The following is a 57,671-nucleotide window of genomic DNA, read 5'->3' as shown; positions in this document are numbered from 1 at the left end:
GCACGTCCGGCCCCGGCTTCTGGACGGCGACCCGGCGGATGAACGGGGAGCGCGGGTGGGTCGAGGTGTAGTGGTTGTAGACGGTGTAGTCGACCGGGAAGCGCTCCTCGGCGGTGAAGGCGTAGAGGTCGGCCCAGCCGTCCGCGCGCCGCGACCGCAGCACCCAGATGCCGGTGTCCGGCTCCCGGACGATGCCGAAGTCCCAGGCGCCCTGCCGGGCCTCGGCGCCGTCCCGCAGCGGGATCGGTTCGAGCAGCGCCTCGCCGCCGAAGCCGACGTCGGTGATCCAGTCCGTACCGTCCAGCGTGACCTTGAGCGTGGCGTGGCTCACCGGGCGGAGCTTGTCCTCGCCGTTGCGGACCCGGGCGCCGAGGCCGGTGACGCGGAAGCCGAGGCGTTCCAGGGCGGCGGCGTAGAGGGAGTTCTGCTCGTAGCAGTAGCCGCCGCGGCGCTGCCGGACCAGCTTGGCCTGGAGCGACTCCAGGTCGAGGAGGACGGGGCGGCCCAGCACGACTTCGAGGTTCTCGAAGCCGATGGCGGCGCTGTGCGCGCGGTGCAGGGCCCGGAGCGTGTCCAGGGTCGGCCGGCGGTCGCCGGTGTGGCCGATGCGGGCCAGGTAGGCGTCGAGGTCGAGCCGGTCGCCGCCCCAGATGGATCCGGTCATGGTGTGCGTCCCCCTTCGTTCCGGCGCCCTGGTGCGGGAGCCGGAAGGGAGCATAGGTGAGGCCGGGGGCGGGGCGGATCGGCTGGCGGGACGACCGGGGCTCGGCGACCGGTCCTAGGTCCGCGGGCCGAGGCCAGCGGACGGCGGGGAGGGCGGCGGGGCCGTGGCCGGAGGCCGCCCCGCCGGCCCGTTCACCGCGTGCCGGGTCCGGCGCCCACCGGCTCCGGCTTGAACGCCCAGGCCATCGACGGCTCCATGGCGAAGCGGAAGACCCGCCGCACCGGCGCGGTGCACAGCAGCGTGACGACGGTGCCCGCGAGCAGCGTCAGCAGCACCTCGCCCCACGGGGTGTGCAGCCAGGCGTGGTGGTACCAGCCCCAGAACCGCGACCCCTTGGCGAGGAAGCCGTGCAGCAGATAGCCGTAGAGGGTGCCCCCGCCCAGGGCAGTGAACCACGTCGTACGGCCCGGCACCCAGGCGAAGAAGCACGCGACCAGCACCAGCGAGCAGCCGAACATCGCCAGGGTCATCACCACCCCGGACCACCACGGGGCGCCCAGCTCCTGGGCGCTGTCGCGGTGGTAGAACCACGCGGCGTTCATCCGCGGCGCGGCCCAGTACGCGAAGGCCAGCGCGCCGGCGGCGACCGGCGGCGCGGCGATCCGCACCGGCCGGCGGCGGACCAGCCGGAAGTGCTCGGGGCGGAGGTTCAGGCCCAGGACGAAGAACGGCAGGAACTGCAGCACCCGCTGGAGGCTGAGGTCGTCACCGGTCTCCGGGGAGACCGACGCCAGGACCGCGATGGCCAGCGCGAGCGGCAGCGGCCAGCGGACGGCCCGCCACAGCGGGGTGGTCAGCCGCCAGATGAACAGCGCGATCAGGAACCACGTCAGGTACCAGGGTTCCAGGAGGCTGATCGGGTAGCCGGGGTCGTCGTCCGCCCAGCGCTTGAAGAAGGTGTACGCGACCTCGAAGAGGACGTAGGGGACGGCGACGCCGGTGATCAGCCGCTGGAGGCGGTCCCGGCGCAGGTCGAAACCGCGCGAGAAGTAGCCGGAGATGATGATGAAGGCCGGCATGTGGAAGGCGTAGACGGTGAGGTAGAGCGCGGCCGCGGCCCGGCTGGAGCCGCGCAGCGGCTCCCAGGCGTGGCCCATGGCCACCAGGACGATCGCCAGGTACTTGGCGTTGTCGAAGAACGCGTCCCGGGGCTTGGCCGGGCCGCCGGCGGCCGCCCCGCCCGTACGGGCCCGGGCGTGCCGGCGGCTCCCGGCGGCCGGCGCGGCGGGGTGCGGGGCGTCCTGGCCGGGCGGTGCGGCCGGGGGGAGGGTGGCGGTCGCGGCGGCCGGTCCGCCGTCGGGCGCGCCCGGTGCGGTGCCGGGGGTCGGCCGCGGCGCGGGCAGCGGGACCCGCCGCTCGCCGTACGCCGGAATGTCGTGCGTCAAGGGCCCTCCCGGTACGCGGCGGGCCAGGACCCCGGATCAGCACCGGCCCCCGAAACGGAACCCGAATGGCAAATCCACCGTCTTAGTCTTTTTACGGGGAGCGTGGCGTCGAACATCCCTGGCACCTTAGTCCCGCCGGCGGAATCCCGTAAATCCCGCCCGGCCGCGCCCCCGTGGCGCTCACAACCCTCCACAGCACCTTCACCGGAGCCGGGCGAAATACCGCAAAAGGTGGGCCGGAGAATACACCCGCGCGGGGCGGGCGCAGGGGACCAACAGGCAGGAAGGGCGGGCAGAGCAGCGGGTTGAGTCAGCGGGCGGGCTCAGTCGATGACGCCCTCGACGGCGCGGGCGCGGACCGCCCGTACGCTCGCGTCCGTGCCCACGTCCCAGGCGTAGATCTCCAGCCGCCGGCCGTGCGCGCCGCGCAGCCGGTGCACGGCGCGGGCCCAGCGGGAACTCACCTCGGACATCCGGGGGTTGATCTGGTCGGCGAAGCGCGCGTAGCGGCGCAGCCGGCTCAGCGGGGGCCGGCCCAGGATTCCGGTGCGCACCCGCGGCATCAGGGTGTGCACGCGTCTGACGCAGCGGACGCAGAAGCTCTGGATCACCAGCCGGCCGCGCAGGTGGGCGCGGTCCAGCCAGCCGTGCGCGCGGAGTTCGCGGAGGGTCTGCGCCTCGATGCCGGGGTACTGCTCGGGCGCCTTCAGCTCCAGCAGCAGGCCCTGGTGGTTGCGGTCGAGCCGGCGCAGGTAGGCGTCGAGGGTGGGGACGCGGGTGCCGGCGAAGCGCTTGCCGAACCACCGGCCGGCGTCGAGCCGGGCGATCTCGGCGGCGGTGAAGTCCCGCACCCGCCACGGCGCCCGGTGCGGGAAGACCTTCGCGGCGTCGGTGGTGCGGTTCAGGGTGGTGTCGTGCATCACGATCAGGCGGCCGTCCTTGGTGCGCTGGACGTCGTTCTCCACCCAGACCAGTCCGCGGGCGTGCGCGGCGTCGACCGCGGCGAGGGTGTTCTCCGGCGCGTAGCGGGAGGCGCCGCGGTGGGCGATGACGAACGGGGTGCGGTGGCCGGCCCGGATACTGACGACCGTGCCGCCCCGGGTGGCCAGCGCGGTCTGCCCGCCGGGACCGGAGGCCAGGGCCGACGAGGCGACCGTCGCGGTCACCAGGAACGCGCCCAGGCCCGCGGCGGCCCGCGACGTGTGCCGTATCCGCGCGGGTCTGCGAAGCATGCGCCGGCCTCCAGGTCGCTCGGGCGCGGACGCCGCCGTCCGCGCCGGTACGCCCCCTGGGGCGCCCCCGGGCCGCCCTGCCTCCCGACCCTGCCCCCGTCCGGGCGCCCGCGCCAGGCGAACGCCGCCCCCGCGGGCGCGCGCCGCCGCCCCCGGCCCGCCGTCGTGGCAGGTCAGGGGCGGTGCGCCGGAGCCGGGGCGGTCCGGCGGGGCGTTACTCCTTGAGGACCGCGGCCGCCGCGTAGTCGAGGATCGACATCGCCCAGCCCTGGAGGTCCTGGTCGGCGTCGGCGGCGGCCTGGGCCCAGCGCAGCCGCCGGTCGCGCGAGACGTTGACCTGGATGCGCATGCTGATGCCGTCGCCGTCCCGCCCGGCCGCCTCCTCCGGCGCGCCCTGCCGGGCGGCCTTGAGGCGGCCGCGGAGGAAGTTCCGCGACCAGCCGAGCCGTTCGGCCCGGTCGAGCCAGTAGTCCTGCTCGCTCTCGGGCAGGCTGGCGACTTCGGCGTGGTGCTGGAAACTCAGCGCGGAACGGCGGCGCAGCGGTGAAAAGCGCCGGGCGACCCAGGCGTAGTTGCGCAGTGTCTGGTAATCGAGTTGCGTTTCCTCCACGGCCCGCTGATAGCGGTCCGGATAGGCGGAGCGGCCGTAAATGAGCCAGTCCCCCAGCCACCAGGCCGAGGAGTCCGCGGCTACATAGAGTTGTTTACCAATCCTTTGCCAGTCATTCAGCGTGATGCCGGATGGCAATTCGAGCGTCGTACGTCGCGCGGTGGCCTTCTCGGCGGCTTTGGTCAGCTTCCCCGCGGGCTTGGCGACCGCGGGCAGATCCGCACGGGGACATCCCCGTACTTTCCATTCCCCCATGATGCATTGCCTCTGTCGTGCTAGGTCATTGACGACTGATTGCAGACAACTCTAGCCAGCCACGGCCGGGGGGTGTCTATACCCGTTCTTTAACTTCGTCGCTTCCCCCGAAAAGGCCACCGAGTGACTTCTCGGGCGGCCCCGGCGGATACCGCTCAGCGGTCCGCGGGCTCCCCGGCGTCCTGCACCAGCAGCGCGATCTGGACGCGGTTGTTCAGGCCGAGTTTGGTCAGGATGCTGGAGACATGCGTTTTGACGGTGGAGACGCCGAGGTAGAGCGCCGCGCCGATCTCGGCGTTGGACTTCCCCTGTCCCACGCCGAGCGCCACCGCGCGCTCGCGGTCGTTGAGCACCGCCAGCCGCTCGGCGGCCTCCCGGCGGCGCCGCGAGGTGTCCTGGGCGGAGACCACCTGGCGGATCAGCCGGTGGGTGACCACCGGCGAGAGCACCGGCTCGCCGCGGGCCACCCGCCGGATCGCCGCGACGATCTCCGGCGGCGGGGTGTCCTTGAGCGCGAAGCCGGCGGCGCCGGCCCGCAGCGCGCGCAGGACGTACTCGTCCGCGTCGAAGGTCGTCAGCACCAGGATCTCCGGGGCGCCGTCCGCGGCGCGCAGCGCCTCGGTGGCGGCGAGCCCGTCCATCACCGGCATCCGGATGTCCATCAGGACGACGTGCGGGCGGTGGCGGCGGACCAGCTCGATCGCCTCGGCGCCGTCCCCCGCCTCGGCCACCACCCGCAGGTCGGAGGCGCCGCCCAGCATCACCGACAGCCCCGCGCGGACCAGCGGATCGTCGTCGACGATCAGCACATCGACCGTGGAGGACACCCCCGTTGGGGACTCGGCTGAGGTCATGCGGTCAGCGTAACGGGTGGCTGTGACAGGCGGCCGGTACCGAAGTCGGCCGGCGGACGTACTTTGGTCCGGCCCGGCGCCGCCAGCGGCGGGACTTCGGTCGGCGCGGGCGGTACCGATGGCCGATCCGGCCGCCCGGCGCCGCCGCCTAGCGTGGCCGCATGGCAAAGCTGGTGCAGCTCCTCGGACTCTTCCTGGTCGTCGCCGGACTCAGCGGCACCATCGACCAGTTGGCGTCCCAGCCGTTCCTGGGCCCGGTGCTCAACGTCGTCAACCGCTACGTCATCCCGCACATCCCGCCGCTCCAGGGCTACGAGGTCATCTGCAATCTCTCGCTCTCCGTGCTCGGCGCGATCGTGGTGATCGTGGCTAATCGGGTGCAGGACACGTCGCGTTGACGGGGAACGAGGCTCTGCGGCTTCCCCAGCCACTGCGCGTACGCGAGAATCAGAGCGTCCAGGCGGAAGCGGTCCGGGGCCACCTCGCGCAGCAGGCCCGCGTCGGCCAGGGTCTGCAGGGCGCGCTTGCACTGCGGGCGGTCCATCCCGCTCAGCCCCATGGCCAGGGGCAGCGTGATCACCCGCGACTCCTGGAGGCCGAGCGCCATGAAGACGTGGGCGGCCTCGGGGGGCAGCGCGTCGTAGGACCAGCCGATGACGGTGCGCAGCGAGGACTCGCGGTCGCCGGGCAGCTCCAGGAAGTCGACCGGGTCGGCGTTCTCGAAGCAGGCCAGCGCGTCCTCGGGCGAGGGGGCGACCTTGACGCGGGTGGCGGCGATCCGCAGCGCCAGCGGCATCCCGTCGCAGGCGGCCACCAGCCGCCGCACGGCGGCGCGGTGCCGGGTGGTGAACGGCTCGCCGACGATCCGGGCGAAGAGCCGGACGCCGTCCTCCTCGGCCATCCCGTCCAGGACGATCCGCCGCGCGCCGTCCCGGGCGATCAGCCCGGCCAGACCGTTGCGGCTGGTGACGACGACCAGGGCGGACGGGGTGCCCGGGAGCAGCGCCCGGACCTGCTGGGCGCCGGCCGCGTCGTCCAGGACGATCAGCAGCCGGCGGCCGGCGACCAGGCTGCGGTAGGCGGCCCGGGCGTCGATGCTCTCGGACGGCGGGGGCTGGCCCAGGGCGGCCACCAGATGGCGGATCGCGGCCTCGGGCGCCTGCCGGTCCGGTGTGCCGGCGGCGTGCAGGTCGACATGGAGCTGGCCGTCCGGATAGCGGTGGGCCATCGCGTGCGCGAAGCGGGTGGCCAGCGCCGTCTTGCCGACCCCGGGGCCGCCGGTGACCAGCAGCAGGGTGGGCTCGGCGACCGCCTCCTGCGCCAGCGCGGAAAGCCGCGCCAGCTCCGCCGTCCGGCCGGTGAACCCCGGGACGTCGCGGACGAGTTGGGACAGGGCGGCAGGCCGGCGGCCGGTGCCTTCGGGCGGCGGGGGGCCGGGCTCGCGCGCCGGGCGGAGCGCTGACGCGGCCCCGGGCTCACCGCGCAGCACCTGCTCGTAGAGCTGCTGGAGGTGGCTGCCGGGCTCCATGCCCTGCTCCTCGACGAGTTGTTCGCGCAGCGAGTGGTACTCCCGCACGGCGTCGGCGTGCCAGCCGAGGTCGACGTAGCAGCGCATGAGGAGGTAGCGCAGGCGCTCCCGCAGCGGGTGGTGGCGGACCAGCGCGGAGAGTTCGCCGACCAGGGCGACCGGGCGGCCGAGGTCCAGCAGCATCTCGGCGCAGTCCTCCAGGGCCAGCAGGCGGGCCTCGGCGAGCCGGGCGCGCTCGGCGTGCACGAAGGGGCCGATGGCGCCCCCGTAGGGGGTTCCGCGCCACAGCCCCAGTCCCGCTTCCAGTTCGCGGACCGCCCGGGGTGCCGCGCCCTCGGCCCGCAGCCGGCGGGCGGTGGTCAGGGCGGTGGCGAACTGCTCGGTGTCCACGCCCTCGGGCGCGACGCGCAGCATGTAGCCGGAGCGGTCGGAGACCAGTAACTCGGCGTGCCCGTCGGGGCGTTCGGGCCGCAGGGAGTTCCGCAGCCTGGAGACATAGGTGTAGACGCTGTTGACGGCGGTGGGCGGGGCGTTGTCGCCCCAGATGGCCTCGACCAGGTCGTCGCGGCTGACGGTGCGGTTCGCGTGGGCGGCGAGCACAGCGAAGATCGTCCGCTGTGTCGGGGACCCGAGTTCGAGCTGGCGTCCTTCCCGTACCGCCAGCACCGGTCCGAGAAGCGTTGCGGTCAGAGAGGCAGGCATGCGTTTCCCCCTCCTACTCCCCTCCGGCGTGATCATAGCCCAGCAATAGAACACGCTCCGGTGCACGCCCTTATCTACCGCCACGACTGCCCACAAGACGTGCGAACGGTGCAGGTGGGAGGGGGTGCCGGGGTCCGCGGGCGGTCCGGCGGCGTCCCGCCGGCGGGACGGAAACGAGCCGTCCGGTCGGCGCCGCGGAACGTTTCCGCCGACTCCAACCAGCGCGTTTGGAGGCCGTCCAGATCGCATCAAGGAGATACCGCCGCGGCCGGTGTTCCATGGACGAAATGCCACGCAGCGAGAGGCGGTGAGGGGAGTGCTCGATGGTGCTCTGCGTAAATCGGTGAACCCGGTCGTCGCGGCCGGAAGAAGCGGCCCGCAAACCGGTCCGTCGGCGTCACCGGGCCAGGCGGTGCGCGGAAGAACCGCTCTCTGTATCCCCCGGGGGATGTCCATCGATGCCTGGCGCAGCCTGGGCCGGCAGATCCAGGAGATTTCCAGTTCGTCCGCCTGGTGGCTCGGCGACTGGCTGCTCTACGGTCAGGCGGAATTCCCCAACCGCTATAAGCACGCGATCGCGCAGACCTCGCTCGACTACCAGACGCTGCGGAACTACGCCTGGGTGGCCCGGCGGTTCGCCCCGCACCAGCGCCACGAGGCCCTGAGCTTCCAGCACCACGCCGAGGTCGCGGGGCTGCCGGAGGAGGAGCGGGGCCAGTGGCTGGCCCGGGCCGCCGAGCAGCGCTGGTCGCGGAACGAACTCCGGCGGCAGGTGCGGGTCCGCAAGGAAATCACCGGCGCGGCCGAACGCGCGGTGCAGTTGAAAATGAAACCGGATGACGGTCAGCGCGAACTCTGGCAGGCCGCCGCCGTGCGCACCGGGAAAGACCTGCTCACCTGGATCACCACGGTGCTGGACGACGCGGCGAATTCCGCTCCGGCCATCAGCGGCTGACCGCGCGTTTATTCCGTTACGCATCATCGCGTTCCGGGAGAAAGGCGGTGCACGATAGCGGCATGACTGGAGAAGAGGTGCCGCCTTTGGCACTTTCGGCCGGCGACCGGCAATCCCGAATACGCCCGCCCCGCCACCGCGTGGAACGCCGCGCGGTGTGGTGGTGGACGATCCGGGTCGCGCTGTCGCTGGTCGTCTCGGTCGGCGCGCTGGGGATCACGTACTGGCTGTGGGAGGGGGGCCGGACCTGGATCGGTCCGGTCCTCCTCGCCACCGCCGCCGCCCATCTGGTGACCGGCGCGGTGATGCCCTCGGTGCGCTACCGCGTCCACCGCTGGGAGTGCACCGACCTCGCCGTCTACGAACTCAAGGGCTGGCTGGTGCGGGAGTGGCGGATCATCCCGATCTCCCGCATCCAGAGCGTGGACGTGGCGCGCGGGCCCGTGCAGCAGTGGCTGGGGCTGGCCACCCTCCGGGTGGTGACCGCCGCGCACGAGGGCCACGTCAAGATCGTCGGGCTGGACGCCGACGTGGTGGCGCGGGCCGCCGCCGAACTGACCGCGATCACCCAGGCCACCCCGGGGGACGCGACGTGACGACGGCGGAAGCCCCGGAGCACACCGCCCCGGCGCCGGAGCCGCCCGGCGACGAGGTGCCCTGGCAGCGGCTCAACGGCCGCCTGGTCTGGGTGAACTTGGCGCGGCTGGTGCTCTCCACCCTGCCGACCGTGCTCTCCATGGTCTTCTTCGGCACCGGGCGGCAGCTGTCGGACCTGTGGCCGGCGATCACCGCGACCACGATCGGCATGGTCATCAGCGCCCTGGACGTCCTGCGCTGGCTGCGCACGCGCTACCGCGTCACCGACGAGCTGGTGGAGATCCACACCGGCCGGATCCTGCGGGTCTACCGCCAGGTGCCGCGCGAGCGGATCCGGACCGTCGACCACAAGGCGAGGCTGCGCCACCGGATGGCCGGGCTGCGGGTGGTGGTCATCAGCTCCGGCCGGTCCCGGCCCGCGCTGCGGCTGGACGCCGTCTCCAAGGACAAGGCCGAGGCGCTGCGCCGCGAACTGCTGCGCGGCGCGGCGCCGGACGCTGCCGGCGAGGCGGAGGCGGCCGCCAAGGCCGGGCAGGAGAGCGCCGCGGAGGAGACCGTGCTCTCCCGGGCCCGCTGGTTCTGGATCTTCTACAACGTCATCAACATCTGGGGCATGCTCGTCGGCGGGCTGCTGCTGTGGAGCCTGGACTCGCTGCTGGACCTGGTCAATCTGGACCTCATCGGCCCCCTGGACCGGCTGATCGACCACCTCGCGCCCAGCCGCCCGGCCGCCTGGGCGCTGTGGGCCGGTGTGGTCGCCGTCCTCGGCTTCTGCGCGCTGGCCAGCGGCTTCGTGAAGGACAACTGGCACTTCCGGCTCGTCCGCCGGACAACGGAGGACGGCACCGCGCTGGTCACCCGGCAGGGCCTGCTGTCCACCCGGGAGGTGCACCGCGACGACAGGCGGCTGCGCGGGATCCACCTCAGCCAGCCGCTGTTCTGGCGCTGGATCGGGCTGACCGAGACCTCTGTCATCTCCACCGGCCTGGCCGCCTGGTCGCTCACCAGCGAACCGGCCGCCGTGATCCTGCCGCGCGGGCCGGCCGCGGAGGCCCGGCGGGTGGCGGGCCTGGTCCTGCCCGGGCCGGAGCGGCCACTCGAGGCGCCGCTGCGCCGCCATCCGCTGACCGCGCTGGTCCGCCGGCTGCTGTGGGCGGCGGTGTGCTGCGCCGCGTCGGCGGGACTGCTGGCCTGGCTGGGCGCCACCGGCGTGGTCCCGGGGTGGCTGTGGACGGTCCCGCTGTGGGGCGCGCCGCTGCCGGTCCTGCTGGCCGTGGTCGCGTACCGCACGCTGGGGCACACCTGCGCCGGGCGGTATCTGGTCATGCGGCACGGGGTGTCCCGGCGGGAGACCGCGGTGCTGCGGCGGGACGCGGTGCTGGGGCTCAAGCTCCGCCAGTCGCTGGTGCAGCGGTGGCTGGGGCTGGTGAGCGTCGGCGTGCCCACCGCGGCCGGCCACCGCTTCTACCACGCCCCGGACATGACGGTGGAGCAGTTCCTCACCTTCGCCGGCGAGGCCGCCCCCGAACTCCTCGCGGAGATTCTCCGGCCGGCCGGCGAGCGGAATTCCGCCGGGCCCGGACAGTAAATGCGCACCGGCAACTCCCGAACGGCCGGGCGGATACGGAAAGATGCGGGACGGCGCTGAAGCCCCGGACATATATCGATGTGTGCCGCGGGAAAGCCCAGGGTTTCCCGGCCGCCCCGTATCGTCGACACCGGATATTTTGGAGTACGCACCAGATGTGGGAGATCAAGCTGGCGGAAGGTTTTTCCGTGAGCGCGCTCGGCCTCGGCTGCAGTTCCATGTCCTATGGCTACGAGACCGGCCCGCGGGACGACCGGGAATCCATCCGGGTCATCCACCGGGCCCTGGATCTCGGCGTCAATCTCTTCGACACGGCCGATGTCTACGGACCGTTCACCAATGAGGAGTTGATCGGCCGCGCGCTCGAACACCGCCGTTCCGAGGCGGTGCTGGCGACCAAATGCGGAATGGTCGCCGGCCCCGACGGCCGCTTCCGGCGCGACGGCCGCCCCGAGCACCTGCGGCGGGCCTGTGACGCCTCGCTGCGCCGGCTGCGCACCGACACCATCGACCTGTACCAGCTGCACCGCGTGGACCCCGCCGTCCCGCTCGCCGAGACCTGGGGCGCGCTCGCCGAGCTGGTCACCGCCGGCAAGGTCCGCGCCCTGGGCATCTCGCACGCCACCTGCGCCGAACTGGACGAGATCCACGCCATCTTCCCGCTCACCACGGTGCAGTACGAGCTGTCGGTGTGGGCGCCGCAGAGCAAGCGGGAGATCCTGCCGTGGTGCCGGCGCAACGGCGTCGGCTTCCTCGCCTTCGCCCCCATCGGGCGCGGCTTCCTCTCCGGCCGGGTCTCCCCCGACCGGCTGGGCGCCGGCGACTCCCGGGTCCGCGACCCGCGGTTCCGGGCCGAGGCGATGCGCGCCAACGAGGTGATCCTCGACGGGCTGCGCCAGGTCGCCGCCCGGCACGGCGGCGCCACCCCGTCCCAGGTGGCCATCGCCTGGGCGCTCGCGCAGGGCCCGGACGTCGTCCCGATCCCCGGCACCCGCCATCTGCACTGGCTGGAGGAGAACGTCGCGGCGGCCGGCCTGCGGCTGTCCGCCGAGGACCTGCACCGGCTCGACACCCTGCCGGCCGCGGTCGGCGAGATGCACTGGGACCGGCTGCGGGAGGCCCGTACCGGCCTCGCGGACGCCCCGGAGGCGGCCGGCGACCGGCCGTCCGCATAAGGCCCTTCCCGGAGAGATTGGACGACCGCCGTGCTCTTCCCGCACACCACGTCCCGCCGGCTGGCATTCCGCCCGGCGTCCACCGCGCACCACGCGGATCTGATCCGCACCATGCTGCGGACCGGAATCGAGAACGTCAGCCCGACCGGCCGGGCCGGCAATCGCGATCTGTCGAAATGTGACGCGGCATTTCTCGTCACCCGCAAGGGCAGCGGAGATCTGCTCGGTTTCGCCACCCTGCACGGGCTCGATGCCGCCGGGCACATCAAGTCCGGTGTGTATCTGGATCCCGAACGGGCCCGGCTCGGGGTCGGTTCCGAGGCGATTTACCTGACGATCAACTATGCCTTCGCGATGTTCCCGGTCGATAGGGTGATCGCCCAGACCACCGAGGCGACGTTCGGTTCGGTCGGCCTCAATTCCCAGGACGGCACCGCCACCGCGATTCTCCGCGACTATCTCTATTTCCGCGGCCGCCACTGGGATCTGCACACCTACGAGCTCCGCCGCGCCGACTGGGAGCAGCACGTGGACGGCGCGCTGGACGACGTGCTGGGGCCGGGGCTGAGCTGGCGCGCCGACCCCAACCGCCCGCCGGCCGCCGCCTGACCCCGGCCGCCCCGGGCCCCGCGGCCGCCACCCGCCACGGCCACCACCGCCACCGCCACCGCCACCGCCACCAGGAATTTGAGGAGAACCAGTGCCAGGTCAGGGAACGGGACCGCTGATCACCGTCCTCGGGGCCTCGGGCCTGCTCGGCACGGCCGTCAGCCGGGAGCTGGCGAGCCGGCCGGTCCGCCTGCGGCTCGTCGGCCGCCGCCCGGTGGCCGTACCGCCGCACCCCGCCGCCCGGATCGAGGAGCGCCGGATCGACCTGACCCGGCCCGGCGCGGTCGCCGACGCGGTGGCCGGCGCCGATGTGGTGATCCACCTCGTCGCGCACATCTCCGGCTCGGGCACCTGGCGGGTGGCCGACGGCGACACCCTCGCCGAGCGGGTCAACCTCGGCCTGGTGCACGACGTCATCGAGGCGGTCCGGGCGCAGCGCCGGGCCCGGCCGCCGGCCCTGCTGTTCTCCGGGTCGCTCTCCCAGACCGCCCGGGTGCCGGCCGCGCTGGCCGCCCGCGGCGTCGAGCCGGAGGCGCTGCTGACCGCGTACGACCGGCACAAGCTGGCCGCCGAGCGGGCCATCGCGGACGCCACCGACGAGGGCCTGGTGCGCGGCAGCACGCTGCGCCTGTCCACCCTCTACAGCCTGGGCACCGACCCCGCCGACCTGGACCGGGGCGTGGTCGCGTCGATGACCCGGCGCGCCGTCGCGGGGCAGCCGCTGACCGTCTGGCACGGCGGCACCGCCAAACGCGATCTGCTCGGCATCGACGACGCGGCCCGCGCCTTCACCGCGGCCCTGGACGCCCTCGACACGGTCGCGGGCCGGGCGTGGGAGATCGGCACCGGTGAACAGACCAGTGTGGCCGAGCTGTTCGCGGCGATCGCGCGGGCGGTGGCCCGGCAGACCGGCCGCCCGCCGGTACCGGTCGTGGACACCGCGCCCGCCGAGTACGCCATGCCCACCGACCAGCTCGACTTCGTCCTGCGCTCGGCGGCGTTCCGGGACGTGACCGGCTGGGCGCCGCGCGTCCCGCTCCACGAGGGGCTGGACCGGATCGCCGCGGCCATCGCCCGCCAGCACCGCACCCCCGCCTGACCGACTCCGAGGGACACGATGCGAATACTGTTCACCACCACCCCGGACAAGAGCCTGTTCCAGCAGATGGTGCCGCTGGCGTGGGCGCTGCGCACGGCGGGGCACGAGGTCCGGGTCGCCGCGCCGCCCGCGTTCGCGCCGGTCATCACCCAGGCCGGGCTGACCGCCGTACCGGTCGGCAGCGACCGCCCGATCTGGCGGCTGCCGCGGCTGGACCCGGAGCGGATGGAGGCCGAGCGCAAGGGCCTGCCCGCGCCCTACAGCGCCGCCGAGCAGGCGCCGGAGGAGCTCGACTGGGCGACGCTGCGGGACGGTTACGCGCAGGTCGTCGGGCACTGGCACAAGACCGACAACTTCCCGATGACCGCCGACCTGGTCGAGTTCGCCCGCCACTGGCGGCCCGATCTCGTCCTGTGGGAGCCGCTGGCGTACGCCGGGGCGATCGCCGCCAAGGCCACCGGCGCCGCGCACGCCCGGCTGCTGTGGAGCATCGACGTCCTGGGGCAGACCCGCAGCCACTTCCTGCGGCTGAAGGCCCAGCAGCCGCCCGCCGAGCAGGCCGACCCGCTCGCCGACTGGCTGGGCGCCTACGCCCGCAAGTACGGCGGCGAGTACACCGAGGACCTGGCCACCGGACACTTCTCGCTCGACCAGTTCCCGCCCTCGATGCGGATGGCGGCGGACGGCATCCGCTACGTCCCGATGCGCTACGTGCCCTACGGCGGGCCCGCGGTGGTCCCCGGCTGGCTGCGGGAGGAGCCCAAGCGGCCGCGGGTGGCGCTGACCCTGGGCATCGCCGCGACCAGCCGCTTCGCCGGGCACGTCGCCGACGTCGGGGACATCCTGGCGGCGCTGGACGGCCTGGACATCGAGGTGGTCGCCACCCTCGCCGAGTCCGAGCAGCGCAAGCTCAAGCGCGTCCCGGACAACGCCCGGGTGGTGTCGTACGTCCCGCTGCACGCCCTGCTGCCCACGTGCAGCGCGGTGATCAACCACGCCGGTCCGGGCACCTTCCTGACCACCACCCTCAACCCGATCCCGCAGGTCGCCGTCCCCTGGGACTTCGACGAGCCGGAGCTGGCCCGGCGGGCCGCCGCCCAGGGCGCCGTGCTGACCCTGCGCGCCGACCGGGCCACCGGCGAGGCGGTGCGGGACAGCCTGCTGCGGGTGCTGAACGAGCCCGCGTTCGCCGCGGCGGCAGCAGACCTGCGCGACCAGTTCCGCGCGCTGCCCACGCCCAACGAGCTGGTGCCCCAACTGGAGCGGCTCACCGAGGAGTACCGCTCCCCCGCCCGACGATCCGCGTGAGGAGGCCCCGCGCCATGCGCGTCCTGTTCGCCACCAATCCGCACAAGTCCATCTTCCAGTACATGGCCCCGCTGGCCTGGGCGCTGCGCACCGCGGGGCACGAGGTCCGCTTCGCCAGCCAGCCCGACTTCGCGCCGGTCATCACCCAGGCCGGGCTGACCGCCGTACCGGTGGGCCGCGACCACGCCAAGCTGTGGGCGGCCCGCGCGCCCAAGTCCGGCTTCGAGGCGGGCCGGGCGGGCATCGAGGAGCCCTACGACGCGTTCACCGACCCGGAGAAGGACACCTGGGAGTATCTGGCGCCCGGGCTGGCCCGCGCGGTGGCCGACCGGCACCGCCAGACCGCCTTCCCGATGATCGCCGGGCTGGTGGAGTTCGCCCGGCAGTGGCGGCCCGACCTGGTGGTCTGGGACCCGCTGACGTTCGCCGGGCCGATCGCCGCCCAGGCATGCGGCGCGGCACACGCCCGGCTGCTGTTCGGCATCGATGTGCACGGCGGCGTCCGGCGGCAGTTCCTGCGGCTGCGGGAGCAGCGGCCGGCCGCGGAGCGGAGCGATCCGTTCGCGGACTGGCTGGGCGGCTACGCCCGGAAGTTCGGCGGCGAGTTCACCGAGTCCATGGTCACCGGGCACTTCACCATCGACCAGTTCCCGGCCAGCCTCCAGATCGAGGCGCCCGGACTCACCTATGTCCGCACGCAGTTCATCCCGTACGGCGGGCCGGCCACCGTCCCGAAGTGGCTGTGGCGGCAGCCGGAGAAGCCGCGCGTCGCGCTCACCATGGGGCTGAGCGCCACCGACGTCTACGACGGCTACACCGTGCGCACCCAGGACCTGCTCGACGCGCTGGCCGACCTGGACATCGAACTGGTCGCCACCATCGCCGACGCCGAGAAGGCCAAGCTCGCGCGGATCCCGGACAACGCCCGGCTCGTCCCGTACGTCCCGCTGCACCATCTGGCCCCGACCTGCTCGGCGTTCATCCACCACGCCGGCGCCGCCACCCTGGCCACCGTCGCCCGCCACCCGGTCCCGCATCTGTCCCTGCACTACCACTACGACCAGCCGATCCTGGCCCGGAAGCTCACCGAACACGGCGCCGGACTGGACCTGCACACCAGCCAGGCCACCGGCCAGGCCGTCCGCGACGCGGTCCAACGCCTGCTGAAGGAACCGCACTTCACCGAGCGGGCCGCCGCGCTGCGCGACGAGACCCTCGCCCTGCCCACCCCCAACCAGCTCGTCCCGCAACTGGAAGAGCTCACCGCCCGCCACCGCGCCACGCCCGCCTGAACCCCTGGAAGGCAGCCCCATGCGAGTCCTGTTCACCGCCTATCCGGAGCGCACGCACTTCCTCCTCATGGCCCCGCTGGCGTGGGCGCTGCGCACCGCCGGCCACGAGGTCCGCTTCGCCAGCCAGCCGAAGTTCACCTCGGAGATCACCCAGGCCGGGCTGACCGCCGTCCCCGTGGGCCGGGACCGCGACCTGTGGCAGATCCTCTCCCGGGACCCCACCTGGCTCGGCCAGGCCGACAAGGGCGGCATGCCGCTGCCGTACGACGTGGCCGATATGGCGCCGGAGGAGATCACCTGGGAGCACCTGAGCCAGGGCTACGCGGCGCAGGTCGAGCGCTGGCACAAGACCAGCAATGTGCCGATGGTCGCCGACCTGGTGGAGTTCGCCCGGCACTGGCAGCCCGACCTGGTCATCTGGGAGCCGCTGACCTACGCCGGCGCGATCGCCGCCGAGGCGGTCGGCGCCGCCCATGTCCGGCTGCTGTTCGGCATCGATATGTACGGCGTGGCCCGCGAGCACTTCCTGCGGCTGAGAGACGAGCGGCCGGAGGGCGCACGCACCGACCCGATGGCGGACTGGCTGGGCGGCTACGCCCGCAAGTACGGCTTCCCGTTCGGCGAGCAGCTGATCACCGGGCAGGCCACCGTGGACCTCGTACCGGAGTGCCTGCAGCGCCGGGCCGCCGGGCTGGAGTACCTCCCGCTGCGGTACGTGCCCTACGGCGGCCCGGCCGTCGTCCCGGCGTGGCTGCGCCGCCCGCCGCAGAAGCCGCGGGTGGCGCTCACGCTGGGCCTGAGCACGACCGGGCACGGCGGGGAGTACGCGGTCGGGGTGCAGGACGTGCTGGACGCGCTCGGCGATCTGGACATCGAGCTGGTCGCCACCCTCGCCGAGGCCGAGCAGCGCAAGCTGGTGCGCGTCCCGGACAACGCCACCGTGGCGTCCTTCCTGCCGCTGGACGCGCTCGCCGCCACCTGCGACGCGGTGATCCACCACGCCGGGTTCGGCACCCTGGCCACCACCGCGCTGCGCGCCCTGCCGCAGCTGACCCTGCCCTGGGACAACGACGGCCCGGCGCTGGCCGACGGGATCGCGCGGGCCGGCGCGGGCCTGGTCCTCAACCCCAAGGAGGCCACCGGCGCGGACGTCCGGGACGCGCTGGTCAAGCTGCTGTCCGACCCGGGGATCCGGCAGGGCGCGGCCGGACTGCGGGACGCGATGCTCGCCCAGCCGAGCCCGAACGCCATGGTGGCGACGCTGGAGCGGTTCACGGCCGAGCGCCGGGGCCGGTCGTCGGCCGCCGCCTCGACGGTGAGCGGGGGCTGACCGATGCGCGTGCTGTTCGTCGCCAACCCCGAGAAGGCCCATGTGCTGCCCATGCTGCCGCTGGCGTGGGCGCTGCGCACCGCCGGGCACGAGGTGCGGGTCGCCTGCACCCCGTGGTTCGCGGACGTGATCACCCAGGCCGGGCTGACCGCCGTCCCCGTGGGCCGCGACTACGACCTGTGGGAGCTGCTGCGCCGCCAGATGCACACCCTCCCGGACTGGTCCTACCGCCCGGAGTACGGCCTGCCCGCGCCCTACGACGCCGCCCAGGACCCGGCCAAGGCCGACTGGGACCACCTCGTCAAGGGGTACGAGGAGATCGTCCACCTGTGGCACAAGCCGGCCAGCTTCCCGCTCATCGCGGACCTGGTGCGCTTCGCCCGCCAGTGGGAACCGGACCTGGTGCTGTGGGAGCCGCTGGCGATGGCGGCGCCGATCGCCGCCGAGGCGGTGGGCGCCGCGCACGGCCGGCTGCTGTGGAGCGCGGACGCCTTCGGCACCACCCGCGAGCACTTCCTGCGGCTGCGCGACCGGCGCCCGGAGGGCGCGCGCCCCGATCCGCTCGGCGACTGGCTCGGCGGCTACGCCCGGATGCACGGCGGCGAGTTCACCGAGTCCATGGTCACCGGCCACTTCACCATCGACCAGCTCCCGGCGTCCCTGCGCCTGGAGAGCGGCCTGCCGTCCCTGCCGATGCGGTTCGTCCCGTACGGCGGCCCGGCGGTGCTCCCCAAGTGGCTGTGGGCGCCGCCCGAGCGGCCCCGGGTGGCGCTGACCATGGGCGTCAGCTCCACCGACCACGGCGCCGGCTACGAGATCGACGTGCAGGACGTCCTGGACTCGCTGGCCGATCTGGACGTCGAGGTGGTCGCCACCGTCGCCGAGGACGAGCAGCGCAAACTCGCCCGGGTGCCGTCCAACGCCCGCCTGGTGCCGTACGTGCCGCTGCACGCGCTGGCGCCGACGTGCAGCCTGGCCATCCACCACGCCGGTTTCGGCACCTTTCTGACGATGGCTCAGCACCCGGTGCCGCAGCTGCTGCTGCCGTGGGACTTCGACGGGCCCGTCCTCGGCCGCCGCGCCGCCGCGCAGGGCGGCTCCCTGGCGATCGAGGCGGACCGGGCGACCGTGCCGGCGGTCCGCGAGGCGGTGCTGCGGCTGCTCGGCGAACCCGGCTTCCGGGAGCGCGCGGCGGCGCTGCGGGACGAGCTGCGCGCCCTGCCGAGCCCCAACGCGCTGGTGCCGGAGCTGGAACGGCTCACCGCCGCGCACCGCTCCCCCGCCCGCCGGTCCGCGTGAGGAGACCCCGAACCATGCGTGTCCTGTTCACCACCAGCCCGCACAAGAGCGTCTTCCAGTACCTCGCGCCGCTGGCCTGGGCGCTGCGCACCGCCGGCCACGAGGTCCGGTTCGCCGGGCCGCCCGGCTTCGCGCCGGTCATCACCCAGGCCGGGCTGACCGCCGTGCCCGTGGGCCGCCGCCAGAACCCCTTCCGGATGCTGGACTTCGTCGATCCGGAGCTGATCGCCGCGTCCCGGGTCGGGCTGCCCGCCCCCTGGGACGTCACGGAGGACCCGGCGAAGGCCACCTGGGAGCATCTGCTCGGCGGGTACGAGCTGGCCACGGGGTCGCTGCGGGAGGAGAACTTCCCGGTGATCACCGATCTGGTGGAGTTCGCCCGGCACTGGCGGCCCGACCTCGTCCTGTGGGAGCCGTTCGCCTGCGCGGGCGCGATCGCGGCCACCGCCGTGGGCGCCGCGCACGCCCGGCTGCTCTTCGGCGTGGACGTCTTCGGCGTGGCCCGCGCGCACTTCCTGCGCCTGGCGGAGCAGCGTCCCGCGGAGCGGCGGAGCGATCCGCTGGCCGAATGGCTGGGCGGCTACGCCCGCAAGTACGGCGGCGAGTTCACCGAGTCCATGGCGACCGGGCATTTCACCATCGACCAGTTCCCGCGCAGCCTCCAGGCCGAGGCGCCCGGACTCCACTACCTGCGCACCCAGTTCATCCCCTACGGCGGGCCCGCCACCGTCCCGGAATGGCTGTGGCGGCGGCCGGAGAAGCCGCGGGTGGCGCTCACCATGGGGCTGACCGCCACCGATGTCTACGACAGCTACACCGTCAACACCCAGGAGGTGCTGGACGCGCTGGCCGACCTGGACATCGAGCTGGTCGCCACCATCTCCGACGCCGAGAAGGCCAAGCTGGCGCGGATCCCGGACAACGCCCGCCTGGTGCCGTACGTCCCGCTGCACCACCTCGCCCCCACCTGCTCGGCGTTCATCCACCACGCCGGCGCCGCCACCCTGGCGACGGTGGCCCGGCATCCGGTGCCGCATCTGTCCCTGCACTACCACTGGGACCAGCCGTTCCTGGCCCGGAAGCTCACCGAACACGGCGCCGGACTGGACCTGCACACCAGCCGGGCCACCGGCCAGGCCGTCCGCGACGCGGTCCAGCGCCTGCTGGCCGAACCGCGCTTCACCGAACGCGCCGCCGCGCTGCGTGACGAGACCCTGGCCCTGCCCACCCCCAACCAGCTCGTCCCGCAGCTGGAAGAGCTCACCGCCCGCCACCGCGGCACCCTCCCCGCCTGAATTCCGAGACCTGGAAGGCCCCATGCGAGTCCTGTTCGCCGTCATACCGGAGAAGACGATCTTCCTGAGCATGGTGCCGCTGGCCTGGGCGCTGCGCACCGCAGGCCACGAGGTCCGGTTCGCCTGCCAGCCCTCCTTCGCGCCGGTCGTCACCCAGGCCGGGCTGACCGCCGTCCCCGTCGGCCGCGACAGCGACGTCTTCCGGGTGGCGCGGATGGACCCCGCCGAGCTGGAGGCGGCGCGGGCCGGTCTGCACGCCCCCTGGGACGCGGCCGAGGACCCGGACAAGGCCCGCTGGGAGCCGATGCGGGACGGCTACTACGACGCGGTCGAGAAGGGCCACAAACCGGAGAACTTCCCGATGATCGCCGGGCTGGTGGAGTTCGCCCGGCACTGGCGGCCCGACCTCGTCCTGTGGGACCCGCTCACCTACGCCGCCCCGATCGCGGCCACCGCCGTGGGCGCCGCGCACGCCCGGCTGCTCTTCGGCGCCGATGTCTTCGGCGTGGCCCGCGCCCACTTCCTGCGCCTCGCGCAGCAGCGGCCGGCCGGCGACCGGACCGACCACCTCGCCGCCTGGCTGGGCTCCTACGCCCGGAAGTTCGGCGCGGAGTTCGACGAGGCCATGGTCACCGGGCACTTCACCATCGACCAGTTCCCCGCGAGCCTCCAGATCGAGGCGCCCGGCCTGGACTACCTGCGCATGCAGTTCGTCCCCTACAACGGCCCGGCGACCGTCCCGGGCTGGCTGTGGGCCCGGCCCGAACGGCCGCGGGTGGCACTGACCATGGGGCTCACCGCGACCGACCTCTTCGACGGCTACACCATCAGCGCCCAGGACGTCCTGACCGCCCTGGCCGAGCTGGACATCGAGGTCGTCGCCACCCTCGCCGACTCCGAACGGGCCGCCCTGCGCGCCGTCCCGGACAACGTCCGGCTGCTGCCGTTCGTACCGCTGCACGCGCTGGCCCCGACCTGCGACGCGGTCATCCACCACGCCGGGCCCGGCACCCTGGGCACCGTCGCCCGCTACGGCGTCCCGCAGCTGTCCATCCCGTACAGCTTCGACGAACCGCTGCTGGCCCGGAAGCTGGCCGAGCACGGCGCCGGACTGCACATCCCGCACACCGAGGCGACCGGCGCGGCCATCCGCGACCAGCTGCGGCGGCTGCTCACCGAACCGTCCTTCCGCGCCCGCGCGGCGGACCTGCGCGCCGAGCTGCGGTCGCTGCCCGCGCCCAACGACCTCGTGCCGCGCCTCGAAGACCTCACCGCCCGCCACCGCACCGGCGCCCCGCACCGCCCCTGACGGCGCGCCGCCCGCTGACGCAAGAGACGGAACCGACCACCATGCGCATCCTGTTCACCTGCTACCCCGAGCGCACCCACTTCCTGCTGATGGCGCCCCTGGCCTGGGCGCTGCGGACCGCGGGCCACGACGTGCGGGTCGCCTGCCAGCCGAAGATGACCGAGGCGATCACCCAGGCCGGGCTGACGGCCGTACCGGTCGGCAGCGACCGCGACCTGTGGCAGGTCGCCGGGCGGCTCACCGGCGCCGGCGCCCGGCTGGCGCCGGGCCTGGCCGAGCCGTACGACGCCGCCGAGCGCGCCCCCGGCGACATCACCCTGGAGTGGCTGCGCGAGGCGTACCGGGTCCGGATCGAGGCCGCGCACAAGATGACCAACGCGCCGCTGGCGGGCGCGCTCACCGAGTACGCCCGGCACTGGCGGCCCGATCTGGTCGTCTGGGAGCCGCTGACCTTCGCGGGCGCCATCGCGGCCACGGCGACCGGCGCGGCGCACGCCCGGATGCTGATCGGCGCGGACGTGTACGGCATCGCCCGGCAGCACTTCCGGCGGCTGGCCGACGCGGCTCCGGGCGGGGAGGACCCGTTGGCGGCGTGGCTGGGCGGCTACGCGCACCGCTACGGCGCGGAGTTCTCCGAGGAGATGGTCACCGGGCAGTTCAGCATCGATCTGCTGCCGCCGTCGCTCCAGGTGCACGCGCCCGGACTGGACTACCGCTCGCTGCGCTTCACCCCGTACGGCGGCCCGGCGGTCGTCCCGCGCTGGCTGTGGGAGCCGCCGGCCCGCCCGCGGGTGGCGCTGACGCTGGGTCTGACGGTCAGCGACCACGGCCTGCCGTACCCGGTCGACATCCAGGACATCCTCGACGCCGTCGCGGACCTGGACATCGAGCTGGTGGCGACGGTCAGCGACGCGGCCCGGCAGCGGCTGGCCCGGGTCCCGGCCAACGCCCGGCTGGTGCCGTACGTGCCGATGCAGGCGCTGCTGCCGACCTGCGCGGCGGTCATCCACCACGCCGGGGTGGGCACCCTCACCACCGCGGCGTTCTACGGCGTGCCCCAACTGGCGCTCCCCTGGGACGTGGACCAGCCGCTGCTGTCGGGGCGGCTGGCCGCGCACGGCGCGGGCCTGACCACGCACGCCACCCGGGCCACCGGGGAGTCCGTCCGGGCCGCCCTGCTGCGGCTGCTGGCGGAGCCGGCCTTCCGGACCCGCGCGGCGGACCTGCGGTCCGAGCTGCACGCCGTCCCGTCCGCCAACGAGGTGGCCCGGGAGCTGGTGGAGCGGGCGGCGGCCGCGCGCGGCTGAGCGACCGGGCGGGCGGCGGGGCGGCGGGGCGGCCGGAAAGCGGCTGCCCCGCCGCCCCGCCGGCGTCACCGGCTCAGCGCCCGCCAGTACTGCCGCTTGTCCTTGTCGCGTACGACGACCCCGGCCTCGGTCAGCTCCCCGCGCAGCTCCCGGAGCTGGTCGCCGGACCCGGGCTTCTTCAGCAGCTCCTCCCGGGCCTTGAGCAGCGTGTTGGCCTGCGGCGACAGCTTGCCGCCGCCGGGCACCCAGAGCTGGAACTCCTTCTTGTACGGGTCCTCCTCGGCCCACTTGTAGCCGTGCGCGGCGAAGGCCACGGCCAGCCGGCGGCGGTCCTGGTCGCAGTCCTCGCGGGCCAGTTCCTCGGTGCGGTGGCCGAACAGGACGAGCTGCTTGCCGTCCAGGCACGCCATCGCCACCTCGCGGGCGGGGTACTCCCGCGGCTCGCCCTTGCGGGTCAGCACCACCCGGTCGTCGTCGACGCTGACCGACAGCTCGCTGAACTTGATGACCGCCCCGCCGATCAGCCCGATGAGGCCGCCGGCCGCGATCGCGCCGATGGTCAGGCCGGGCTCCGGGATCGAGGCGACGAGTTTGGCCGGGCCCTGCATCGGCGCCCAGGGGAGCGTCACCAGCCATTTCGCGACCACCTTGATCAGCCAGCCGAGCCCGGCCCCGATCAGTCCGAAGACGAGACAGACGAGGACTTGCCCGAGCAGCGGCTCGGCGACGACCGTGGGCTGGTCGGTCTTCGGGTTCAGCTCTTTCGGCACAGCTAGCTCACTCCCACTCGTTGATCGGAAAACCCCGCGCGGGGGCGCCCCTTGCATCGATAAGTCCGTCCGTACGCGGCGCACGGCCCCGCCGCCCGGCGGTCCGGCTCCGGCGGTCCTACCCCTCCCGCGGCCACGGCAGCACCGCCGCGACCTCCCAGCCGCCGTCCGCGGCCGGGCCGTACTCCAGCTGCCCGCCGGCCAGCGCCACCCGCTCGGCCAGCCCCGCCAGACCGTGCCCCCCGGGGCCGCCCGGCCGGCCGGCGGACCGGGCGCCGGCCGGGCCGTTGGCCACCTCGACCCGGAGCCCCTCCCCCGCCGTGCCGGTCACCGCGACGCGGGCCACCGCCCCGGGGGCGTGCTTGCGGACGTTGGTCAGCGCCTCCTGGACGACCCGGTAGACCGTCCGGCCGATCAGGTCCGGCACCGCCTCCGGGATCTCCTTGACCAGCCGTACCCGCATCCCCGCCGCGCACGACTCGGCGACCAGGCGGTGCAGATCGGCCAGCGTGGGCTGGGGCAGCGCGGCGGCCGGCGCGCGCAGCACGGCCAGCACCTCGCGCAGGTCCTGGAGCGCCTGGTGGGCGCTCTGCCGGATCACCCCGGCCGCCCGCGCGATGTCCTCGCTGGGGGCGTCCGGGCGGTACTCCAGCGCCCCGGCGTGCAGGCTCAGCAGCGACAGCCGGTGGCCGAGCACATCGTGCATCTCCCGGGCGACCTCCTCCCGGGCCCGCAGCTGGGCCTGCTCGACCCGCAACTCGGCCTCGGCGGCGACCCGTTCGAGGAGCTGGCGGCGGTGGCGGACGAACAGCCCCCAGCCGACCGCGCTGCCCTGGGCGAGGGCGCCGAAGAGGAAGAAGAACAGCCAGCCCGGCCGGGCCTCGGCCGGGCGGATGACCGCATCCGAGACCACGGTCACCAGGCTCACCGCGTAGACGGCCGCGGTGGTGCGCGGCGGGCGGTGGACGGCGACCGAGAACAGCGCCACGAGCATGGCGCCGGAGGCCATTTCGAACGGCACGGACAGCACGATCAGCGCGAGCGCGACCTCCAGCGGCCGGCGCCGCCGCAGCCACAGCAGCAGGCAGCCGGCGACCGCGGCTATCTGCTCGACGTAGAGCCAGTTCACCCCGCCGAGGTCGAATCCGGCCCGGCCGCGGCTTTTCGCGCTGAACACGCCGTAGGCCACGGCGAGCAGGAAGAAGACGGTGTCCACGGTCCAGTCCCGGGGACTCCGCCGGACGGGCGCGGGAGCGGTCACGTTGGCGGGCACGGCCGGGACTTTACCGGCCTGATCTCTTCCCGCGGCCTGGACGGACGGTGGACGATACCTTGGTCGGACGGTTGGAGACTTTCGTCTCGAACGGCGCCGCTGGGACAGCATCGTGCACGTCCGGCCCTGTCTCGCCGGCGGGACGGAGAATTCTCTCCGGTTTTCCCGCGGCCCGGATTGTGCTTTCCCTTCCCCGCCACCGACGCGGCCTCGATTTTCGGGCCGGCGCCCTTTCTGCGAGAGAAGACCGAGTTGACGAAAGCGTCAGGTACGAATATGGACGCGCCGAACGGTGTCGCTCCCATGACCGGTGCGGAATACCTGGAATCCCTCCGGGACGGGCGCGAGGTCTATATCCACGGCGAGCGGGTCGAGGACGTCACCGCGCACCCCGCGTTCCGCAACAGCTCCCGCTCGCTCGCGCAGCTCTACGACGTGCTGCACGCACCGGAGTCCCGCGGGGTGCTGAGCGTGCCCACGGACACCGGCAACGGCGGCTTCACCCACCCGTTCTTCAAGACCGCCCGCAGCGCCGACGATCTGGTCGCCGCGCGCGACGCGATCGTGGCCTGGCAGCGGCTGGTGTACGGCTGGATGGGCCGCACCCCGGACTACAAGGCCGCGTTCTTCGGCACGCTCCAGGCCAACGCCGACTTCTACGGCCCGTTCCGCGACAACGCGCTGCGCTGGTACCGCGAGGCGCAGGAGCGGGTCCTGTACTTCAACCACGCGATCGTCCACCCGCCGGTGGACCGCGACCGCCCCGCCGACCGCACCGCCGACGTCTGCGTGCACGTCGAGGAGGAGACCGACGCCGGGCTGGTGGTCTCCGGCGCGAAGGTGGTGGCGACGTCCTCGGCGCTGACCAACGCCAACCTCATCGCGCACATGGGCCTGCCGCTGCGCGACAAGCGGTTCGGCGCGATGTTCACCGTGCCGATGAACGCCCCCGGCCTGAAGCTGTTCTGCCGCACCTCCTACGAGATGCACGCCGCGCTGCTCGGCAGCCCCTTCGACTACCCGCTGTCGAGCCGGCTGGACGAGAACGACTCGATCATGGTCCTGGACCGGGTGCTGGTGCCCTGGGAGAACGTCTTCATGTACGACGCGGTGTCGGCGAACGCGTTCGCCACCCGCTCGGGCTTCCTGGAGCGCTTCACCTTCCACGGCTGCACCCGCCTGGCGGTCAAGCTGGACTTCATCGCCGGCTGCCTGCTCAAGGCCGTGGAGGTCACCGGCACGTCCGGCTTCCGGGGCGTGCAGGCGCAGATCGGCGAGGTGCTGAACTGGCGCGACATGTTCTGGGGCATGTCCGACGCGATGGCGAAGTCGCCCACCCCGTGGCACAACGGCGCGGTCCAGCCCAACCTCGACTACGGCCTGGCGTACCGCACGTTCATGGGCATCGGCTACCCCCGCATCCGGGAGATCATCCAGCAGACCGTCGGCAGCGGCCTGATCTACCTCAACTCCCACTCCAGCGACTGGAAGAACCCCGAGATACGCCCCTACCTCGACCGCTATCTGCGCGGTTCGCGCGGGGTGGAGGCGGTGGACCGGGTCAAGCTGCTGAAGCTGCTGTGGGACGCGGTCGGCACCGAGTTCGCCGGCCGCCACGAGCTGTACGAGCGGAACTACGGCGGCGACCACGAGGGCATCCGCGTGCAGACCCTGCTCAGCTACCAGGCGCGCGGCCGCACCGACGCGCTGAAGGGCTTCGCGGACCAGTGCATGTCCGAGTACGACCTCGACGGCTGGACCCGGCCGGACATGTTCGGCCCGGAGGACCTGCCGCGCCTGGCCACCGGGGGCTGACGCGGTGGCCGCGCAACCGCTCAAGGGCATCCTCGCCACGGTCGGGGACACCCCGCTGGTCCAACTCGACCGGCTCACCGCCGCGTTCGGCTATCCGTTCCGGGTGTTCGCCAAGGTCGAGCGCTTCAACCCCGGTGGCAGCATCAAGGACCGCTCGGCGCTCAGCATGCTCCGGGAGGCCATCCGCACCGGCGAGGCGGTCCCCGGCCGCACGACGGTCATCGAGTCCAGCTCGGGCAACTTGGCCATCGGCATCGCCCAGATCTGCTGCTACTACGGCCTGCGGTTCATCTGCGTGGTGGACGCCCGCACCACCGAGCAGAACCGCGCGATCCTGCGCGCCTACGGCGCCGAGGTCGAGCTGGTCACCGAGCCCGACCCGGCGTCCGGCGAGTACCTCCCGCGCCGGCTGCGCCGGGTGGCGGAGCTGGCCGCGGCGATCCCCGACTCCTACGTCCCCGGCCAGTACGGCAACCCGTTCAACCCCCGCGCCCACCTGGAGACCATGCGGGAGATCGACCAGGCGCTGGGCGGCGCGGTGGACTACCTCTTCTGCGCGGCCGGCACCACCGGCACGCTGAACGGCTGCGCCGCGTACGTCCGCGCGCAGGGCTTGCCGACGACGGTGGTCGCGGTGGACGCGGTCGGCAGCCGGATCTTCGGCTCGCCGGCGGTCTGCCCCCGGCTCATCCCCGGGCACGGCGCCGCGGTGGTGCCGGCCCTCTTCGACCCCGCCGCCGCCGACCGCGTGCTGCACGTCAGCGATCTGGAGGCGGTGGTCGGCTGCCGCCGGCTGGTGCGCCACGAGGCGATCCTCGCCGGGGGCTCCTCCGGCGCGCTGGTGGCCGCGCTGGAGCAGGCCGCGCCGGACATCGAGCCCGGGGCGTCCTGCGTGCTGGTCCTGCCGGACGGCGGCGACCGCTACCTCGACACCATCTACTCCGACGCCTGGGTGCGGCACCACTTCGGCGAGGTCGCGCACCTGTGGACGAAACCGGCCTCGCCCGACCCGAAGGAGACCGTCTCTTGCTGATCATCCGCCATGCCGAGGTCCGGGACCTGCTGCACGGCCAGGAGAAGCGGGTCCTGTCGCTGGTGGCCGACGCCTACCGGCTGCACGACGAGGGCCGCACCGCGCTGCCGCACTCGGTGTTCCTGCGCTTCCCGGACCGCGCCCGGGACCGGATCATCGGCCTGCCCGCCTACGTGGGCGGTGACGACGCGGTCGCCGGGATGAAGTGGATCGCCAGCTTCCCCGGGAACGTCGCCGAGGGGAAGGCCCGCGCCAGCGCCGCGATGCTGCTGAACTCCATGGCGGACGGCACCCCGCAGGCGCTGATCGAGGCGTCGCTGATCTCGGCGCAGCGCACCGCGGCCTCCGCCGCGCTGGCCGCCGCCGAGCTGGTCCCGGAGCCGCCGCGGGGTATCGCCCTGATCGGCACCGGCCCGATCAACCACGAGGTGCTGCGGTTCGCCGCCGCCCATCTGCCGTCGCTGCGCGAGGCGGTGGTCTTCGACCTGGACCGGGCGCGGGCCGCGGCCTTCGCCGACCGGGCCGGCGAGGTGGCGCCGGGCGTCACGTTCACCGTCGCGGAGCGGGTCGAGGAGGCGCTCGCCGCCCAGCCGCTGGTGTCGCTGGCGACCTCGGCCGTGGAGCCGCATCTCGATCTCGCGGCCTGCGCGCCCGGGGCGACGGTGCTGCACGTCTCCCTCCGCGACCTGACCGTCGAGGCGGTGCTCGGCGCGCAGAACGTCGTCGACGACGCCGACCACGTCTGCCGCGAGCGGACCACCCTCCACCTCGCCGAACTCGCCACCGGCGGGCGGGAGTTCATCGACGCGTCGCTGGGCGCGCTGCTGCGCGGGACCGCCGACTTCCGCCGCGACCCGGCGCGCACCGCGGTCTTCTCGCCGTTCGGCCTGGGCATCCTGGACCTCGCGCTGGCCCGCTGGGTGCGCGACGAGGCCGCGGCGCGCGGCACGGGTGTCCGCGTCGAGGGCTTCCTGCCGTAGGCCGCAGCCACCGCCCCGGCCCGCTCCGGCTCGCTTCGTACGCGCGAAAACGCCGGCTGCCGTCTCCCCCTCGACCTTCTCGGTCGGGAGGCACGGCAGCCGGCGTCGGTGCGTCGGGGGCTTTCAGATGTCCACCACGAGCGCGGCCTGCCGGATGTCCTCGATCAGCGCGGCCTGCCGCAGCGAGCCCTCCTGCTGCTCGGCGACGTCCTGGCCGCCGAGCACCGCCTCCACGAACGTGTCGATGACGTTGGCGAACTGGTGGTCGGCGGGCAGGACGAACTGCTCGCTGTGGTCCTGCCGCTCCACCCGCATCACCGGCTGGTACGTCTCCGGCGGGGTGAACGCCCGGTCCAGCACGATCCGGCCGGTGGAGCCGTAGAGGCTGTAGGTGTTGCGGTAGGAGTGCTCCATACCGAACGTCAGCCGGGCCGGGACGCCGGTGGGGGTGTACAGCAGCACGCTGCCGGACATCACCACGCCCCGCTCCCGGTCGTGCCGGAAGACCGCGCCGGCCACCTTCAGCTCACTGCCCAGGAAGAACTGCGCGGCCCGCACCGGATAGCCGCCGAAGTCCAGGAACGCCCCGCCGCCCACCTCGCGCTGGTAGCGGATGTCGCCCACCGGCTTCGGCGGGATGGTGAACGCGCTGGAGAAGCCGCGGAGTTCCCCGATGGCGTCCTCGGCCAGCGCCTTGTGCACGGCGGTGTGCTGGGAGTGGTAGAGGAACATGTAGTTCTCCAGCAGCACCAGGCCCCGCTCGCGGGCCCGGGCGACCAGCCGGCGGGTGTCCTCGTAGCCGGCCGTCAGCGGCTTCTCGACCAGCACGTGCTTGCCCGCGTCCAGGGCCCTCGAGACCCATTCGGCGTGCAGCAGACCGGGCAGCGGGATGTAGACGGCGTCGACGTCGGCGCGCTCCAGCAGGGCGCCGTAGCCCTCCAGCGGCACCCCGCCGAAGCGGTCGGTGAACCGCGTCGCGGACCGCGCGTCCCGGCTGGCGATCGCCGTGACCGCCACGGCGGCGTTGCCCTCCATGGCCGGGAGCGTCCGGCGCCAGGCGATATCCGCACACCCCATGATCCCGATGCGCAGTCGGTCGCTCGTGCTATTGAACATGTGGGAGAACTCCGCTCAGCGTGGGAAGCATGGGTGGGAAGGAGAGGGGAGCGGTCGCCTGCGGCGCGCGGGGCGTCAGGCGCCGGCCGCGCCCTTTCCCAGCGCCGCGTAGTGGGCCAGGCACTCCTCGTAGGTGGGCAGCAGTCCCTGGGACACCGCCTCGGCCAGGGTGGGCGCCGAGGCGTCCTTCTCCGACATCACCGGCGGTTCGGTGAGCCCCCAGGGGATGCCGATGTCCGGGTCGAGGGGGTTGACCTCGATCATCGTGCCGGGGACGTACGCCTCCGAGCACAGGTAGTTCATGCAGGCGTTGTCGGTGAGGGTCAGGAAGGCGTGGCCGATCCCGTCGGCCAGATAGACCGCCGTCCCGGACTCCTCGTCCTGCGGGGTCATGTCGTACGTCCCGAAGGTGGGCGAGCCCACCCGCAGGTCCACCGCGACGTCCAGCACCGCGCCGCGCACACAGGTGACGAGCTTGGCCTGGCCGGGCGGGAGGAAGGTGCTGTGGATGCCGCGCATGGTGTTGCGGCGGCTGACGGAGTAGTTCGCCTGCCCGACCGTGAACGGATAGCCGATGATCTCCGTCAGCGTCTCGGCCCGGAACGCCTCGAAGAACGAACCGCGCAGATCCGGGATCTTGTTGGGGACGATGCGATACGCCCCCTTGATTGACATTTCGGTTACTCGTGCCGCATCAAACATGGCCCACCAGTCTCGGAAAGCTCGCAGTCGGTCGCACGCCAGGGATCACCGCCGGGCCCGCTCAGCACAGGCTGAGCAGGCAGGTCAGCAGGGAGCGGGCCTCGATGTTGAGGTAGTGGCCGTGGCGCAGCAGGTCGGTCAGCTGCCGGGCCGTCATCCAGCACAGGTGCGGCTCCACGTCGAGCGGGAAGTCCTCGCCCACCTCGATGATCTGATAGCGCGTCAGCGCGTGGTGGAAGCGGCCGCCCTCCTCGGAGAGCACCTGGTCGTAGCGGATGGTGCCGCCGCCCGGCGCGAGCGCGGCGCGCAGCGCGTCCTCCTGGATGGCCTCCGGCCCCTGCCCGGGGTGCAGATGCACCGTCGGCGCCATCTCCACCTGGTCCATCAGCCCGTATTCCGGCCGGGCCCGCACCAGCAGGTGCAGCACCCCGCCGATGGCGCGGGCGACGAACACCGCCCGGCCCTCCCCGCGCGGATACAAAAGCGGCTGCGTCCAGCGGGTGACCTCCCGGGTGCCGGCCGCGACCCGGACCGCGATGACGCGGAAGTTCTCCGCGCCCTCGTCGGTCAGCTCCCAGTCGTCGCGCTTCCAGCCGGCCACCGCGTCCAGCGGCACCAGCCGGGCGGTCCAGTCGCACCGGGTCTTGGCCTCGGTGAACCAGCTCAGGATGCCGGCGGCGGTGTCCGGTACGTACCGGCTCTCGGCGGCGCCCTGGTACTGGTACGAGCGCACCAGCGCGTCCCGGAAGGCGTCGCCGGTCGGCGCCACCGCCTCGTCCGGGAGCATGAACGGCATGCACGACAGGACCGTGCGGGCGTCCATGTTGACGAGGTTGTCCACCGCCATCAGCGCGCGGATCTGGTCGATGGTCAGCCAGCAGAAGTCCTCGTGCAGCGGCACGTCGCCGGTGGCCAGCACCACCATGTTGCGGTTGCGCTTGCGCCAGAACCACGCGCCCTGCTCGGACTGGAGCACGTCCACCAGCACCTGGCCGCGCTGCGGCCCGGTGAAGTGCTCCAGATACCGGGTGCCGGCGCCGCGGTGCACCTTCATGTAGTTGCTGCGGGTGGCCTGCACGGTGGGCGAGAGCTGGATGGTGTTGGCGTTCCCCGGCTCCATCTTGGCCTGCATCAGGCAGTGCAGGACGCCGTCGAACTCCTTGACCAGGATGCCGAGGATGCCGATCTCCGGCTGGTTGATCACCGGCTGGGACCAGATCTCCGCGCCGCCGCTGCCGCCGGCGCGGACCTGGAGCCCCTCGACGGTGAAGAACCGCCCGCTGGTGTGGCCGAGGTTGCCGGTCTCCGGGTCGAAGCCCCAGGAGTCCAGGTCGGCGAACGGGATGCGCTCCACGGAGAATCCGCCCGCCCGGCGGCGCTCGGCCCACCAGGCGTGGAACTCGGCGGTGGACATGAGGGTCACCTCGGTCAGAGCCTTCCCATGACGTCGAACACCGCGTCGATGACCCGCTCCTGCTCCGCGTCGGTCAGCGACGGGTACATCGGCAGCGAGAAGATCTCGTCGGCGACCTTGGTGGTGACCGGCAGCGCGTCCTTGCCGTAGCCGAGGTACGCGAAACCGGACTGGGTGTGCACCGGCCACGGGTAGCTGATGTTCAGCGCGATGTCGTGGGCCTTGAGGCCCTCCATGATCTTCTCGCGCCGCGGGTGGCGGACGACGTAGACGTAGTAGACGTGGTCGTTGCCCGGGGCCGTGCGCGGGGTGATCAGGTCGGTGCCCTTGAAGGCGTCCGCGTACCGGTCGGCGATCGCCCGGCGGCGGGCGATGTACGCGTCGAGGCGGGTGAGCTTGCGGCGCAGGATCTCGGCCTGGACCTCGTCCAGACGGGCGTTGTGGCCGGGCGTCTCGACGACGTAGTAGCGGTCCTCCATGCCGTAGAAGCGCAGCCGGCGCAGCCGGGCGTCCACCGCCGGGTCGTCGGTGACCGTCGCGCCGGCGTCGCCGTACGCGCCGAGCACCTTGGTCGGGTAGAAGGAGAACGCCGCGGCGTCGCCCATGGTGCCGGCGAGGGTGCCGTGGTGGCGGGCGCCGTGCGCCTGCGCGCAGTCCTCCAGTACGGCCAGGCCGTGCTTGACGGCCAGCGCCTTGAGCGGCGCCATGTCCACGCACTGCCCGTACAGGTGCACCGGCAGCAGGCAGCGGGTGCGCGGGGTGATGGCGGCGGCGACCTGGTCGACCTCCATCAGATACGTCTCGGGGTGGATGTCGACGAACACCGGGGTGGCGCCGACGGCGTTGATCGCCACGACGGTGGGCGCCGCGGTGTTCGAGACCGTGATCACCTCGTCGCCGGGGCCGATGCCCAGGGCGCGCAGGCCCAGGACGATGGCGTTCGTTCCGTTGTCGACACCGACGCAGTGGGCGAGGCCGTGGTAGTCGGCGAATTCCCGCTCGAAGCCCTTGACGCTCTTCCCCAGCACCAGCTGCCCGGAGCTGAACACCGTGTCCACCGCGTCGAGAATGTCCGCGCGTTCCTTGTCGTACTCCGGCAGGTAACCCCACACATGCTGGGTCATCGCGGCACGTCACCTCCAACAGGGTTGCCGTCAGGATTGAAGAGTTGGCCGTGGGGAGGCGGATCGCCGCCCGGCCGTTTCAGACGAACTGCTTGAGCAGCGCCGCACCGTGCGCGTTCCAGTCGTCACGGTGGAGGGCGAAGATGTGGACGTCCCACAACTGGCCGTGGAAATACGTGTGGTCGGGCAGGACCGCCTCGGCGCGCACCATCGCGGAGTGCTCCGCCCCGAAACCCAGGGCGCCGGCGTCCGGCGACGTCCGGTGAATGTACACCTTGCGGACCCGCCACATGGCGAACGCGAAGTTGGCGGTCAGCGCGTGCACTTCACCGGCGAGCGCGGCGTTTTCCGCGCCGGCCAGCCGCACCTCGATGCGGAGGTGCCCGGCGGGCGTGGGCTCCGAGATCGTGCTCAGTCCGACGGCCTCGCCGGTGTCCTTGCGGTGCACCAGGAAGCACGCCGAGAGCCCGGCCCCGAAATCCTTGGCGTAGCGGTCCAGGACGGGAAGTCCGGGGGTTCCGAGCCGGAAGAGGATGTCGTAGGCCGCGGGGGCGTCCTCGGGGCCGGCCGGGCGCAGGGCGACCTGCCGGGTCTCGGTGTGCGGAAACAACATGGGCCTTTACGCCTCTTTCACGGTGGATGAACCGGCCCGCCGGCCCGTCGCTGCAAATCCCTTGATTTCCCGTACCGCTTTCTATACCGGCCGGAATGCGGGCGGCAATGCGGCGGCCGGGGATATTCCGGCCGGTAGCGCCGCCGGGCACGGCAGGGGAATCACCGGACGGTAGGCAGGCCCGCGACCGGGGGTCAAGGCTGACCAGGAAGGACGTGCGGCGGCTGTCTCGCCGGCGGGACGCCCGCGCGGAAAGCCGGTAGTGATTCGTTGACCCTCCGCCGCGGCCCGCACTACGGTCGGGCCCGATAGCCGCCGGATTTCCCTTCGGTTTCGGCACATGCCCGCCCGATGGCGGAAGAATTCAACCGCGCGAGCGGTCAAGGAGCGTAGGCGAAAATTATGTTGGACAACGCGACGGCCAAGGACAGCAGCGCGCCGGCCTTCATCGACGAATTCACCGAGGTCATTCGCAGGACGGCCGCCACCATTTGCGCCGAGCAGCCCGATGTCCCGGAGCCGGAGGAGCTGCGCGACCTGGATTCGTTCTCCATGGTCCAGGTCCTGCTCGACCTGGAGAACGAGCTGGAGATGAAGGTCCTGGAGGAGCTGGAGGGCTTCGAGGGCCGCACCTTCCGGGAGATCGCCGAGCACATCGCCGGTATCGCCGAACGCAACGGCACCACCGCCGAGTTCGAGGCGAAGGTCCGCCGCATCATCGAGAGCTGAACCGGCGGCCCGCCCGCCCCCGACCCTGGGATCCCGCATGGACGACCGCAGCAGCGACCACACCTACCGCGTGGTCCGCAACGACGAGGAACAGTACTCGATCTGGTGGGCCGACCGGCCGCTGCCGGACGGCTGGTACGCCGAGGGCACCGAAGGCAGCCGCGAGGAGTGCCTGCGCCATATCGACACGGTGTGGACCGACATGCGGCCGCTGAGCCTGCGCCGCCGGATGGAGCGGTCCGCCGCCGGCTGACCGGGCCCCTGGGGTGCCCGCCGCACCTTTCCCGCCCGCGCGGGGCGATGCCGTCGAAGGAGCATCTGTGAACGACTGGACGCTGTCGGCCGTTTCGACCCCCGGGGAGCCGTCCGGGCACTCCGGCGCGCCGGACGCGGCGGGACCGGCGCCGCTGCTGCCGGACCTGATCGCCGAGCGGGCCGCGGCCGCCCCCGGCGCGCTCGCGGTCGACAGCCTCCCGCCCGGCCGGCCCGGCCTGACCTACGGCGAGCTGGACCGCCGGGCCAACCGCCTCGCGCACCGGCTGCGGGCGCTGGGCATCGGCCCGGGCAGCCTGGTCGGGGTGTCCCTGCGGCGCGGGCCCGCCCTGGTCACCGCCCTGCTGGCGGTGTGGCGCGCGGGCGCCGCGTACGTCCCGATGGACCCGGACCACCCGGCCGACCGCCTCGCCTGGACGCTGGCCGACACCCGCGCCCCGCTGGTGCTGACCGAGCGCGGCGCCCTGGACGCGCTGCCGGCCGGCGCGCCCGCCACCCTTGGCGTGCTGCCGCTCGCCGAGAACGGCGCCGCGGCGGACGAGGACCCCGCGGCCTTCCCGGACACCGCCCCGCCGCTCCCCGGCGGCCCCGGCGAGGCCGCCCGGCGCCCGGCCTACGTCCTGTACACCTCCGGCTCCACCGGCCGCCCCAAGGGCGTGGTGGTCCCGCACGGCGGGATCGCCAACCGGGTCCGCTGGCTGGCGTCCCGGCACGGCCTCGGCCCCGCCGACCGCATCCTGCAGAAGACCACGATCGGCTTCGACGCGGCCGGACTCGAGCTGTTCGCGCCGCTGATCAGCGGCGGCACGGTGGTGCTCGCCCCGCCCGGCGCCGAACGCGACCCGGCGGCGCTGCTCGACGCGGTGGCCGCCGGCCGGGCCACCGTCCTCCAGGCCGTCCCCTCGGTGCTGCGCGCGCTGGCGGACGCGCCGGGCTGGGAGCGCTGCGGCGCCCTGCGGCTGCTGTTCAGCGCCGGCGAACCGCTCCACGCCGAGCTGTGCCACCGCCTGCTGGCCCGCGCCCCGCAGATCGAGATCTGGAACACCTACGGGCCCACCGAGTGCTCCGTGGACATCACCGAGCACCGCTTCGACCCGGCGCAGACCACCGGCCCGGTGCCCATCGGCCGCCCCCTCGGCGGCCTGCGCGCCCTGGTCCTCGGTCCGGACGGCCGCCCGGTGCCGGACGGCGCCACCGGTGAGTTGTACGCCGGCGGGGCCGGGGTCGCCACCGGCTACCTCGGCCGCCCCGCCCTGACCGCCGAGCGGTTCGTCCCCGACCCCGAGGGCCCGCCCGGCGCCCGCCTGTACCGCACCGGCGACCGCGTCCGCCGCGCCGCCGACGGCACCCTTGCGTACCTCGGCCGCCTGGACCAGCAGCTCAAGGTCAACGGCGTACGGATCGAGCCCGGCGAGGTGGAGGCCGTCCTGGCCGGCCACCCCCGGGTCGCCGGCGCCGTCGTCGGCACCGCCCCGGACCGCGCGGGCGGGCAGCGGCTGGTGGCCTGGGTGCAGCCGCGCGGCGCCGCGCCCGCCCCGGCGGAGCTGCGCGCCTTCCTCCGCCGCACCCTGCCGGACCAGCTGATCCCGGCCGTCTTCGTCTCCGTCGCGGCCTTCCCCCGTACGGCCAGCGGCAAGACCGACCGGTCCGCGCTGCCCGCGCCCGGCCCGGACACCGGCGGCGCACCGCACGTCCCGCCGCGCACCGCCGCCGAGCGCGCGGTGGCCCGGGCCTGGGCGGAGCTGCTGGACGTACCGGCCGAAACGGTCGGCGCACACGACGACTTCTTCCAGTCCGGCGGCTCCTCCCTCCACCTCGGCCAACTCGCCGGCCGGCTCTCCGCCGCCGCGGGCCGCCGGATCGACCTGCGCGCCCTCTTCTCCGCCCTGACCGTCGCCGACCAGGCCGCGCTGCTGGACGGCGCGCCGGAGGCACCGGAAGCGGCGGCGGACACGGCGGACCCGGCCGCCGACCAAGCCCCCGTCGTCCCCGTCCCCCGGGACGGCGGGCTGCCGCTCTCCAACGGCCAGCGCGGCCTGTGGCTGCTGGAGCAGCTGCGCCCCGGCAGCCCCGAGTGGGCCGACCTGATCTGGATCCGGCTCCCCGCCGAGTGGACCGAGGCCACCGTGCGCACCGCCCTGGCCCGGCTCGCCGAGCGCCACGAGATCCTGCGCACCCGCTACGAGGTCCACGGCACCGACCCCGTCCAGATCGTCGACGCCCCCGGCGGCCCGGTGGAGCTGCGCACCGCCGAGGCGCCGGACGCCGCCGCGGTGCGCGCGCTGGCCCGCGCCGAGCTGGGCCGCGGTTTCGACCTGGCGCGCGGCCCGGTGTGGCGCGGCCTGCTGCTGCGCACCGCCGGCGGCGGCCAGGCGCTGCTGCTGGGCATCCACCACATCGCCTGCGACGGCTGGTCGTCGGTGCTGCTGGAGCGCGATCTGCTGGCGCTGGGCGCGGCGGTCCACTCCGGCGGGCGGCCCGAGCTGCCCGAGGTCGCGGCGCAGTACGCGGACCACGCGGTGTGGCAGCGCCGCCGCGCCGCGTCCGACGACGCCGCCATGGAACGCCAACTCGCTTACTGGCGCGAGCGGTTGACCGGTGCCGTACCGCTGGAGCTGCCGGCCGACCGCCCCCGCCCCGCCGACCGCGACGGCCGCGGCGCGCTGCACACCTTCACCGTGCCCGCCGCGCTCACCGACCGGCTGGCCGCCCTGGGCCGGGAGACCGGCGCCACCCTGCACCAGACGCTGCTGACCGCCTTCGCCGCCCTGCTCGCGCGCCTCACCGGCCGCGCCGACCTCACCCTGGGCATGCCGGTCGCCGGCCGCCACCGCCCCGAAGTCGCCCAGACGGTCGGCTACTTCCTCAACACCCTCGTCATCCGCTGCCGCCCGGACGGTGACGCGACCGTCCGGGACGCCGTCGCCGCGGTACGGGAGACCGTGCTGGACGCGCTGGCCCACCAGGACCTGCCGTTCGACCGCCTCGTGCGCGCCCTCCAGCCGGAGCGCGACCCCGCGCGCACCCCGCTCTACCAGGTCATGTTCGACTTCCACGAGGAGGGCCGCACCGGCACCGCGCTGCGCGGCGCGGACCTCGACGCGTTCCGCGCCGCCTGGCAGTCCGCCCGTACCGACCTCACCTTCGTCGTCCAGCGGCAGGCGGACGGGAGCCTGCTGGGCCTGGCCGAGTACGCCACCGCGCTGTTCGACGCGGCCACCGTCGAGCGGCTGGCCGCCTGCTGGATCCGGCTGCTGGAGTCGTTCGCCGACGCCCCCGGGGGCAGGCTGGCCGACGCCGAACTGCTGCCGGACGCCGAACGGTCCCGGCTCCTCGCGCTCGGCGCCGCCGCCCCGGCCGCCGCCGACGCCCCGGACGGCTGCGTGGCCACCGCCTTCGCCGCCGCGGCCGCGCGCACCCCGGAGGCCACCGCGCTGGTCTGCGGCGACGAGCGGTGGAGCTACGCGCGGCTGCGGGAGCGGGCCGGCTGGTTCGCGGACCGGCTGCGCGCCCTGGGCGCCGGCCCGGAGACCACGGTCGCCGTACTGCTGCCGCGCTCCCCCGATCTACTGGCCTGCCTGCTGGGCATCTGGCAGGCGGGCGCCGCGTACGTCCCGCTGGACCCGGGCTCGCCCGACGAGCGGCTGGCGCACATCCTGGCCGACTCCCGGGCCGTGGCGCTGGTCTCCGACGCGGCGGGCCGCGCCCGGCTCGGCGCCCGCCACGACGGCGCCTGGCTCACCACCGGCGACACCCCGGACCCGGCGGCTCCCGGCACCCCGCCGGAGGCCGCCCCGCACGACCCGGCCCGGCTCGCGTACGTCATCTACACCTCCGGCTCCACCGGCCGCCCCAAGGGCGTCGGCGTCGAGCACCGGTCGCTGCTGCGGCTGCTGCACGCCTCCCGGGAGCACCTGGAGTTCGGCCCGGACAGCGCCTGGCTGGCGCTCGCCCCGGCCTCGTTCGACATCTCGTTCACCGAGCTGGTCATGCCGCTGCTGGCCGGCGGCCGGGTGGTGCTCGCCCGGGACAGCGAGACCGCCGACTACCCGGCGCTGGTGGAGCTGATCGACCGGACCGGCGTCACCCACCTCCAGGCCGTCCACCCGCAGTGGCGGCTGCTGCGCGACAGCGGCCTGGGCGACCGCCCGCTGGTCGGCCAGACCGGCGGCGAGCCCTGCCCGCCGGAGCTGGCCCGCGAACTGGCGAGCGGCCTGAAGCGGTTCGTCAACGAGTACGGCCCCACCGAGGCCACCATCGCCGCCACCCGCTGGACCGTCACCGCCACGGACACCACCGCCGAACTCCCCATCGGCCGCCCGTACGCCCACGTCAGCGCCCGCGTCCTGGACCCGCTGCTGCGCCCGGTGCCGCCCGGCACGATCGGTGAACTGTGCCTGGGCGGGCGGGGGTTGTCCCGGGGCTACGTGGGCCGCCCGGCGCTGACCGCCGAACGCTTCGTGCCCGATCCGTACGGGCCGCCCGGCGCCCGGCTGTACCGCACCGGCGACCTGGCCCGGATGCTGCCGGACGGCACCCTGGTCTTCGCCGGGCGCGCCGACGGCCAGGTGAAGATCCGCGGCCGGCGGGTGGAGACCGGCGAGGTGGCGGCGGTGCTGGCCGCCCACCCGGGCGTCGCCGAGGCGGTGGTCACCGCCCACGGCACCGGCGACGCCGCCCGGCTGGTCGGCTACTGCGTCCCGGCCGCCGGCGGCCCGCTCCCGGACCGCGACGCGCTGCTGGACCACTGCGCCCGCCATCTGCCCGGCTACATGCTGCCCACCGTCCTGGTGCCGCTCGGCGCGCTGCCGCTGACCCGCCACCACAAGATCGACCTCGCCGCGCTGCCCGCGCCCGACCTGGCCACGGTCGCCGACGACGCCCCGTACACCGCGCCCGAGGGGCCGCTCGAGGAGGCGCTCGCCGGGATCTGGGCCGAGGTGCTGACCGGGCCGGACGGCCGCGCCCCGCGCGTCGGCGCCCGGAACGACTTCTTCCGGCTGGGCGGCGACTCGGTCCGCGCCGCCCGGGTCACCGCCCGGATCCAGGAGGCGTACGACGTCGCCCTGCCGCTGCGCACCCTCTTCGACCGGCCCACCGTCGCCGCGCTGGCGGAGGCCGTCGAGGACGCCGTCCGCGCCGAGATCGCGTCACTGAGCGAGGCCGAACTCGCCGCCGCACACAGGGAGTACGACCGATGACCGAACCCGCCTCCACCCCCGCGGACGCCTCGGCCGCGGCGCTGCGCGCGGAGCTGCTGCGCCGGCGGCTGTCCGGCGGCGCCCCCCGCGCCCGCCGGTCGCTCCCCCGCGTCCCGCGCGGCGGGCCGCTCCCGCTCTCGGCCGGCCAGCGCCAGCTGTGGTTCCTGCACCAGCTCGACCCGGCCGCCCCGGACTACCTGCTGCCGGTCGCGTACCGCCTGCGCGGCCCGCTGGACACGGACGCGCTGCGCGCCGCCTGCGACGGGCTGGCCGCCCGCCACGAGATCCTGCGCACCCGCTACGTCCTCGACGGCACCGAGCCCCGCCAGGTCATCGACGCGCCGGGCCCGGTGGACTTCGCCGAGGCCGACCGCGAGGGCCTGGCCGCGGCGGACCGCGAGGCGGCGGCCCGGGAGTTCGCCGAGGAGGCCGCGCTCACCCCGTTCGACCTGGCGGCCCAGGCGCCGCTGCGGGTCCGGCTGCTCCGCTTCGCCGCCGACGACCATCTGCTGGTCCTCGTCCTGCACCACATCGCCTGCGACGCGGCCACCCGCCCGCTGCTGCTCACCGAGCTGTCCGCGCTGTACCGCGCGCGGCGGGCCGGCAACGCGGCAGCGCCGCAGCTGGCCCCCGAGCCGGTGCAGTACGCCGACTACGCCGCCTGGCTCACCGAGCGGCAGGACGGCCCCGAGGTAAGCGCCGAACTCGACTGGTGGAAGCGGGAGTTGGCGGGCCTGGCCGCGCTGGACCTGCCCACCGACCGGCCGCGCCCCGCGGTCCGGTCCTGGCACGGCGCGCAGGAGCACTTCACCGTCCCGGCGCCGGTCGCCGGCCGGCTGCGGGACGTCGCGGCCGGGCACGGCGCGACCCCGTTCATGGTGCTGCTCACCGCTTTCCAGGCGCTGCTGGCCCGCTACACCGGCACCCCGGACGTGGCGGTCGGCACCGCCGTCTCGGCGCGCACCCGCCCCGAGCTGGCCGGGATGGCCGGCTACGCGTACACCAGCCTCGTGCTGCGCGCCGCCTGGTCGGACGAGCCGCCGTTCGCCAAGCTGCTGGAGCGGAACCGCGAGACCGTCCTGGCCGCCTTCGAGCACCCCTCGGTGCCGTTCGACCGGCTGGCCGACGCGCTGGAGCCGGAGCGCGACCTGTCCACCACCCCGGTCTTCCAGGTGATGTTCGACCTGACCCGGGCGGACGAGACCGAGCCGCTGGACCTGCCCGGCGTGGCCGCCGCGCCCGTCGAGGTGCCCGGCCGGATCGCCCGCTTCGACCTGACCGTCCACCTCCAGGAGCGCCCGGACGGCTCGTACGCGGGCTCGCTGGAGTACGCCACCGCGCTCTTCGACACCGCCACCGCCCGCCGGATCGCCGGCCACTACACCCGCCTGCTGGCGGCGGCCGCCGAGTCCCCGGACACCCCCGTCACCGAGCTGGAGATCTTCGACGCCGCCGAGCGCGCCCTGCTGCTGGCCGGCCCCGCCGAACCGGTCGGCACCCGCACGCCCCTGGACCCGGCCGCGCTGCGCCCCGTCCACGAGGCCATCGCCGCCCGCGCCGCCGAGACCCCGGACGCGACCGCGATCCTCCACGGCGGCCACCGCACCACCTACGGCGAACTGGACGCGCTGGCCCACCGCATGGGCCACCGCCTGCGCGCGCTGGGCGCCGGCCCCGAGGACACCGTGGGCGTCCTGCTGGACCGCTCCCCGGAGATGGTCGCCACGCTGCTCGGCATCTGGCGCGCCGGCGCCGCGTACGTCCCGCTCGACCCCGGATACCCCGACGACCGGCTGGCGTTCATGCTCGCCGACACCGGCTCCCGGCTCGTGGTCACCGAGCGCCGGCACGCCGCCCGCCTGGCCGCCACCGGCGCCCGGCTCGTGGTGCTGGACGAGGACGCCGAGCGCGCCGCGCTGGCCGACTGCCCGGCCACCCCGCTCGCCCCGCCGCCCGGCGGCCACGACCCCGACCACCTCGCCTACGTCATCTACACCTCCGGCTCCACCGGCCGCCCCAAGGGCGTGCTGATCACCCACCGGGGGCTGGCCAACTACCTGGGCTGGACCGCCGACGCGTACGCGAGCGCGGGCACCGGCGGCGCGCCGCTGTTCTCCTCGGTCGCCTTCGACCTCGGCGTACCCGACCTGTTCACCCCGCTGATGACCGGCCAGCCGGTCCACCTGCTCGACCAGGACTTCGAGATCACCGAGCTGGGCCGCCTGCTGATGGCGCACGCCCCGTACGCGTTCGTGAAGCTCACCCCCGGCCATCTCGACCTGCTCACCCAGCAGTTGACCGAGGAGGAGCGGACCGGCCTGGCCGGGCTGGTGATCGCGGCCGGCGACGCCTTCACCGGGCGGCTCGCCAACCGCTGGCTGAGCGCCGCGGAGGCCGGCGGCACCCGGCTCGCCGCCGAGTACGGCCCCACCGAGATCACCGTCGGCAACTCCGCCTACTTCATCGAAGGCCGCGAGGACGCCGAGCTGATCTCCATCGGCCGCGCGCTGCCCAACACCACCATGCTGGTGCTGGACGGGCGGCTGCGCCCGGTGCCGCTGGGCAGCGTCGGCGAGGTCTACATCGGCGGCGTCGGCCTGGCCCGCGGCTACGCCGGCCGCCCCGGCCTGACCGCCGAGCGCTTCCTGCCCGACCCCTACGGCCCGCCCGGCGCCCGGCTCTACCGCACCGGCGACCTGGCCCGCGTCCTGCCGGACGGCAACCTCGACTTCGTCTCCCGCGCCGACCACCAGGTCAAACTGCGCGGCTACCGCATCGAGCCGGGCGAGATCGAGACCGTGCTCACCGCCGACGCCGCGGTCGCCGAGGCCGTCGCCCTCGTCCGCGAGGACGCCCCGGGCGACAAGCGGCTGGTCGCCTACGTCGTCCCGGCCGCCGGGGCGGACGCCGCCGCGCTCGCCCCGGCCCGGCTGCGCGGTCTGCTCGGCGCCCACCTGCCCGAGTACATGGTCCCGGCCGCGTTCGTCACCCTCGACGCGCTGCCGCTGACCGCCAACGGCAAGCTCGACCGCACCGCGCTGCCCGCCCCGGACCGCGCCGCCACCGCGGTCGGCGAGCACATCGCGCCGCGCGACGACGACGAGCGGGCGATGGCCGCCGTCTGGTGCGAGGTGCTGGGCCTGACCCGGGTCGGGGTGCACGACAACTTCTTCGACCTGGGCGGCGATTCGCTGCGCGCGGTGGCGCTGGCCGGCGCGCTGCGCGAGACCGGCCTGGCGGTGGCGGTGCGCGACCTCTTCGAGCACCGCACGGTGGCCCGGCTGTGCGCCGCGGTCCGGGACGGCGCGGTGGCCGGCGAGGCGGGCTTCCGGCCCGTCGCCCGCTTCGCGCTGCTGGACGCCGCCGACCGGGCCGCGCTGCCCGCCGACGCGGTGGACGCCTATCCGCTCTCCCGCACCCAGGCCGGGATGTTCGTGGAGATGTTCCGCGCGGACGGCGAGCACCGCTACCACAACATCACCTCCTTCCGGATCAGCGATCCGCACCCCTTCGACCCCGCGGCGTTCCGCGCCGCCGCCGCGCTGGTGGTGGAGCGGCACGAGGCGATGCGCACGTCGTTCGCGCTGACCGGCTACACCGTCCCGCTCCAGATCGTGCACGCCCGCGCCACGATGGACTGCGCCCACGAGGACCTGCGCCACCTGCCCGAGGAGGAGCGCTGGCCGGCGCTGGTGGCGTTCGCCCGCGCCGACCGCATGCGGCTGCTGGACCCGGCCCGCGCGCCGCTGATGCGGATGGCCACCCACGTCCTGGACGACGGCGGCTGGTGGCTGTCGATCACCGAGGGCCACCCGGCCATCGAGGGCTGGAGCTACCACAACCAGCTGATGGAGCTGCTCGGCGCCTACCGCCGCCTGCGCGACGGCCAGCAGCCCGACCCGGCCCCGCCGCTGCCCGCCGTCCGCTACGCCGACTTCATCGCCGCCGAACTCCAATCCCTGGCCGACGACACCCCCACCGGCGACCGCGCCTACTGGCACCAACTCCTCGGCCGCTGCGAGAAGTTCACCCTCCCCGCCGGCTGGTCCGGCGACCCGGGCGCACCCGCCGAGCGCTACCGCATCGATCTCCCCCTGCACGACCTGGTGCCCGGCCTGCGGGCGCTGGCGTCGGCGGCCGGGGTGCCGTACAAGAGCGTGCTGCACGCCGCGCACAGCAAGGTGCTGGGGCTGCTCACCCGGCAGCGGACGTTCCGCGGCGGTATGGTCGCCGACGCCCGCCCCGAGGTGCGCGGCGCCGAGCGGGTATCGGGCATGTACCTCAACTCCGTACCGTTCCCGTACGAGCGCACCGCGCGCACCTGGGGCGAGCTGGCCCAGCAGGTCTTCGCCGCCGAGGTGGAGCTGTGGCCGCACCGCCGCTTCCCGATGCCCGCGATGCGCCGCCCCGGCGATCCGCACCTGGTCGATGTGCTCTTCCACTACCTGGACTTCCACCAGGTGGACACCGAGCTGGTCGATCCGCTCGCCACCCGCGACGACAGCCCCAACGAGTTCCCGGTCGTCGTCGGCACCCCCCTGCGCGACCACCTCACCGTGGCCTCCGACACCCGCACCCTGCGCCGCGACCGCGCCGACCGGCTGGCCCGGCTCTACCTCGCGGTCCTCGCGGACATGGCCGCGCAGGGCCCGGACGGCGACGCGCGGCGCGGCTATCCGGAGGAGGGCGAGCACGGGCGGGAGCTGACCGAACTGCCGGACGCGACAAGGCAGTTGGGGGATGGCACCGCCGACGTCCTCGCCGCCTTCGAGGCGCAGGCCGCCCGTACCCCCGACGCGGTCGCCGTCGCCACCGCCGATACCCATCTGACCTACGCCGAGCTGGACGCCCGCGCCGAGGCGCTGGCCCGGCGGCTGCGCGCCCGCGGCTGCGGCCCGGAGGACCGCGTGGGCGTGCTGCTGGATCGCGGCCCGGACCTCGTCGCGGCCCTGCTCGCGGTCTGGAAGGCCGGTGCCGCGTACGTCCCGGCCGACCCGTGCACCCCGGACGGCCGGCTGGCCACGCTGTTCACGGGCGCGGACTGCCGCCTGGTCGTCACCGAACCGGCCCACGCCGGCCGTACGGCGGGGATCCCGACAATCCTGGCCGACGAGCCGGACGCACCGAGCACCACCGATGAGCCCCGGGCCGCCGACCGCGCCCCCGCCCGCCTCGCCTACGTCCTCCACACCTCCGGCTCCACCGGCGCCCCCAAGGGCGTGGCGGTCGAGCACCGGGCGCTGGCCCACTACCTGCGCTGGGCGGTCCGCGCCTACGCCCCCGACGGCCCGGCGAACGCCCCCTTCTTCACCTCCATCGGCGCCGACCTCGGCGTCCCGGCGCTGTTCGTCCCGCTGCTCACCGGCGGGACGGTGCGCCTGCTGCCGCAGCGGTTCGCGCCGGAGGAGTTCGGCCGGCTGCTGGCGGCCGGCGGCCCGTACACCTTCACCGGTATGACGCCGGGCCACCTCGCACTGCTCGAACAGCAGCTGTCGGACGGCGAACTGGCCGGACTGGCCGACCAGTTGGTCTGCGCCGGCGACGCCTACCCGGCCGGGCAGGCCGCGCGTGTCGCGGAGCGGATCGCGGCGGCCGGCGGCCGGACGCGGCTGGCGGCCGAGTACGGGCCGACCGAGGCGACCGTGGCCGCCGCGGCGCACCGCGTGGCGTCCCCGCCGGACCGTCCGCTGGTCCCGCTGGGCCGGGCGCTGCCGGGCACGGTGGTGCGGATGCTGGACGAGCGCCTGGCGCCGGTGCCGGACGGCGTCACCGGCGAGATCTACCTCGGCGGCCCCGGGCTCGCCCGCGGCTACGCCGGGCAGCCCGGCCTGACCGCCGCGCACTTCCTGCCCGACCCCTACGGGCCGCCCGGCGCCCGCCTGTACCGCACCGGCGACCTGGCCCGGGTGCTGCCGGACGGCACGCTGGAGTTCACCGGCCGGGTAGGCCGGCAGCTGAAGGTCCGCGGCCACCGCGTCGAGCCCGCCGAGATCGAGGCGGCGCTCACCGCCGATCCGCGGGTCCGCGCGGCGCGGGTGGCCGCGCCGCCGGACGCGGCCGGCGCGCCCCGGCTGACGGCCTGGATCGTGCCCGCCCCGGGCCGTCCGCCGCGCCCGGCCGAGCTGCGCGAGCGGCTGCGGACGCGGCTGCCGGCCGCGTTCGTCCCCGCCGCGTACGAGCTGGTGGACGCGCTGCCGCTGACCGCGCACGGGAAGTACGACCGGACCGCCGCGGCGGACCCGTCCGGCGCGTCGCGGGAGGCCACCGCCGTCCGCGCGCCGTACACCGCGCCCCGGACGGACACCGAACGGCGGCTGGCCGAGGTCTGGCGGCAGGTGCTCGGCCTCGACCGGATCGGCGTGCACGACGACTTCGCCGACCTCGGCGGGGATTCGCTGCTCGTGCTGCGGGTCCTGGCCGGGGCCGCGGCCGCCGGCCTCGACCTGGACCCGGCCACCGCCCTGCGCCACCCCACCGTCGCCGAGCTGGCCGACGCCCTCAACACCCCCTCCGGAGACCGCTGATGCCCCAGGAAGCCCGTCCCGTGCGCCACCTGATATCCCTGGACGACCTGTCCGACGCGGACCTGCGCCACCTCGTGGAGCGCGGCGCCGCGTTCTCCGCCGGCACCGCGGACGCCGGCCGGCCGCTGGACGGCCTGGTCACCGGCGTCTACTTCGCCAAGACCTCCACCCGCACCCGCACCGCCTTCTCGGCCGGCACCCTCCGGCTCGGCGGCTCCCTGATCGCCTACGGGCCGGGCGACCTCCAGCTGAACACCGGCGAGACCAGCGAGGACACCGGCCGGGTGCTGTCCCGGATGCTGGACGTGCTGGTGGCCCGCACCGCCGCCGACCCGGCCGAGATGCGCGCCTGGGCCCGCCAGGACCGGATGGCGGTGATCAACGCGATGAGCGCCGAGGAGCACCCCACCCAGGCCCTGACCGACCTGACCACGCTGTACCGCCACTTCGGCCGCGTCGAGGGCCTGCGCGTCCTCTACCTGGGCGAGGGCAACAACACCGCCACGGCCCTGGCACTGGCCCTGACCCGCTTCCCCGGCGTGGAGTTCGAGCTGCGCACCCCGCCCGGCTACGGCCTGCCCGCCGGGATCGCCGCGAAGGCGGCCGCCCAGGCCGCGGCCTCCGGGGCGGTGCTGCGCGAGCACCACACCATGGACGATCTGCCCGGCGGCTTCGACGCGGTCTACACGGCGCGCTGGCAGACCACCGGCACGTCGAAGGCCGACCCGGACTGGCGCACGGTGTTCGCGCCGTTCCAGGTCCGCGCGGAGCTGTGGGCGGGCAGCCCGGACGCGGTGTTCCTGCACGACCTGCCGGCCCACCGGGGCGAGGAGGTCACCGCCGAGGTCCTCGACGGGCCGCGGAGCCTGGCGTTCGAGCAGGCCGGGAACAAGATGCACAGCGCGATGGCGGTCCTGGAGTGGTGCCGCGGGACCGGCCCCGCCAAGGGCTGACCCGGGCCGGACACACGCGTGGGCCCCGCCGGCGGTACGACCGTCCGGCGGGGCCCGCGCCCGGCTCCGGTTCCGCGCCCCGGGGGAGCGCGCCGGGGCCGTCAGTCCAGCACACTCCCCGCGCCCTGCCGGTCGGCCCGGGAGCGGCGGTAGTCCGCGACCGCGTAGACCCGGTGCAGCCAGCGGTCGGTGCCGTCGTAGCGCGGGGTGTAGGACGTCCGGCCGTGCACGACCAGGCGGTTGTCGACCACCGCGAGATCGCCGGCGGTCAGCGCGAGCGCGTGGGTGGTCCGCTCGAAGGCGGCGCTCAGCTCCGCCATGGCGCGCCGGGCGCCGTCGTCCAGCGCGTGGGTGGCGTTGAAGTCCACCAGTACGTCCGGGTCGTCGGGGGCGCCGCGCAGGATCGCGTGGACCGGCGGCGGGACGCTCCCGGAGCCGCCGAACGACGGCGGCGCCTCGGTCATGAACCGCTCCTCGGACAGCACCCGGCGGGCCTCGCCGGACAGCAGCGGCAGCGCCCGGCGGACCGACGCGGTGCACAGCCGCGCGTCGCCGGTCGGGTCGGTGCGCAGGCACAGCAGGCCGAGGTAGTCGGGGCGGTTGGCGTGGAAGGCGTTCTCGCTGTGCATCTGCAGGCGCACCGAGCCGGCGTTGCTCTGCTCGCCCTCCTGGCCCGGCACCGGCACCACGTCCTGCACCAGCGCCCCGGACTTCTCGCTGCGGTACGCGATCACCTCGCCGAGCTGGAGCAGCACCATGGTGATCGCGCCGGCCGCGGTGGTCGCGGTGCGCTGCACCGAGCCAAGGCGGGTGGGGGTGGCGGGCAGGTCGGCCTGGATGGGCAGATTGCGGATCAGCAGCACGCCGTCCGGGCCCGCCTCGTAACGGAACTCCCGTATGGCGGCGCGGAGTTGCTCCGGCAGGCGGACGGCGGCGGCGCGGGCCGCGGCCAGCCACTCGGCGCTGTCCAGTACGCCGGACGCGGCCCGGGCGAGATCCTCGGCCAGGAGGGCGACCTCTTCGCGCTGGGTGTCGGTGAGGGCCACCGCGTTCTCGGTCAGTGCGGGAAACGAGCTGGTCTGAGTCATGGTTCGGATGCCTTCTCACTGGGGCCGTGCGCGGGGACCGCCGGCGGCCGGCGTGAGCCATTCACGGGATTCCTGGCCGGGCCCGCGTTTTTTCGCGGGCACCTCTTGCGGACCGCACGGGCGCACTGGGACTTCGCCAGGATAAATGTCACCGAGCAGGCGGGACAGGTGAATTCGCCGTCCGCGCGCGGGCGTTCGCCGTTCCACCGGAAACGGCCGCGCGGCGGCGGTTTTCCTGTCCCGCCAGCGAGACAGCGCACAATGCAGACCTTCCACCCCGGCCGGTTTCTGGGGCACACTCACCGAGAACCGCTTCGGACGGCGCACCAGCGTGCCGCCGGAGTTCGGGTATTTCCGTTCCCTTGCCGCCGGTCGGCCTTCCAGGAGCATGTATGTCGAGCACGCCCCCATGCCGTATCTGTGCCGCTCCGGTACAGGAATTCTTTGACTTCGGCCGCCAGCCCCTGTCCGACGCCTTCCCGGCCCCGGACGCGGACTTCTCCCAGGAGTTCTTCTTCCGGCTGGCCGTCGGCGTCTGCGAGTCCTGCACCATGGTGCAGCTGATGGAAGAGGTCCCGCGGGACAAGATGTTCCACGAGGAGTACCCGTACTTCTCGTCCGGCTCGGCCTTCATGCGGGAGCACTTCACCAACCTGGCCAAGCAGCTGCTGGCCGACGAGCTCACCGCCGAGGACCCGTTCATCGTCGAACTGGGCTGCAACGACGGTGTGATGCTCAAGGCGATCGCCGACCACGGCGTCCGCCACCTGGGCGTCGAGCCGTCCGCCAGCGTCGCGGACGTCGCCGCGTCCAAGGGCATCCGGGTCCGCACGTCGTTCTTCGAGGAGGCCACGGCGCGGGAGATCCACGCCGAGGACGGCCCGGCCGACGTCATCTACGCCGCCAACACCCTCTGCCACATCCCCTACATGGGCTCCATCCTGGCGGGCGTGAACGCCCTGCTGAAGCCCACCGGCGTCTTCGTCTTCGAGGACCCCTACCTCGGCGACATCGTCGAGCGCACCTCGTTCGACCAGATCTACGACGAGCACTTCTACTTCTTCACCGCCCGCTCGGTGCAGGAGATGGCCCGGCGCAACGGCCTGGAGCTGGTGCACGTCGAGCGGCTGACGGTGCACGGCGGCGAGGTCCGCTACTTCCTCGCGCCCGCCGGGCAGCGCACCCCGTCCGAGGCGGTGGCCGCCCTCGTCGCCGAGGAAACCGAGCGCAAGCTCTCCGACCTGGCCACCCTCAAGGCGTTCGGCGCCAACGTCGTCAAGATCCGCGAGGACCTGACCGCGCTGCTCACGAAGCTGCGCGACGAGGGCAAGACCGTCGTCGGCTACGGCGCGACCGCCAAGAGCGCGACGGTCACCAACCTCTGCGGCATCGGCCCGGACCTCGTCCCGTTCATCTGCGACACCACGCCCGCCAAGCAGGGCCGGCTCAGCCCGGGAACGCACATTCCCGTCAAGACCCCGGACGCGTTCTCCTCGGAATACCCGGACTACGCCCTGCTCTTCGCCTGGAACCACGCCGAGGAAATCATGGCGAAGGAACAGGAATTCCGCGAGGCCGGCGGCAAGTGGATTCTCTACGTCCCGACCGTACACGTGGTGTGATCTGCCACTCCGGCAGAAATCACCTTGACCAGCAGGGAGAGCGATGAAGGGAATTCTGCTGGCCGGCGGCAACGGCACCCGGCTGTACCCCTCGGCCCTGGCAACGTCCAAGCAGCTGCACGCGGTCTACGACAAGCCGCTCGTTTACCATCCGCTTTCGGTGCTGATGCTGGCCGGAATCCGCGAGATCCTGGTCATCTCCACACCGACCAGCATTCCGCCGCTGAAGGCGCTGCTCGGCGACGGTTCGCACCTCGGGCTGACCATCACCTACGCCGAGCAGAAGGAAGCGCGCGGTATCGCCGAGGCGCTCATCATCGGCGCGGACCACATCGGCAACGACCCGTTCGCGCTGATCCTCGGTGACAACGTCTTCCACGGCGCCGGCTTCCCCCGGATCCTGCGCAACGCGCGCACCGATCTCAACGGCTGCACGCTGTTCGGCTACCCGGTCTCCGACCCCGAGCGCTACGGCATCGGCGAGACCGACGCCGAGGGCAACCTCGTCTCACTGGAGGAGAAGCCCCTCAACCCGCGCTCCAACAACGCGATCACGGGCCTGTACTTCTACGACCCGGACGCGGTGGAGATCGCCCGCGAGCTGACCCCGTCGGCCCGCGGCGAGCTGGAGATCACCGACGTCAACCTCGCCTATCTGAAGCAGGGCCGGGCCCGCCTGATCCGCCTCGGCCGCGGCTTCACCTGGCTGGACGCGGGCACCCACGACTCGCTGCTGGCCGCCAGCCAGTACGTGCACGTCATCGAGACCCGGCAGGGCGTCCGGGTGGCCTGCGTCGAGGAGATCGCGCTGCGCATGGGCTACATCGACGCGGAGCACTGCCACCGCCTCGGCGAGCGGATGGGCAATTCCGGCTACGGCCAGTACCTCATGCAGGTCGCCCAGTACGCCGCCTGACCGCGGACCCGCCCGCGCCGCGGACCGCCCGCGGAGGGGCCCACCACAGGGAGATGGAGTGGCTTATCAGAAGCTGACCCCGGAGGACGTGCTGACGCCGGGGCTCGGCGCGCCGGATGTCACCGACCGCGCCTGGCACGTGCGCTGGGACGAGGTCCCGGACGTCCCGGCGGTGATCGACGGCCTCCTGCCGCCGGTCCTGGACTTCCACACCTCCGGCAGCACGGGCCCCAGCCGCCGCTGGCAGCGCGGCCGGGCCGCCGCCTGGCAGGAGGCCGGTATGCTCGCCGGCTTCCTGCGCCCGGACGCGCCCGGCGCGGTGGTCTCCTTCGCCCCGCCGGTGCACGTCTACGGCGCGCTGGCGACGCTGCTGGTCCCGGCCCGGCTCGGCGTCCCGGTGTGGTACCGCCCCGGCTACATCGGCGCCCTGCCGGACACCGGGCAGCGCCGGATCGCCGTGGTCGCCACCCCGTGGATCTTCTCCCTGCTGCTGCGCCACCTGGACTGGGTCCGCTCCTTCGAGCGGGTCACCGTCCTCTACAGCAGCGCGATGCTGCCGGCCGAGGCCGGCGCCTTCCTCAAGGAGGCCGGGCCGGAGCGGGCGGCGATCGTGGAGCTGCTCGGCTCGACGGAGACCGGCGGTATCGCGATGCGCCGCTGGAGCGAGGGCGAACCGCCCGCCTGGACCCTCTTCCCGGACGTCGCCTTCGCCCCCGGCGAGGACGGCACCGACCCCGGCACCGGGCCCGGCACCGCCGTCCCGCTGGTGATCCGCAGCCCCCGCCTGGCCACCCGCCCCGGCCACCCCGCCCCCGCCGCATGGCCCACCGGCGACCTCGTCGAGCCGCTGGACGACCGGTCGTTCCGGCTCCTGGGCCGCGTCGGCCGCCTGGTGAAGGTCAACGGGCAGCGGATCAACCTCGACGAGGCCGAGCACGCCCTGCGCGCCCGCCTCGACTGCGCGGACCTCGCGCTCGTCCCGGTCAGCGACCCGATGATCGGCGAGCACGTCGACCTGTACGTCGTCCCCCGGCCCGGCGGCGGCCCGGACGCCCTCGACCTGTCCGCGGTCCGCGCCGTCCTGGGCGCCCGCCCGCGGGCCGTGCACACCGTGCCCGACCTCAAGCGGTCCGCGCTGGGCAAGCTCCAGCACCCCGCGACCGCCACACCCACCGAACCAGGGATAGCAACGTGACACAGACCTCCACGCCGGCCCCGGCGCCGGCCGGCGGCGACCGTACGGACATGCCGAGTCTGGACAGCATCGTCGAGGCCGCCTCCTGGACCGCCAAGCTCGGCCCGCTCACCGACGCCGACGTGGCGCGGATGGACCGCAGCGGCGCCACCGTCGACGCGTACCTCGCCGAGGGCCGGCCCGTCTACGGGCTCACCCAGGGCTTCGGCCCGCTGGTGACGTACTCCGCCACCTCCGAGATGGAGCAGGGCGCCTCGCTCATCTCCCACCTCGGCACCGCCCAGGGCCGCCCGATCGACCCGGACGCCTCCCGGCTGGTGTTCTGGCTGCGGCTGAACAGCATGCGCAAGGGCTTCTCCGCGGTCTCCACGGAGTTCTGGCAGCGCCTCGCCGACCTGTGGAACGCCGGCTTCACCCCGGTCATCCCGCGCGACGGCACGGTCAGCGCGAGCGGCGACCTCCAGCCGCTGGCGCATGTCGCGCTGGCCTGCGCCGGGCACGGCGAGGCGTGGGTCCGCGACGAGCAGGACCGCTGGACCCGCCGCCCGGCCGCCGAGGCCCTCGCCGGGCTCGGCGCCGAACCGCTCGTCTGGCCGGTGCGCGAGGCGCTCGCCTTCGTCAACGGCACCGGCGTCGGCCTGGCCGTCGCCATCCTCAACCAGCGCTCCGCGGTCCGCCTGGTCCGCGCCGTCGCCACCCTCACCGCCCGCCTGACCGACCTGCTCGGCGGCAACGCGGAGCACTACGACGAGGGCGTCGGCCAGGCCCGCAACCAGCTCGGCCAGCTGGAGGTGGCCCGCTGGATCCGCGCCGAAATCCCCGCCGGCCACCGCCGCGACGAGCGCCGCCCGCTCCAGGAGCCGTACAGCCTGCGCTGCGCCCCGCAGGTGCTCGGCGCCGTCCTGGACCAGCTCACCACCGCCGGCGAGATCCTGCTCCGCGAGGCCAACGGCTGCACCGACAACCCCCTCACCTACGAGGACCGGGTGCTGCACGCCGGCAACTTCCACGCGATGCCGGTCGGTTTCGCCTCCGAGCAGACCGGTCTGGCCATGCACATGGCCGCGTATCTGGCGGAGCGTCAGCTCGGGCTGGTGGTCAACCCCACCACCAACGGCGACCTGCCGATCATGCTCACCCCGCGGGCCGGCCGCGGCTGCGGTCTGGCCGGTGTGCAGATCAGCGCGACCTCGTTCATCTCCCGGATCCGCCAGCTGGTCACCCCCGCCTCGCTGACCACCCTGCCGACCAACGGCTGGAATCAGGACCACGTCCCGATGGCCCTCAACGGCGCCAACGGCGTCGGCGAGGCCCTGGAGCTGGGCTGGCTCGCCGTCGGCTCGCTCGCGCTGGCCGCCGCCCAGCTGGCCGTGATGACCGGCAAGGCGGAGTCCGCCACCGGCGTCTGGGCCGAACTCGCCCGGATCTCCCCCGCGTTGGACGCCGACCGCCCGATGGCCGGCGAGGTGCGCGCCGCCGCCGAGCTGTTCCGCGACCACGCGGAGCGCCAGCTGACCGGCGCCGCCTGACGCCCCGGACCGCGGGCGCCCGCCCCGGCCGGGCGCCCGCACCCTTTCCGTCCCGCACCCGCACCTGAGCCCGCCGCTCCGACCCCGCCGCCTTCCCCGAGACTGGAGACCACCCCGCGATGACTGGTTGGGGGATCACCCTCCCGCTGACCGGCATGCCCCTGCCGGCCCACCGCGCCCTCGTCGAACGCCTCCCCGACCTCGGCTACACCGGCGTCTGGACGGCCGAGACCTCCGGCGCGGACGCCTTCTCGCCGCTGGTGCTGGCCTCGCAGTGGTCGTCCCGGCTGCGGCTGGGCACCGCGGTCGCCCCGGTCTTCACCCGCGGGCCCGCCCTGCTGGCGATGACCGCCGCGGCCGTCGCCGACTGCGCGCCCGGCCGCTTCGCCCTCGGCATCGGCGCCTCCTCCCCCGGCGTCGTCCAGGACTGGAACGGCCTGGAGCACACCCGCCCGTACGCCCGGACCCGCGACACCCTCCGCTTCCTGCGCACCGCCCTGACCGGCAAGCCGGTGACCGAGGAGTACCCGACCTTCGCCGTCCGCGGCTTCCGCCTGGAGCGCCCCCCGGCCACACCCCCGCCGATCCTGCTGGCCGCCCTCCGCCCCCGGATGCTGCGACTGGCCGCCGAGGAAGCGGACGGCGCGATCACCAACTGGCTGGCCCCCGCCGACATCCCGACCGTCCGCGCCGAACTGGGCCCCGGCCCGGAGCTGGTCGCCCCGGTCTTCGTCTGCGTCACCGAGGACGCCCGGCAGGCCCGCCGGCTCGGCCGGATGATGATCAGCAGCTATCTGACCGTGCCCGCCTACCGCGCGTTCCAGGACTGGCTCGGCCGCACCGAACCGCTCGCCGCGATGCACCGCGCCTGGGACGCCGGCGACCGCTGGCGCGCGATGATGGCCGTCCCCGACGAGGTCGTCGACGAACTGATCGTGCACGGCCCCCCGGACGCCTGCCGCGCCCGCATCCGCCAGTACACCGAGGCCGGTCTGGACACCCCCGTGATCGCGCTGCTCCCGGCCGGCGACGGCGACCCCGCCGCCCAGGTCGAGGCGCTCGCCCCGGGCCGGGACTGACCCGTGCTCTCCCGGATCGTCCCGCCGCAGGTCGCGGTCGCGGAGTCCTACGGCGACGACCCGGCGGCCGTACTGTTCCCCGGCGAACGGGAGCCGGCCGCCGCGATGCGCCCGGCCCGCCGCCGCGAGTTCGCCACCGCCCGGCACTGTGCCCGCCGGGCCGGCCTGCGCCTCGGCGTACCGCCCGGACCGCTGCCGCCCGGCCCGGCGGGCGCCCCGCGCTGGCCGGCCGGTGTCGCCGGCAGCCTCACCCACTGCCACGGCTACCGCGCCGCCGCCCTGGCCCGTACCACCGCCGTCCGGGCGATCGGCATCGACGCCGAACCGCACCGCCCGCTGCCGTCCGGCATGCTGGCCGGGATCGCCCTGCCGGAGGAACGGGAGGACCAGCGTGCGCTACGGGCCGCGGACCCCGCGGTGTGCTGGGACCGCCTGCTGTTCTGCGCCAAGGAGGCGGTCTACAAGGTGTGGTCCCCGCTGACCGGCGCCTGGCTCGGCTTCCACGAGGCGGCCATCGCCTTCGACCCGGCCGGTACGTTCCGGGCGCGGGTGCTCCGCGCGGCGCCGGGCGGACCGGAGGGCGCGGACGTCCCCGCGCCGACCGGCCCCGCCCCGGAGCCGATCCCCACCGTCCTCCACGGCACCTGGCTGGCCACCCCCCACCACCTCCTCACCGCCCTCGTGGTCCCGGCCGCCGCGGCCCCGCCCCCGTAAACCCACCCAGCAGCCCACCAACCATCGATCAACTCCACCGGTACTCGCCCACACCCCAAGGTGCACACCCCATGACGACGACCCGCATCCTCGTGACCGGAGGAGCCGGCTTCATCGGCTCCCACTACGTCCGCACACTGCTCGGCCCGGACGGCCCCGGCGACGTGGCGGTCACCGTCCTCGACAAGCTGACCTACGCGGGCAACCCCGCCAACCTCGACCCGGTCCGCGCCCACCCCGGCTTCCGCTTCGTCCAGGGCGATATCTGCGACCGGGAGACCGTCGAGCCCCTGATGGCCGAGCACGACGAGGTGGTGCACTTCGCCGCCGAATCGCACGTGGACCGCTCGATCGACGGCGGCGACACCTTCGTCCGCACCAACGTCCTGGGCACCCACACCCTCGTCGCCGCCGCCCACCGGGCCGGCGTGCGGACCTTCGTCCAGATCTCCACCGACGAGGTCTACGGCTCGATCGACGAGGGCTCCTGGCCCGAGACCCACCCCCTGCGCCCCAGCTCCCCGTACTCCTCCGCCAAGGCGTCCGGCGACCTGATCGCGCTGTCGTACCACCACACCCACGGCCTGGACGTCCGCGTCACCCGCTGCTCCAACAACTACGGCCACCACCACTTCCCCGAGAAGGCCATCCCGCTCTTCATCACCCACCTCATGGACGGCCGGAAGATCCCGCTCTACGGGGACGGCGGCAACGTCCGCGACTGGCTGCACATCAACGACCACGTCCAGGGCATCGAGCTGGTCCGCACCCGGGGCCGGGCGGGCGAGATCTACAACATCGGCGGCGGCACCGAACTGACCAACCGCGAGCTGACCGAGCGGCTGCTGGCCGCGTTCGGCGCCGACTGGGACAGCAGCGTCGAGCAGGTCCCCGACCGCAAGGGCCACGACCGCCGCTACTCCGTCGACTGCACCAAGATCCGCGAGGAGTTGGGCTACGCCCCCCGCGTCCCGTTCGACCAGGGCCTGGCCGACACCGTCCGCTGGTACCGCGAGAACCGCGCCTGGTGGGAGCCGCTGAAGGCGCGAGCCGCGCTGTGACCGCCGACCGGGCCCGCCCCTGGCTGGTGACCGGCGCCGGCGGCATGCTCGCCCGCGACCTGCTCGCCGAACTGGCCGCCGCCGGCCTGCCCGCGGTCGCCGCCACCCGCCGCGACCTGGACATCACCGACCCGGCCGCGGTGCGCGCCGCGTTCGCCGCCCACCGCCCCGCCGTCGTCGTCAACTGCGCCGCCTGGACGGCCGTGGACGCCGCTGAGGAGCACGAACCGGAGGCGTACGCCATCAACGCCACCGGCCCCCGCCTCCTCTCCGCGGCCTGCCGCGAATCCGGCGCCCTCCTCCTCCACCTCTCCACCGACTACGTCTTCGACGGCCAGGCCCGCACCCCGTACGCCGAGGACGCCCCCACCGCCCCCCGCAGCGCCTACGGCCGGACGAAGCTGGCGGGCGAACAGGCGGTCCGCACCCTCCTCCCTCACACCGGCTACATCATCCGCACCGCCTGGCTCTACGGCGCCGGCGGAACGAGCTTCATCCGCACCGCCATCAACCTGGAACGCACCCGCCCCACCGTCGACGTGGTCACCGACCAGCTGGGCCAGCCAACCTGGACAGCCGATCTGGCGCACCGACTGGTGGAGTTGGGGGTACGCGCCCTGGTCGGCGCGGCCCCACCCGGCACCTACCACGGCACCAGCACCGGCACCACCACCTGGTTCACCCTCTGCCAGGAGGTCTTCCGCCTGCTCGGCGCCGACCCGGCCCGGGTCCGCCCCACCACCAGCGACCGCTACGTCCGCCCGGCCCCCCGCCCCGCGTACAGCGCCCTCGCCCACGACCGCTGGCAGGCCGCCGGCCTGCCTCCCCTCCGCCACTGGCGCACCGCCCTGACCGAAGCCTTCCCCACCCTCCTCCCGCCGCCGGAGCCGCCGCCGACCCCCGCGACCACACCTGCCCGAAATCCCTGACCAGAAAGCCGAGCAGACCGCATGCGACCCCTGTCCATAGAAGGCGCCTGGATCCACGAGCCCGAGGTCTTCACCGACACCCGGGGCAGCTTCCACGAGTGGTTCCGCGGCGACGCCTTCCGCGCGGCCACCGGCCAGGGCCTCCCGCTCGCCCAGGCCAACCTCTCGGTGTCCCGCCGCGGCGCCCTCCGCGGCATCCACTTCGCCGACGTCCCCCCGGGCCAGGCGAAGTACCTCACCTGCGTCCGCGGCGCCGTCCTGGACGTCATCGTCGACGTCCGGACCGGCTCCCCCACCTTCCGGCAGTGGGAGATGGCCCGCCTGGACGACACCACCCACCGCGCCATCTACCTCTCCGAGGGCCTGGGCCACGCCTTCCTCGCCCTCACCGACGACGCCACCGTCGTCTACCTCTGCTCCGAGGGCTACGCCCCCGACCGCGAACACGGCATCCACCCCCTGGACCCCGACCTCGCCATCCCCTGGCCCACCGACCTCACCCCCACCCTCTCCCCCAAAAACGCCCAGTCCCCCCCCCCCACCGAACCCCCCCCCGAGCCCGCCC

45 protein-coding genes and 1 pseudogene (1 of these 46 running past the window's edge) are annotated in these 57,671 nt (G+C 74.1%); 31 read left to right on the top strand and 15 right to left on the bottom strand.

The annotated features are described in order from the left end of the window. From ADL22_RS01455 to ADL22_RS36925, 6 genes and pseudogenes are all read right to left on the bottom strand, one after another. Positions 1–664 carry the 5' portion of an arylamine N-acetyltransferase family protein gene (locus ADL22_RS01455; RefSeq protein WP_066972920.1) on the bottom strand. The gene continues 182 nt to the left of window position 1, outside the view, so the window shows 664 of its 846 coding nt (coding positions 1–664); the start codon lies at positions 662–664; its stop codon lies off the left edge, out of view. A 191-nt stretch (positions 665–855) separates the two neighbouring features. Beyond that, positions 856–2,109, bottom strand: a complete 1,254-nt coding sequence (locus ADL22_RS01450) for an acyltransferase family protein (protein ID WP_066972917.1) — start codon at positions 2,107–2,109, stop codon at positions 856–858. A 323-nt stretch (positions 2,110–2,432) separates the two neighbouring features. Then, positions 2,433–3,341 (bottom strand): glycerophosphodiester phosphodiesterase, encoded by a 909-nt coding sequence (locus ADL22_RS01445; RefSeq protein ID WP_066972915.1) that lies wholly within the window; start codon positions 3,339–3,341, stop codon positions 2,433–2,435. A gap of 214 nt (positions 3,342–3,555) precedes the next feature. Beyond that, complete coding sequence (locus ADL22_RS01440) at positions 3,556–4,206, bottom strand: LmbU family transcriptional regulator (protein ID WP_199836186.1); 651 nt, start codon at positions 4,204–4,206, stop codon at positions 3,556–3,558. A gap of 155 nt (positions 4,207–4,361) precedes the next feature. After that, the gene (locus ADL22_RS36930; protein ID WP_420711527.1) at positions 4,362–4,559 is read right to left on the bottom strand and encodes a response regulator transcription factor; all 198 of its coding nucleotides are present in this window, start codon (positions 4,557–4,559) and stop codon (positions 4,362–4,364) included. 129 nt (positions 4,560–4,688) lie between these two features. Then, positions 4,689–5,060: pseudogene (locus ADL22_RS36925) on the bottom strand (response regulator); the annotation flags it as partial. Between the two features lie 161 nt (positions 5,061–5,221). On the opposite strand from ADL22_RS36925, the gene ADL22_RS33430 reads away from it, so the two are divergent. Next, positions 5,222–5,458 carry a hypothetical protein gene (locus ADL22_RS33430; RefSeq protein WP_079063765.1) on the top strand — a complete coding sequence of 79 codons (237 nt, stop codon included), beginning with the start codon at positions 5,222–5,224 and terminating at the stop codon, positions 5,456–5,458. Here ADL22_RS33430 and ADL22_RS01430 read toward each other — a convergent pair. Beyond that, on the bottom strand, positions 5,371–7,290 hold the full coding sequence (locus tag ADL22_RS01430; protein ID WP_159048567.1) for an AfsR/SARP family transcriptional regulator: 1,920 nt from the start codon (positions 7,288–7,290) through the stop codon (positions 5,371–5,373). The genes ADL22_RS33430 and ADL22_RS01430 overlap by 88 nt on opposite strands. A 343-nt stretch (positions 7,291–7,633) precedes the next feature. Here ADL22_RS01430 and ADL22_RS01425 point away from each other — a divergent pair, with 343 nt between their 5' ends. From ADL22_RS01425 to ADL22_RS01365, 13 genes are all read left to right on the top strand, one after another. Next, positions 7,634–8,245 carry an LmbU family transcriptional regulator gene (locus ADL22_RS01425; RefSeq protein WP_267890137.1) on the top strand — a complete coding sequence of 204 codons (612 nt, stop codon included), beginning with the start codon at positions 7,634–7,636 and terminating at the stop codon, positions 8,243–8,245. Between the two features lie 62 nt (positions 8,246–8,307). Then, positions 8,308–8,841: a PH domain-containing protein gene (locus ADL22_RS01420; protein ID WP_066972909.1), complete on the top strand. Its 534-nt coding sequence runs from the start codon at positions 8,308–8,310 to the stop codon at positions 8,839–8,841. Then, positions 8,838–10,430, top strand: a complete 1,593-nt coding sequence (locus tag ADL22_RS01415) for a PH domain-containing protein (protein ID WP_066972907.1) — start codon at positions 8,838–8,840, stop codon at positions 10,428–10,430. Before ADL22_RS01420 ends, ADL22_RS01415 begins: the two co-directional genes overlap by 4 nt. A 155-nt stretch (positions 10,431–10,585) precedes the next feature. Beyond that, positions 10,586–11,605: an aldo/keto reductase gene (locus tag ADL22_RS01410; protein WP_066972905.1), complete on the top strand. Its 1,020-nt coding sequence runs from the start codon at positions 10,586–10,588 to the stop codon at positions 11,603–11,605. A gap of 30 nt (positions 11,606–11,635) precedes the next feature. After that, entirely contained in the window at positions 11,636–12,214 is a 579-nt protein-coding gene (locus ADL22_RS01405; protein WP_066972903.1) for a GNAT family N-acetyltransferase, read from the top strand. A gap of 91 nt (positions 12,215–12,305) precedes the next feature. Then, positions 12,306–13,313: an NAD-dependent epimerase/dehydratase family protein gene (locus tag ADL22_RS01400; RefSeq protein WP_066972902.1), complete on the top strand. Its 1,008-nt coding sequence runs from the start codon at positions 12,306–12,308 to the stop codon at positions 13,311–13,313. A gap of 18 nt (positions 13,314–13,331) precedes the next feature. Continuing rightward, positions 13,332–14,621 (top strand): activator-dependent family glycosyltransferase, encoded by a 1,290-nt coding sequence (locus ADL22_RS01395; RefSeq protein WP_066972900.1) that lies wholly within the window; start codon positions 13,332–13,334, stop codon positions 14,619–14,621. A 14-nt stretch (positions 14,622–14,635) separates the two neighbouring features. Further along, positions 14,636–15,913, top strand: coding sequence for an activator-dependent family glycosyltransferase (locus ADL22_RS01390; protein ID WP_066972898.1), 1,278 nt, complete (start codon positions 14,636–14,638; stop codon positions 15,911–15,913). Between the two features lie 19 nt (positions 15,914–15,932). Further along, complete coding sequence (locus tag ADL22_RS01385) at positions 15,933–17,243, top strand: activator-dependent family glycosyltransferase (RefSeq protein WP_066972893.1); 1,311 nt, start codon at positions 15,933–15,935, stop codon at positions 17,241–17,243. A 3-nt stretch (positions 17,244–17,246) separates the two neighbouring features. Further along, positions 17,247–18,542: an activator-dependent family glycosyltransferase gene (locus ADL22_RS01380; RefSeq protein WP_066972891.1), complete on the top strand. Its 1,296-nt coding sequence runs from the start codon at positions 17,247–17,249 to the stop codon at positions 18,540–18,542. A 14-nt stretch (positions 18,543–18,556) separates the two neighbouring features. Continuing rightward, positions 18,557–19,837, top strand: coding sequence for an activator-dependent family glycosyltransferase (locus tag ADL22_RS01375; RefSeq protein ID WP_066972889.1), 1,281 nt, complete (start codon positions 18,557–18,559; stop codon positions 19,835–19,837). A gap of 22 nt (positions 19,838–19,859) precedes the next feature. Continuing rightward, positions 19,860–21,146 (top strand): activator-dependent family glycosyltransferase, encoded by a 1,287-nt coding sequence (locus tag ADL22_RS01370; protein WP_066972887.1) that lies wholly within the window; start codon positions 19,860–19,862, stop codon positions 21,144–21,146. Between the two features lie 41 nt (positions 21,147–21,187). Beyond that, positions 21,188–22,453 carry an activator-dependent family glycosyltransferase gene (locus ADL22_RS01365; protein WP_066972885.1) on the top strand — a complete coding sequence of 422 codons (1,266 nt, stop codon included), beginning with the start codon at positions 21,188–21,190 and terminating at the stop codon, positions 22,451–22,453. Positions 22,454–22,518: 65 nt separating this feature from the next. Here the strand turns inward: ADL22_RS01365 and ADL22_RS01360 are convergent, their stop codons facing one another. Both ADL22_RS01360 and ADL22_RS01355 read right to left on the bottom strand, forming a co-directional pair. Next, complete coding sequence (locus tag ADL22_RS01360) at positions 22,519–23,223, bottom strand: hypothetical protein (protein ID WP_066972883.1); 705 nt, start codon at positions 23,221–23,223, stop codon at positions 22,519–22,521. 118 nt (positions 23,224–23,341) lie between these two features. After that, positions 23,342–24,496: a sensor histidine kinase gene (locus ADL22_RS01355; RefSeq protein ID WP_234430497.1), complete on the bottom strand. Its 1,155-nt coding sequence runs from the start codon at positions 24,494–24,496 to the stop codon at positions 23,342–23,344. Positions 24,497–24,799: 303 nt separating this feature from the next. On the opposite strand from ADL22_RS01355, the gene ADL22_RS01350 reads away from it, so the two are divergent. Genes ADL22_RS01350 through sbnB form a run of 3 tightly spaced genes read left to right on the top strand, consistent with a single transcriptional unit; the run spans position 24,800 to position 28,324 of the window. Continuing rightward, on the top strand, positions 24,800–26,311 hold the full coding sequence (locus ADL22_RS01350) for a 4-hydroxyphenylacetate 3-hydroxylase N-terminal domain-containing protein (RefSeq protein WP_324615493.1): 1,512 nt from the start codon (positions 24,800–24,802) through the stop codon (positions 26,309–26,311). A gap of 4 nt (positions 26,312–26,315) precedes the next feature. Further along, positions 26,316–27,344, top strand: a complete 1,029-nt coding sequence (gene sbnA, locus ADL22_RS01345; protein WP_066972880.1) for a 2,3-diaminopropionate biosynthesis protein SbnA — start codon at positions 26,316–26,318, stop codon at positions 27,342–27,344. Then, entirely contained in the window at positions 27,338–28,324 is a 987-nt protein-coding gene (sbnB, locus tag ADL22_RS01340; protein ID WP_066972878.1) for a 2,3-diaminopropionate biosynthesis protein SbnB, read from the top strand. Before sbnA ends, sbnB begins: the two co-directional genes overlap by 7 nt. A 123-nt stretch (positions 28,325–28,447) precedes the next feature. Here the strand turns inward: sbnB and ADL22_RS01335 are convergent, their stop codons facing one another. The 5 genes from ADL22_RS01335 to ADL22_RS01315 form a co-directional block, all read right to left on the bottom strand. Then, positions 28,448–29,440: a Gfo/Idh/MocA family protein gene (locus ADL22_RS01335; RefSeq protein ID WP_066972876.1), complete on the bottom strand. Its 993-nt coding sequence runs from the start codon at positions 29,438–29,440 to the stop codon at positions 28,448–28,450. 75 nt (positions 29,441–29,515) lie between these two features. Beyond that, positions 29,516–30,115 carry a dTDP-4-dehydrorhamnose 3,5-epimerase family protein gene (locus ADL22_RS01330; RefSeq protein ID WP_107116196.1) on the bottom strand — a complete coding sequence of 200 codons (600 nt, stop codon included), beginning with the start codon at positions 30,113–30,115 and terminating at the stop codon, positions 29,516–29,518. An 88-nt stretch (positions 30,116–30,203) separates the two neighbouring features. After that, complete coding sequence (locus ADL22_RS01325; protein WP_079063763.1) at positions 30,204–31,556, bottom strand: NDP-hexose 2,3-dehydratase family protein; 1,353 nt, start codon at positions 31,554–31,556, stop codon at positions 30,204–30,206. Between the two features lie 14 nt (positions 31,557–31,570). Next, complete coding sequence (locus tag ADL22_RS01320) at positions 31,571–32,680, bottom strand: DegT/DnrJ/EryC1/StrS family aminotransferase (RefSeq protein ID WP_066972872.1); 1,110 nt, start codon at positions 32,678–32,680, stop codon at positions 31,571–31,573. Between the two features lie 79 nt (positions 32,681–32,759). After that, complete coding sequence (locus tag ADL22_RS01315; RefSeq protein WP_066972870.1) at positions 32,760–33,293, bottom strand: GNAT family N-acetyltransferase; 534 nt, start codon at positions 33,291–33,293, stop codon at positions 32,760–32,762. Between the two features lie 402 nt (positions 33,294–33,695). Between ADL22_RS01315 and ADL22_RS01310 the strand changes: the two genes are divergently transcribed. From ADL22_RS01310 to ADL22_RS01290, 5 genes are all read left to right on the top strand, one after another. Further along, entirely contained in the window at positions 33,696–34,022 is a 327-nt protein-coding gene (locus tag ADL22_RS01310; RefSeq protein WP_066972868.1) for a hypothetical protein, read from the top strand. Between the two features lie 37 nt (positions 34,023–34,059). Beyond that, on the top strand, positions 34,060–34,275 hold the full coding sequence (locus ADL22_RS01305; protein ID WP_066972866.1) for an MbtH family protein: 216 nt from the start codon (positions 34,060–34,062) through the stop codon (positions 34,273–34,275). 67 nt (positions 34,276–34,342) lie between these two features. Further along, the gene (locus ADL22_RS01300) at positions 34,343–39,496 is read left to right on the top strand and encodes a non-ribosomal peptide synthetase (protein WP_234430496.1); all 5,154 of its coding nucleotides are present in this window, start codon (positions 34,343–34,345) and stop codon (positions 39,494–39,496) included. Then, positions 39,493–46,020 carry a non-ribosomal peptide synthetase gene (locus ADL22_RS01295; RefSeq protein WP_066972864.1) on the top strand — a complete coding sequence of 2,176 codons (6,528 nt, stop codon included), beginning with the start codon at positions 39,493–39,495 and terminating at the stop codon, positions 46,018–46,020. The genes ADL22_RS01300 and ADL22_RS01295 overlap by 4 nt, the downstream gene beginning before the upstream one ends. After that, positions 46,020–46,973 carry an ornithine carbamoyltransferase gene (locus ADL22_RS01290; protein ID WP_066972862.1) on the top strand — a complete coding sequence of 318 codons (954 nt, stop codon included), beginning with the start codon at positions 46,020–46,022 and terminating at the stop codon, positions 46,971–46,973. The genes ADL22_RS01295 and ADL22_RS01290 overlap by 1 nt, the downstream gene beginning before the upstream one ends. Positions 46,974–47,074: 101 nt before the next feature. Here ADL22_RS01290 and ADL22_RS01285 read toward each other — a convergent pair whose 3' ends face one another. Further along, positions 47,075–48,061, bottom strand: a complete 987-nt coding sequence (locus tag ADL22_RS01285; protein ID WP_066972860.1) for a TauD/TfdA family dioxygenase — start codon at positions 48,059–48,061, stop codon at positions 47,075–47,077. Positions 48,062–48,453: 392 nt separating this feature from the next. Between ADL22_RS01285 and ADL22_RS01280 the strand changes: the two genes are divergently transcribed. The 9 genes from ADL22_RS01280 to ADL22_RS01240 all read left to right on the top strand — a co-directional run. Continuing rightward, entirely contained in the window at positions 48,454–49,683 is a 1,230-nt protein-coding gene (locus ADL22_RS01280; protein ID WP_066972858.1) for a class I SAM-dependent methyltransferase, read from the top strand. A 43-nt stretch (positions 49,684–49,726) separates the two neighbouring features. Further along, positions 49,727–50,599 (top strand): glucose-1-phosphate thymidylyltransferase RfbA, encoded by an 873-nt coding sequence (rfbA, locus tag ADL22_RS01275; RefSeq protein ID WP_066972854.1) that lies wholly within the window; start codon positions 49,727–49,729, stop codon positions 50,597–50,599. A 58-nt stretch (positions 50,600–50,657) separates the two neighbouring features. Beyond that, positions 50,658–51,794: an AMP-binding protein gene (locus ADL22_RS01270; protein WP_066972853.1), complete on the top strand. Its 1,137-nt coding sequence runs from the start codon at positions 50,658–50,660 to the stop codon at positions 51,792–51,794. After that, the gene (locus tag ADL22_RS01265; RefSeq protein WP_199836185.1) at positions 51,791–53,323 is read left to right on the top strand and encodes an aromatic amino acid ammonia-lyase; all 1,533 of its coding nucleotides are present in this window, start codon (positions 51,791–51,793) and stop codon (positions 53,321–53,323) included. Before ADL22_RS01270 ends, ADL22_RS01265 begins: the two co-directional genes overlap by 4 nt. Positions 53,324–53,442: 119 nt before the next feature. Continuing rightward, the gene (locus ADL22_RS01260) at positions 53,443–54,402 is read left to right on the top strand and encodes an LLM class F420-dependent oxidoreductase (protein ID WP_066972851.1); all 960 of its coding nucleotides are present in this window, start codon (positions 53,443–53,445) and stop codon (positions 54,400–54,402) included. A 3-nt stretch (positions 54,403–54,405) separates the two neighbouring features. Next, positions 54,406–55,116 carry a 4'-phosphopantetheinyl transferase family protein gene (locus tag ADL22_RS01255; protein WP_066972849.1) on the top strand — a complete coding sequence of 237 codons (711 nt, stop codon included), beginning with the start codon at positions 54,406–54,408 and terminating at the stop codon, positions 55,114–55,116. Between the two features lie 71 nt (positions 55,117–55,187). Continuing rightward, a complete protein-coding gene (rfbB, locus tag ADL22_RS01250; protein WP_066972847.1) occupies positions 55,188–56,177 on the top strand; it encodes a dTDP-glucose 4,6-dehydratase in 990 nt (329 codons plus the stop codon). Beyond that, positions 56,174–57,106: a dTDP-4-dehydrorhamnose reductase gene (gene rfbD, locus ADL22_RS01245; RefSeq protein ID WP_267890136.1), complete on the top strand. Its 933-nt coding sequence runs from the start codon at positions 56,174–56,176 to the stop codon at positions 57,104–57,106. Before rfbB ends, rfbD begins: the two co-directional genes overlap by 4 nt. Positions 57,107–57,127: 21 nt before the next feature. After that, the coding region (locus ADL22_RS01240) for a dTDP-4-dehydrorhamnose 3,5-epimerase family protein (RefSeq protein ID WP_066972846.1) at positions 57,128–57,671 on the top strand (544 nt) is incomplete at its 3' end.

Source organism: Streptomyces sp. NRRL F-4489 (assembly GCF_001509485.1).
Lineage (GTDB): Bacteria > Actinomycetota > Actinomycetes > Streptomycetales > Streptomycetaceae > Streptomyces.
Note: the sequence above shows the minus strand (reverse complement) of the source record. Positions and strands in the feature narration are given on the sequence as shown.

Coding starts and splice junctions, on each gene's coding strand:
- ADL22_RS01410 (WP_066972905.1), top strand. CDS start 10,586: ATGTGGGAGATCAAGCTGGCGGAAGGTTTTTCCGTGAGCGCGCTCGGC.
- ADL22_RS01420 (WP_066972909.1), top strand. CDS start 8,308: ATGACTGGAGAAGAGGTGCCGCCTTTGGCACTTTCGGCCGGCGACCGG.
- ADL22_RS01350 (WP_324615493.1), top strand. CDS start 24,800: ATGACCGGTGCGGAATACCTGGAATCCCTCCGGGACGGGCGCGAGGTC.
- ADL22_RS01295 (WP_066972864.1), top strand. CDS start 39,493: ATGACCGAACCCGCCTCCACCCCCGCGGACGCCTCGGCCGCGGCGCTG.
- ADL22_RS01305 (WP_066972866.1), top strand. CDS start 34,060: ATGGACGACCGCAGCAGCGACCACACCTACCGCGTGGTCCGCAACGAC.
- ADL22_RS01280 (WP_066972858.1), top strand. CDS start 48,454: ATGTCGAGCACGCCCCCATGCCGTATCTGTGCCGCTCCGGTACAGGAA.
- ADL22_RS01430 (WP_159048567.1), bottom strand. CDS start 7,290: ATGCCTGCCTCTCTGACCGCAACGCTTCTCGGACCGGTGCTGGCGGTA.
- ADL22_RS01330 (WP_107116196.1), bottom strand. CDS start 30,115: ATGTCAATCAAGGGGGCGTATCGCATCGTCCCCAACAAGATCCCGGAT.
- ADL22_RS01395 (WP_066972900.1), top strand. CDS start 13,332: ATGCGAATACTGTTCACCACCACCCCGGACAAGAGCCTGTTCCAGCAG.
- ADL22_RS01325 (WP_079063763.1), bottom strand. CDS start 31,556: ATGTCCACCGCCGAGTTCCACGCCTGGTGGGCCGAGCGCCGCCGGGCG.
- ADL22_RS01285 (WP_066972860.1), bottom strand. CDS start 48,061: ATGACTCAGACCAGCTCGTTTCCCGCACTGACCGAGAACGCGGTGGCC.
- ADL22_RS01380 (WP_066972891.1), top strand. CDS start 17,247: ATGCGCGTGCTGTTCGTCGCCAACCCCGAGAAGGCCCATGTGCTGCCC.
- ADL22_RS01320 (WP_066972872.1), bottom strand. CDS start 32,680: ATGACCCAGCATGTGTGGGGTTACCTGCCGGAGTACGACAAGGAACGC.
- ADL22_RS01385 (WP_066972893.1), top strand. CDS start 15,933: ATGCGAGTCCTGTTCACCGCCTATCCGGAGCGCACGCACTTCCTCCTC.
- ADL22_RS01370 (WP_066972887.1), top strand. CDS start 19,860: ATGCGAGTCCTGTTCGCCGTCATACCGGAGAAGACGATCTTCCTGAGC.
- ADL22_RS01310 (WP_066972868.1), top strand. CDS start 33,696: ATGTTGGACAACGCGACGGCCAAGGACAGCAGCGCGCCGGCCTTCATC.
- ADL22_RS01315 (WP_066972870.1), bottom strand. CDS start 33,293: ATGTTGTTTCCGCACACCGAGACCCGGCAGGTCGCCCTGCGCCCGGCC.
- ADL22_RS33430 (WP_079063765.1), top strand. CDS start 5,222: ATGGCAAAGCTGGTGCAGCTCCTCGGACTCTTCCTGGTCGTCGCCGGA.
- rfbA (WP_066972854.1), top strand. CDS start 49,727: ATGAAGGGAATTCTGCTGGCCGGCGGCAACGGCACCCGGCTGTACCCC.
- ADL22_RS01260 (WP_066972851.1), top strand. CDS start 53,443: ATGACTGGTTGGGGGATCACCCTCCCGCTGACCGGCATGCCCCTGCCG.
- rfbB (WP_066972847.1), top strand. CDS start 55,188: ATGACGACGACCCGCATCCTCGTGACCGGAGGAGCCGGCTTCATCGGC.
- ADL22_RS01335 (WP_066972876.1), bottom strand. CDS start 29,440: ATGTTCAATAGCACGAGCGACCGACTGCGCATCGGGATCATGGGGTGT.
- ADL22_RS01365 (WP_066972885.1), top strand. CDS start 21,188: ATGCGCATCCTGTTCACCTGCTACCCCGAGCGCACCCACTTCCTGCTG.
- ADL22_RS01390 (WP_066972898.1), top strand. CDS start 14,636: ATGCGCGTCCTGTTCGCCACCAATCCGCACAAGTCCATCTTCCAGTAC.
- ADL22_RS01445 (WP_066972915.1), bottom strand. CDS start 3,341: ATGCTTCGCAGACCCGCGCGGATACGGCACACGTCGCGGGCCGCCGCG.
- ADL22_RS01290 (WP_066972862.1), top strand. CDS start 46,020: ATGCCCCAGGAAGCCCGTCCCGTGCGCCACCTGATATCCCTGGACGAC.
- ADL22_RS01375 (WP_066972889.1), top strand. CDS start 18,557: ATGCGTGTCCTGTTCACCACCAGCCCGCACAAGAGCGTCTTCCAGTAC.
- ADL22_RS01440 (WP_199836186.1), bottom strand. CDS start 4,206: ATGGGGGAATGGAAAGTACGGGGATGTCCCCGTGCGGATCTGCCCGCG.